Genomic DNA, 55,456 nt, shown 5'->3' with positions numbered 1-55,456 from the left:
GTCCGTGCGCTCGGCGATCACGACCGCGTAGCGGCCGACCGCATCGGCAATGCGTTGCGCGAGCTCGGGATCACGCACCGCGCGCGCAAGCGTGACGCCGCCTGACAGCAGCGCGAGGAACGCGATTGCCCGATCGTCATCGGGTGGGCTGTCCATTCCGGCGGACACTTCGTCGACGATCTGCCGCAGTGCCTGCTCGTACGCGTCGCGCGTCTCGTCATCGGCACGCATTACTTCCGGGGACAAGCTCGGCAGCGCACAGCTTTCGCCGAGTTCGCAGGTGCGCCGCGGCCCCAGGTAGAACGAGACGAACGGGCGGCGCCAGCGCGCGCCATGCTCGGCCTTGAACGTCGCGACGCCTTGCCGGAGCTGGGCGAGGCCATCGAGGACGACCTGCCGGAACGCTTCACCCTTCGTTTTGAAATGGCCGTAGAACGCGCCGTTGGTGACGCCCGCCGCCTTCGTCAGCGGACCGATGCCGGAGCCGCCATACCCCTCCTCGCGGAACAGCCGGCTCGCGGCTTCGAGGATGCGCGTACGGGTTTCGTGCTTGTGCTCGACGGAATAACGCATGACAGGCTCGCTTCAGAGCGATCACTCTTTATCTTGCATAGAGAGCGATCAGTGTCTAATGTATAGAGAGTGACTGGTATTTATATCACGTCACCTGACCGATGACCTGACCTGGAGAAAGTGCGATGCCGATTACGCTGACAGTATCCGAAGGGGTTTTCACGCCGGACGACGAGGGGGCGGTGTTTGCCGAGTTGACCGATGCGCTGCTGGACGTTGAGGGACTGACCGGGAATGCGTTCCTGGCGCCGAACGTGGTGGGCACGCTCAACGTGCTGCCGCGACACCGGACCTTCGTGCATGGGCGCGCGGAGCCTGCCGCGTTCGTCGAGCTGAAGTTGCCCGCCGTGGCGCTCGCGGCGCCCGAGCGGCAGCGGAAATTCGTCGAACGGGCGACCGAGATCGTGCTGCGCTGGGCAGGTGGGCGGCTGACGGCCGCGCAGGTGTGGGTGAATGTGGTTCATGCGGTCGACGGTGGATGGGGCATTGCCGGACGACGCTACGACAACGCGTCGCTCGTCGATTCGATCCAGAGTGCGGCGGCGGCAGCGCACTGATCGCAACTAACGGTCAATCCGTCCGGCGTTGACCGACGGCGTGGCGACGCTCGCCGCCACGCCGGTCATTTTTCGTCGCCCGCCACCCGCAGCGCGCGAACCAGTTCGCTCGCCGCCTTGCCGAGCCCCGTATGCTTCGGTCGGCGCAGGTACACCGGTAGCGGCAGCCCGTTGCGGATGTTCGCGAACACGAGCGGCGCGAGTTCGCCGTCGGCGACGTATCGGCCGATCATGGATTCGGGCAAATTCGCCCAGCCATGCCCGGCCTTCACGAGCGCGATCGCGGTGGCCATGTCGGTCACCTTCCACGTGCGGTTGCCGATCACCGGCCGCACGTCGGTGAGCGGCCGCTCGGGATCGGCGATCACGATCTGCCTGAAGCCCGACAACCGCTCGATCGCTTCGGGTTGCGCGCATTCGGCGATCGCCGGATGGCTCGGCGCGGCGACCGCGACGAGCGTCTCGGTCCACAGCGCGTGGATCTGCTCCTGCGGATGCAGGTCGAGCCCGCCATACGCGACACAGAGATCGACGGCGCCGCGATGCAGCGCATCGATGATCACGTCCTGCGGCGCCGTGACGATGCTGATCGCGAGCGCCGGGTATTTCGCGGCGACGGCCGTCAGCGCGCGGGCGACGGGCGCGCCGTCGAGTTCGGCGGCGAGGCCGAGCCGCAACGTATCCTCGACGCCTTCCGACAGGTGCTGCGCATGCGCGCGCAGCGCGTGCAGCCGCTCGGCGATCGAGCGCGCGTCGGGCAGCAGCGCCGCCATCGCGGCGGTCGGCGTCGGTTCGCGCGTGCCGCGGTCGAACAGCACGAGGTCGAGTTCGGCCTCGAGGTTCGCGATCGCCATGCTGATCGCGGACGGCGTGCGGCCGAGCGCCCGCGCGGCGGCCGAGAACGAGCCTTTGTCGATGACGGTCAGCAGCATGTCGATGTGGTCGCTGGTCAGCATGCGCGCCTCCTGTCAGAAAAATTGAAAGGACCTGACTTTGGCGGACGAAGTGCCCGCTGTAGTCTCGCCACCTGGTTCGAAACGAAGGGGGCGGTGATGCAAGGATGGAAGAGACGCATAGTCTACGTCGTGATGTTCGAGGTGCTCGGCATCCTGATCGCATCGTCGGTGCTCGGCATGCTGAGCGGCGCGAGCGCGGCGACGAGCGGCTTGCTCGGCGTGATGATCTCGACGACGGGCGTCGTCGTCAATTTTCTGTACAACCTCGGGTTCGAGGCGTGGGAGCGGCGGCGTGCGGAAACCACGCGCACGGTCGGGCGGCGCGTCGTGCACGCGATCGGATTCCAGGTTGCACTCGTGACGTTCCTGATCCCGCTGATCGCGTGGTGGCTCGACGTGTCGTTGCTGCAGGCGTTCCTGTACGACGCGGTGCTGATCGTGTTCTTCCCGATCTTCACGTTCACGTACAACTGGGCGTTCGACAGCGTATTCGGGCTGCCCGATGCGGTCACGCGCAAGGCGGAGCCGGAGCCGGCCGTGTGGTAAGCCCTGCTGAAGGAATTGCGCGGGCAGATTGACGGGACGGACGCGCCGGCGACGCACGGCGGTTGAGGAAGCGGCGATGCGGCGTGTATCCGCATCGTCGTTGAACAGCGAGGAGAACGGGCGACGCGGAAACCGCCCGGGCGCCCTTACGCGGCGACGAAGTCGTGCACGTAACGGTTGAACACGGCGGGGCTTGCCGCATTCATCCCGTGCGATGCGCCGGCAACCGTCTGCCGTTGCGCATGCCCGATCCACTGCGACAGCGTGTCGACGTTGTTGCGGAACATCTTCGGGCTGCGCTGGCCGTCGATCAGCAGTGTGCGGCATGCGATGTCGCCGGCCGTGTGCTGCGAATAGGCGGGCAGCGGGTCGCGCAGTTGCTTGGGCAGCGTGCTTGCGTTGTCGATCGCCATCGTGCGAAAGCGCGACGTGCTCTTCTTCCACGCGCCGGGCAGGCTCACGGAATCGACGAACATCTCGAGGCCGGCTTCCACTTCTCCTTGCCCGATCAGGTTCACGGCCTGCGTGCGCAGCGCGATCGCGGCGGCCGGCAGCGCGGCTTCACGCACGCCCGGCTGTTGCAGCGGGCCGCCCGGATCGGCGAGGGTCAGCGAGTCGACGAGATGCGGATGCTGGCGCGCGACGTTGAACGCGACGCTGCCGCCGCGCGAATGGCCGACCAGGTGCACGGGGCCGAGATCGAGCGCGTCGATGAATTCGGCGAGCTCGTCGACGTGGTTCTGCCAGCTGAACTCGTCCTGGATGCCCGCTTCGACCGCCGGCCAGTAATGGCTGAGGCTCGGCGCGATGCAGCGGTAGTGGGCCGACAGCGACGCGAGCTGCGGATCCCAGTAGCGGTAGTCGCACAGCGAGCCGTGCACGAACACCATCGGCGCACCGCTGCCCCGCTCGACATACGGCAGGCTGATGCCTGACGAAAGCGTCGCAAATTGCAGGTCGGGGTTCGCGAGCACGGACGGCTCGATTCGCATGTTCATGACTGAAAGACTCAAAGGTGCGTCAACACGACGCAACTATGCATCACGGCGACCTGCAAGGAAAACGCATAATTTTCATCGTGACGATCAATTTTATTGATGGCTCGGCCGGAAACCCTTGTCGGAAGGGGATGGGTGTCGATGCTTTCAATCGTCTGACGATGGGTCGTTAAGCCGGCATGGACGGAAAAGGGCATGCGGCGGCCTGCGCAACCACGCAACGAAACCATGGAAAAAGGGAGGCCGCGAGCCGCCGCGACAGCGGCCCGCGCGTCACCGCACCGTCAACGCGGGCGCGGTCTGAAGCACGACGGGGAGGTCGTTGTCGGTCGCGAACTGCATCGCGAAATCGAATGCGTCCGCACACACGGTGCGCAATTCGTCCGACACGAACAGGCATTTGACGTTGCCGTCGACGACGGGCATCGCGAGCCGCGACAGCGCGCACGGATAGCCGGGCCGCCGTTCGCCGACGAACAGCGTAATGACGCCCGCGAGGCGCTCGGGCCAGTCGCTCGGGCGGAAGGTTTTCTGCGCGTGCGTGATGCCGCGGATCAGGTGGCCGGTGACGCGGCCGTGTTCGGTGATGTCGATGCGATTCATGCTGGAGTGCGTGTCCTCGTTCGCGTCATTCGCCGCCATCGGCCGCCGCGTCGCCGCGCGCGGGAATCCGCAGGTTGCGCAGCTTGTGATAGAGCGTTTTCTTCGGCATCCCGAGCGCTTCGCTTGCCTCCGCGACGTTGCCGTTGTGACGCTGCAGCATGTCCTCGATCAGCATCCGCTCGAAATACGCGAGCTGCTCCGCGAGCGTGCCGCCCGCGGCCGGCGTGCCGCCGGACGACAGCAGGCTGTCGCCGGTCAGCCCGAGCACGAAGCGGTCGGCCACGTTCTGCAGCTCGCGCACGTTGCCCGGCCACGCATGCGTCATCAGTTCGGATACCTGCGCAGCCGTGACGACCGGCGCCGGCTGCCCGAAGCGCCGCGCGGCCGCGAGCACGAAATGCTCGAACAGCAGCGGGACGTCCTCGCGCCGCTCGCGCAGCGGCGGCAGTTCGATCTGCGCGACGTTGAGGCGATACAGCAAGTCCGCGCGAAAGCGGCCGTCGGCCGCGAGCTCGGCAAGATCGGCCTTCGACGCGGCGACCACGCGGCAGTCGACCGGAATCAGCTCGTTCGCGCCGAGCCGCTCGACCACGCGCTCCTGCAGCACGCGCAGCATCTTGACCTGCAGCGGAATCGGCATCGTCTCGATCTCGTCGAGGAACAGCGTGCCGCCGTCCGCCCATTCGATCTTGCCGATGCGTTTCTTGATCGCGCCGGTGAATGCGCCGGCTTCGTGGCCGAACAGTTCGCTCTCGAACACCTGTTCCGGCAGGCCGCCGCAGTTCAGCGCGACGAAATGCGCGTCGCGCCGGCCGCCGAAATCGTGCAGGCTGCGCGCGATCAGTTCCTTGCCGGTGCCGGTTTCGCCGGTGATCAGCACCGACACCGACGTATCGGCGAGGCGCAGGATCTTCTTGCGCACGTCGGCCATCGCGGGCGACTTGCCGAGCACGAACGCCTCGATGCCCTGCCAGTTGTTCAGCGCCGCGCGCAGCCCCTGTACCTCGAGCGTCAGGCGGCGCTTCTCGACCGCGCGCGCGACGCGCCCCGCGATCACGTCCGACGAAAACGGCTTCTCGATGAAGTCGTACGCGCCGACCTGCATCGCGCCGACGGCCGTCGAGATGTCGGCATGGCCGCTGATCAGCACGACCGGGATCTGCGCGTCGATGGCCATCACGCGATCGAGCAGCTGCAGCCCGTCGATGCCCGGCATCCTCACGTCGGACACGATCACGACCGGCGCGCCGGGCGCGACGTGATGCAGCGCGTCGGCGGCCGACGCGAATGCGTCCACTGCGAAGCCGGCAAGCGCCACCGCCTGCTCGACGCCGATCCGGACGTTTTCATCGTCCTCGACGACCAGCACCCGAATCTCATCTTCCATGCTCTGTCCTTTGCAGCGTGGCCGCCGCGAATTCGATACTGAACTGCGCGCCGCCGTCGTCGCGGTTCGTCGCGGCGATCCTCGCGCCGAACGCCTCGACGATGCGCGACGTGATTGCGAGGCCGAGCCCGAGGCCCTGGCCGCGCGGCTTGGTCGTGACGAACGGCTCGAACAGGTGCGGCAGCACCTCGGGCGCGATGCCCGCGCCGCTGTCGGCGACGGTGAAGCGCACGCGGCCGGCTTCGTCCGGCCCGGCGGCCTCGATGACGATGCGGCGCACGGGCGCGTCGTGCACCGCGTCGAGCGCGTTGCCGAGCAGGTTCACGATCACCTGCTGCAACTGGCTCGATTCGGCCGATACGGCGGTGCCCGGCGCGATGTGCACGTCGAGCTGCACGCCTTCGTCGCGAATGCGCGCGTCGTAGATCAGCCGCGCATGCGCGACGGCCTCGTTCAGCGACACCGCGACGCGCTCGACGTCGGGCTTGCGCGCGAAGGTCTTCAGCTCGCCGGTGAGCACCGCCATGCTGTCGACGAGCTTGCCGATCCGCTCGAGATTGGCGAGCGCCGGCGCGGGCTGGCCGCGCTCGAAGAACGTGCGCGCGTTGTCGCACAGCGTGCGGATCGCGACGAGCGGCTGGTTCAGCTCATGCGTGAGGCCGGCGGCCATCTGCCCGAGCACCGCGAGCTTGCCCGCATGCACGACTTCCTGCTGCGATGCGCGCAGCCGCTGCTCGGTGCGCTCGCGCTCGACGATCTCGCGCTGCATCCGTTCGTTCGCGGCCGTCAGCGCGGCCGTGCGCTGCGCGACGGTCAGCTCGAGCTGGTCGTTCGCGCGCCGCAGCGCGTCCTGCGCGTTCAGCCGCGCGACGATGGCCCGACGGCGCTGGATCGCATAGCCGGCGAGCAGCGCGGCGATCAGGAACGCACCGGTGACGAACACGAAGGCCGTCTGCTGCTGGCGCCGCGCGCCCGCGATGTCGAGCAGCACCATCAGCGAATCGCCGGCCTGCGGCGCGGGGCGCGACATCACGAGATAGCGCGTGGTGCGGCCGCTGTGGCGCGTATCGGGGAAGGTCCCGAACCACGCGGCCGCGCTGCGGTCGCCGATATGGCGGTACGGCAGCGCATCGACCGTGCGGCCCGCGTATTGCCGCGACGCCTGGATGTCGTGCTGCTGCTGCGCGGTGATCGGGCGCAGTGCAGTGAATTTCCACGCGGGTTCGGTCGAGATCACGACCACGCCGTTGCGGTCGACGACCATCGCGGCGACGCCCGGCGCGCGCCACGCCGATTCGAGCGGATCGACGCTGATCTTCACGGCGGCCACGCCGATCGGCACGCCGTCGTCGCGCACCGCACTGGCGAAGTAGACGCCCGGCACGCCGGTGTTGGTGCCGATGCCGAAGAAGCGGCCGCTGCCGCGCGCGAGCGCGTCCTTGAAATACGGCCGGTACGACACGTTGGTGCCGACGAAGCTGAGCGTCTCGTTCCAGTTGCTGGCGGCGATCACGTCGCCCTGCAGGTCGATCACGTCGACTGCGCCGCTGCCCGCGTCGCGGTTCACCGCTTCGAGGTAGGTGTTGACCGTGTGTACGAGTTCGGGAGCCTCATGCGGCGCGGCTTTCAGCATCGTGCGCACGCCGTCCTGCCGCGCGACCAGGCCGGGCAGGATCTCGAAGCGGCCCAGCTCGCTTTTCAGGCTCGACGCATACAGGTCGAGCCGGTGCGCACCGGTTTCCTCGAGCGCGTCGATCGCGCGTTCCCACGCGAAATCGACGGCCGCGGCCGCGACGCACACATACAGCACACCGGCCGATGCCCAGCCCCACCACGGGATTCCCTTGAAGCTCTTCTGCACGTTCGCCCTCATCGAAGCCCGCAACCGCCCGCCCGGCGTGACGCCCGAATTGACGCCCTGAACGACGCGCGCCGCGCGCCGGCTGGGCCGGCGGCGGCGCGTGCAAAGCGGCCTGCGCGACGGTGCGCGCGGCGGCGCGTCATCCGAAGTGGGCGACCAGGATCAGCGTGACCGTGACGACGATCGCGCCGCCGATCCGCGTCGCGATCTGCGCGAACGGCATCAGCTGCATCCGGTTCGCGGCGGTCAGGATCGCGACGTCGCCGGTGCCGCCTTGCCCGCTGTGGCAGGCGTTCACGATTGCGGTGTCGATAGGGTACATCTTCATCAGGCGGCCGACCACGAAACCGGTGCCCATCAGCGTCGCGACGGTCGACACGATCGTGACGACGTTGACGATCGTGAACGCGGCGGTCAGCTTGTCCCACGGCGTCATCGCGACGCCGATCGCGAACAGCAGCGGGTACGTGACGGCGGTCGAGAAGAACTTGTAGACGACGAACGCGCCTTCCTGCAGCGGCGGCGACACCGCACGCGCGAGCTTCACGAGCACCGCGAGGAACAGCATCGCGACCGGCGCGGGCAGGCCGAACAGCTTGTGCGCCATCAGGCCCACCAGGTACAGCGTGATGGCCGTGATGCCGGCGCCCGCGATGTGCGAGACGTCGACGTGGCCGCGGATTTCCTCGTTCTCGGGCGTCATGTCGCCCGATTCGCCGACCTGCAGGCGGCCGTTGCCGGTCAGGTGCGGGAAGCGCTTGCCGAGCATGTCGAGCGCGCCGGACAGGATGATCGCGGTCAGGCTGCCGAGCATCACGGGCGGCAGCACCATCGCGAACATCTCGCCTTGCGGCAGGTGCATCAGTTCCGAATAGCCGATCGACAGCGGAATTGCACCTTCGCCGACGCCGCCCGCCATGATCGGCACGACGATGTACAGCAGCGTGTGGCGCGCGCCGAGGCCGAGCGCGGTGCCGACCGCCGTGCCGACGATCGCGGCCGCGACCGAGCCGGCCGCGAGCGGGATGAAGATCTTCACGAAGCCCTGGATCAGCACGCGGCGATCCATGCTCAGGATGCTGCCGACGATGATCGACGCGATGAACAGGTACAGGAAGTTGGTCGACTTCGTGAATTCGACGGTGAGGTTCAGCACCGGCTTCGGCAGCACGTGGTAGTACGTGAGCGCCGACGGCACGAAGGTCGCGAAGATCGCGGCCGCGCCGATGTTGCGCAAGAGCGGCAGGCGCTTGCCCAGTTCCGCGCAGGTGAAGCCGAAGAACGCGAGCACCGCGATCGCCATCGAGATCTCGCCGGGCACCTTGCCGGTCACCGAGAAGCCGACGATCAGCGCGAGCAGGATGAAGTAGACGGGCAGCGGAATGATGCCGATGCGGATTTCCATCAGTTTCCACCAGCCTTCCGGCCAGAAGCGCGCGCGCGGGGTGGCGACGGCGTCGGAAACCGGCTCCGGATGGGACGGGGTATGGATAGAGGTCTGCAAGACGTGTCTCCTGATGTTGGTATGCCTGCATGGCTTCGCGGCATCGTGTGCCGTCTATTACGCAACCCCCGTGCCAGGAATCCCGCTCGCCGGAATATTTTTAATGCCTTGATTTATAAGGGGTTTGTTTCGTCTGCGGAAAGGGGGCCCCGACCGGCTGGCCGAGATTTCGGAATTCGCCCGGCGCCCAGGCCGAGATTTCGGCCTGGCGGCCGGCCGGGCGCCCGGTCAGGCCCCCGATCCCGCATGGCCGCCCGCCATATCGCCGCGCGCGATTTTCTTCGCACAATCGCTTCGTAGACCGCCCCCGCGCCGCTCTCTATCATCGGCTGATCTTTTCCGATGCGTTTGACCTCTGTCCGGAGAACGCCCGTGCGTTCGCCGCGGCGTCGCTCATCCATCGATACCGTCTTTGGACAGGAGAGTGGTTTCATGCTGCATGCCGTTTTTTCCGCCCGCTTTTCCGCCGGCCGCGTCGCGCGCCTGCTGGCTGCCGCCCTGTTTGGCGTCGCGCTGCTCAATGGCGCGCACGCCGACACCGCACCACTGAAGGTCGGCATCTCGACCAGCCCGCAGATCGAAGCGCTGAAAGTTGCCGCGAAGGAAGCGAAGGCGCAGGGGCTCGACGTGAAGATCGTCGAATTCACCGACTGGAATACGCCGAACGCGGCGCTCGCGAACAAGGACATCGAGGTCAACTACTTCCAGCACATCCCGTTCCTCGAGAACGCGAACAAGCAGGGCGGCTACAACTTCGTGTCGATCGCGCCCGGCACGATCATGAAGATCGGCCTCTATTCGAAGAAGGTGAAAAGCTTCAGCGAGCTGAAGGACGGCGCGAAGGTCGCGATCGCGAACGATCCGGTGAATGGCGGGCGCGGGCTGTTGCTGCTGCAGCGCGCGGGGCTCATCACGCTGAAGCCGGGCGCGGACTACCGCGCGACGACGCATGACATCGTCGCGAACCCGAAGCACCTGAAGATCATCCCGCTCGAAGCGTCGCAGCTCGCGCGCTCCCTCGACGACGTCGATCTCGCGCAGGGCTACCCGAGCTTCATCAAGCTCGCCGGCACGACCGACCCGAACAGCGCGCTGCTGTTCGACGGCACCGAGAACAAGATCTTCGCGATCCAGTGGGTCGTGCGGCCGGACAGCGTGAACGATCCGCGCATCCGCAAGTTCATCTCGATCTACCAGCACTCGCCGGCGGTGCGCAAGGCGCTCGACAACGCGTTCGGCTCGCTGTACGCGATCGCGTGGTGACGGAGGCGGCATGACGACGGCGAACCGCAAGAAAATCCTGCTCAACGCGTTCAACATGAACTGCGTCGGACACATCAACCACGGGCTGTGGACGCATCCGCGCGACCGCTCCGCGCACTACATCGATCTCGACTACTGGGCCGACCTCGCGAAGACGCTCGAACGCGGCAAGTTCGACGGGATCTTCCTCGCGGACATCGTCGGCGTGTACGACGTGTTCGGCGGCGGCCCCGACGCCGCGCTGCGCGAATCGGTGCAGGTGCCCGTCAACGATCCGCTGCTGCTGGTGCCCGCGATGGCGCAGGTCACGCGGCACCTCGGCTTCGGCGTGACCGCGAACCTCACCTACGAGCCGCCGTACCTGTTCGCGCGCCGCATGTCGACGCTCGATCACCTGACGAAAGGGCGCGTGGGCTGGAACATCGTCACCGGCTATCTCGACAGCGCCGCGCGCGGCATGGGCCTCGCGCAGCAGATCGGCCACGACGACCGCTACGAGCGCGCGGACGACTACATGGACGTCGTCTACAAGCTGTGGGAACAGAGCTGGGACGACGACGCGGTGATCCGCGACGCGCAGGCGCGCGTGTTCGCGCAGCCGGGCAAGGTGCGGCGCGTGAAGCACGACGGGCCGTTCTATTCGATCGACGCGATTCATCTGAGCGAGCCGTCGCTGCAGCGCACGCCGGTGCTGTACCAGGCCGGTTCGTCCGCACGCGGTGTCGAGTTCGCCGGCCGTCACGCGGAATGCGTGTTCGTGAACGGGCAGAGCAAGGCCGCCGCGCGCGCGGCGACACTCGACATTCGCGCGGCCGCTGCACGGCAGGGCCGCGACCCGGCGTCGATCAAGATCTTTGCCGGCGTGAGCGTCGTGACGGCGGAAACCGAACTTCTGGCACGCGAGAAATTCGACGAATACCGCCGCTACGCGAGCGCCGAAGCCGGCCTCGCGCATTTCGCGAGCTCGACCGGCATCGACTTCGCGAAGTACGGCCTCGACGAACCGATCTCGTATGTGAAAACCGATTCGATCCAGTCGGCCGTCGACGCGATCTCGCGCAAGAGCACGACCGGCACGTGGACCGTGCGCCGCATGCTCGAACAGATGTCGCTCGGCGGCCGCTATGCGCCGATCGTCGGCTCGCCGTCGCAGGTCGCGGACGAACTGCAGTCGTGGATCGACGAGACCGGCATCGACGGCTTCAACCTGACGCGCACCGTGATGCCCGAGTCGTTCGAGGATTTCGTCGACTGGGTCGTGCCCGAGCTGCAGAACCGCGGCGTCTACAAGGAAGACTACGATCCCGCGCCGACGCTGCGCGCGAAGCTGTTCGGCGCGGGCCCGCGCCTGCCCGCATGGCATACCGGCGCGCAGCACCGGCCGGGCGCCGCCGTGCACGCCGAATCCGCGCATCCCGCGCATGTCTGAACGTGACGGAGCGAAGCGATGACGCAATTGTTCGATACGCTGGGTTTCATCGACAACACGTCGGCCGCGCGCACCGGCGCCGCTGCCACGACGCATGACGAAGCGGCCGCGTCGGCCGAACCGGCCGGCGCCGGCGGCGCCGCCGTATCGCTGGAGCAGGTCGGCAAGGTATTCGCGACGCCGCGCGGCCAGGCCGCCGCGCTGCGCGACGTGACGCTCGACGTGCGGCGCGGCGAGGTCTTCGGGATCATCGGCCGCAGCGGCGCCGGCAAGTCGACGCTGCTGCGGCTCGTGAACGGCCTCGAACGGCCGAGCTCGGGCCGCGTGCGCGTGCAGGGCGTCGACGTCGGCGCGCTCGACGAGGATGGACTCGTCGCGCTGCGGCGCCGCACCGGCATGGTGTTCCAGCATTTCAACCTGCTGTCCGCGAAGACGGTGTTCGAGAACGTCGCGCTGCCGCTGAAGATCGCCGGCGTGCCGAAGGCCGAGCGTGTGCGCAAGGTCGAGGCGCTGCTCGAACTCGTCGGGCTCGCCGCGAAGCGCGACGCGTATCCGGCCAGCCTGTCGGGCGGGCAGAAGCAGCGCGTCGGCATTGCCCGCGCGCTCGTGCACGATCCGGAGGTGCTGCTGTGCGACGAGGCGACGTCGGCGCTCGATCCCGAAACGACGCAGTCGATCCTCGCGCTGCTCGCCGACATCAACCACCGCCTCGGGCTGACGATCGTGCTGATCACGCACGAGATGGAAGTGATCCGCGCGGTGTGCGACAGGGTCGCGGTGATCGAACAGGGCGAAGTCGTCGAAACGGGCCCCGTGTGGCGCGTGTTCGGCGATCCGCGCCACGGCGCGACGCGCGCGCTGCTCAGCACGCTCGTGCACGACCTGCCGGCCGAACTGGCCGCGCGCGTGCAGCCGTTGCCGGAACAAGCCGCGTTGCCTGAAGGCGCGCAGGTGGTGCTCGACGTCCGCTATACGGGCGAGAGCGGCGGCGAGCCGGATGTCGGCGCGCTTGCAGTGGCGCTCGGCGGCTCGGTGCGGTTCCTGCACGGCGGGATCGAGCGCATCCAGGGGCACGCCCAGGGGCGGCTCGTGATCGCGGCAGCCCTGCGCGCGGAAGATGCCGGCCAGCCGCCGGCCCGCGGCGGCGCGGTGGCGGCGCTGCTCGAACGCGCGCGTCGCCACGCGAATCACGCGGAGGTGCTCGGCTATGTTTGACCTCTGGTGGCCCGAACTGCTCGACGCGATCCGCGACACGCTGTCGATGGTCGCCGCGTCGGCCGTGATTGCCGCGCTGATCGGCATCCCGCTCGCGGTGATCCTCGTGACGACCGCGCCCGGCGGCATCTACGAGCGGCGCGGCGTGAACGCGGTGCTCGGCGCGCTCGTCAACGTGTTCCGCTCGACGCCGTTCATCATCCTGCTCGTCGCGCTGCTGCCGTTCACGCGCGTGCTGATCGGCACGACGATCGGCGTCTGGGCGGCCGTCGTGCCGCTGTCGATCGCCGCGATCCCGTTCTTCGCGCGGATCGCCGAGGTGAGCCTGCGCGAAGTCGACCGAGGGCTGATCGAGGCCGCGCTCGCGATGGGCGCGAAGCGCCGCCACATCGTCTGGCACGTGCTGCTGCCCGAAGCGCTGCCCGGCATGCTCGGCGGCTTCACCATTACCGTCGTCGCGCTGATCGGCTCGACGGCGATGGCGGGCGCCGTCGGCGCGGGCGGCCTCGGCGATCTCGCGATCCGCTATGGCTACCAGCGTTTCGACACCACCGTCATGGCGACCGTGATCGTGATCCTGATCGCGCTCGTCTCGGCCGTGCAAATCACGGGCGACCGCCTGGTCCGACGTGTGACCCGGCGTACCTGAGCGACGCCACAAGCGTCCGCTCGCTTCATTCATGATCCTGAGAGAAAGAACCTATGACCTTGCCCATCGGCGCGCCGCGCGAATGGAACGGACAATTCGAGGAAGCGCTGTTTCTCGACGTGGCGCGACGCCATCGTCCTGACTTCCCGGCGAAGCTCGCCACGCCGCCGCGCGAGCCGCGCAACGACGACGAACTGGCCGCCGTCGCCGACTACTACACGAAGATGGCGTCGCACGACCTGTTCATCGTGCAGGTCGTCGCGAAGGCGATCGACACGCTGTTCCGCGACGATCCGCATTTCCAGCTGATCCTGTCGCGCCAGCTCGGCGACGACGGCGCGCACGCGGTGATCGGCCGCGAGCGCGTGACCGAACTGACGGGGCGCGATCCGCTGCCGGAAGTCGACCGGCTCGTCGCCGCGCACTGGGCGCGCATCGGCGACATCGCGGTGCGCGACATCGCCGGCTTTCTCGCGTTCGAATGGCATTACGAGCTGCACATCCTCGCGAAGCTGTGGATCCAGCGCAAGACCGGCCGCATCGGCGATTCCGCGATGCGCGAACACGGCGAGAACCGGATCCGGCCGGACGAGGAATGGCATCGCGTGCAGATCGTCCAGTGGTGGTTCGACACATTGAAGGCGCTGCCGGCGGTGGAACGCGACGCGCTGATCGATCGCGTGATCGCGGCCGACGAGGAAACGCAGGCGCGGCTCGACGGTTACCTGCACGACGAGTACGCGCATACCGCGCACGTGTTCGGCGCGGATATCGCCGAATACCGCGCGATCTACGACGACTGGCGGCGCGAGATCCTGTCGCGGCTGACCGGCCGCACGCTCGATGCGCTGGTGCCGCTGTCGGGCGAAGCGGTTGCGCAGGAAGCCGTCGCATGAACGATCCGCGTGGCCCGGCGACCTTCGCGCCCGATACCGATACGCCTGCTTTCGACCCCGTCGCGCTGGCGCGCGCGATCGACGCGTTGCGCACCACGGCCGCCGCGCGCGACCGCGCGGGCGGTCATGCGGCGCAGGAGAAGCAGTGGCTCGCCGATGCGGGCCTGCTGACGCTCGCGGTGCCGCGTGCGTTCGGCGGGCAGGAAACCGCATGGCCCGAGATCTACGATGCGATCCGGCAGATCGCGCGCGTCGACAGCGCGCTCGCGCATCTCGTCGGGTTCCAGTGCCTGCAGGTGGTGAGCGTCGACGTGTGGGGCAACGCCGCGCAGCGCGAACGCTACCTGCGCGGCACGGTCGAGCAGCAATGGTGGTGGGGCAACGCGGTCAATCCGCTCGACACGCGGCTCGTGGCCACGGCCACGCGTGACGGCGGCTACCGGCTCGAGGGCGTGAAGGGCTTCTGTTCGGGCACGCGCGGCTCGCAGCGGATGACGGTGTCCGCGCACGATCCGGACACCGGCCGCACCGTGTTCGGCGTGGTGCCGACCGATCGCGCGGGGATCACGGTCAACGAAGACTGGGATCCGATCGGCCAGCGCCAGACCGACAGCGGCAGCGTGCGCTTCGACGGCGTGACGCTCGCGGCGGACGAGGTACTGCACCGCTCCGAGGCGCCGCCGACCCCGCGCGCGACGCTGCGCACGCTCGTGTCCCAGCTCGTGCTGACCAACCTGTTCGTCGGGCTCGCGGAAGGCGCGCTGGCGGAAGCGCGCGACTACGTGCTGAAGCATGGCCGCCCGTGGATCCAGTCGGAGGTCGCGCAGGCGAGCGACGATCCGTACACGCTGCAGCGCTTCGGCGACATGCGCGTGCGGGCGATCGCCGCGGCGGCGCTGGCCGATCGCGCGGCCGCCGCGTTGCAGGACGCGTGGGCGCGGCAGGATGCGCTGACGGCGGACGAGCGCGCCGAGGTGGCGCTCGCGGTATCGGAGGCGAAGATCGTCGCGCAGCGCGCGGCGCTCGAGAACGGCGAGGCGCTGTTCGACGCCTGCGGCGCACGCGCGACGGCCGCGTCGCTCGGCCTCGACCGCTTCTGGCGGAACGCGCGCACGCATACGCTGCACGATCCGCTCGACTACCGGCTGCGGGATGTGGGCCGGTTCGCGTTGACGGGCGAGTTGCCGCAGGCGTCGCTCTATACATGACGAATTGACACCGGAGCGGGCATGACCCGCTCTGGACAAAACTCGACGGGCCTGCTGGACGTCCGGAATGATATGTTATATCGTTGCGATACAATATATCATTCTCTCCTCAACGTCCTCGACCGGAATCGCCCGATGAGTGCTGCACTCCAACCGTCCACGCGGCTTCCCGTGACCGTCCTGTCCGGCTTCCTCGGCGCCGGCAAGACGACGCTGCTCAACCACATCCTCAACAATCGCGAGGGCCGGCGCGTCGCGGTCATCGTCAACGACATGTCCGAGGTCAACATCGACGCCGCGCTCGTGCGCGACGGCGGCGCGGGGCTGTCGCGCACCGACGAGAAGCTGGTCGAGATGAGCAACGGCTGCATCTGCTGCACGCTGCGCGAGGATCTGCTGATCGAGGTCGACCGGCTCGCGCGCGAAGGGCGGTTCGACCAGCTCGTGATCGAATCGACCGGCATCTCGGAGCCGCTGCCGGTGGCCGAGACGTTCACGTTCGAAGGCGAGGACGGCCGCAGCCTCGGCGAAGTCGCCCGGCTCGACACGATGGTGACGGTGGTCGACGCGTTCAATTTCCTGCGCGACTACGCATCACGCGACAGCCTGCAGTCGCGCGGCGAATCGATGGGCGACGAAGATGCGCGCACGGTGGTCGATCTGCTGATCGACCAGATCGAGTTCTGCGACGTGATCGTGATCAACAAGATCGACCTGATCGACGCAAGCGCGCGCGAGCGGCTGGTCGCGCTGCTGCGCGGGTTGAACCCGCGCGCACGGATCGAGATCGCCGAATTCGGCAAGGTGCCGCTCGAGCGCGTGCTCGACACCGGCCTGTTCGACTTCGAAGCCGCATCGCGCGCACCGGGCTGGCTGCAGGAGATGCGCGGCACGCACACGCCCGAGACCGACGAGTACGGCATTCGCAGCTTCGTCTATCGCGCGCGCCGGCCGTTCCATCCGCGGCGCTTCTTCGATCTCGTCGAAAGCGAATGGCCGGGCGTCGTGCGTTCGAAGGGGTTCTTCTGGCTCGCCACCCATCCGACCATCGCCGGCTCGTGGTCGCAGGCCGGTACGGTCGCGCGGCACGGGCCGGCCGGCTACTGGTGGGCGGCCATGCCGCCCGAGCGCTGGCCGCAGGACCCGGAAGCCGTCGCGCAGATCCGCGCGCGCTGGGACGAGCACGTCGGCGATGCGCGGCAGGAGCTCGTGCTGATCGGCATGGACATGGACGAGCCCGTGCTGCGCGCGCGCTTCGACGCGTGTTTGCTGACCGACGCGGAGATGGCCACCGGCCCCGAACACTGGACCACGTGGGACAACCCGTTTCGCGACTGGCCCTGACCTGACCGCGCTGCCTGCATCGATCCGGATGGAGAAGGCGCTCCACCGGATCCCGAGCATGAACGCACCCCTTCCCGATATTTCCCTGACCGATGCCGCGCACGGCGGCCGCCCGCTCGAATGGGTCGGCATGCAGGGCATCGACCTGCCCGTTGCGGTGGCCGAGCCCGGCTGCCGGCGCGACGTGCATGCGCGCGCCGACGTGCAGGTCGATCTTCCCGCGCCGCACGTGAAGGGCATCCACATGTCGCGGCTGTATCGGCTGCTCGACGGGCTCGACGATGGCGCGGCGCTGTCGCCGGCCGGCGTTCAGCGCGTGCTGCATGCGATGGTCGACAGCCATCGCGACTGCGACACGCGCAGCGCGCGGCTGCGGTTGCGCTTCGACCTGCTGGCACGCCGCGCCGCGCTGGTGACGGACGGGCTGGCCGGATGGAAAGCCTATCCGGTTCGGATCGACGCGACGCTGACCGGCTCCCGGTTCGCGCTGCGCGCACAGGTGACGGTCGTCTATTCGTCGACGTGCCCGTGCTCCGCCGCGCTGTCGCGGCACTGGGTCGAGCAGGCGTTCCTGGCGGCATTCGGCCGCGACGATCGCGTGGAGCCGACGGCGGTCGCCGCATGGCTGAAACGGCACGCGACGGCGGCCACGCCGCACAGCCAGCGCAGCGAAGCCGTCGTCACCGTGGCGCTGCCCGCCGATGGCGCGACGCTGGGGCTGATCGACCTGATCGATCGCATCGAGCACGCGCTCGGCACGCCGGTGCAGACGGCCGTCAAGCGCGCGGACGAGCAGGCCTTCGCGGTGCTCAACGGCGGCAACCTGATGTTCGTCGAGGATGCCGCGCGCCGGGTCCAGGCCGCGCTGGACGGCCACCATGCAACCCCGCGCGTGCACGTGCGCCATCTGGAAAGCCTGCATCCGCACGATGCGGTGGCCTGGGCCGCGCCGCTTCGCGAAGGCGCCGACGCATGCTGATCCGCAAGCTGTTCCGCTTCGAGAACGCGCACGTCGTGCGCGGCTGCAGCACGCGGCGCTGCTCGCATTCGATCCACGGCCATTCGTACCGCGTCGAGCTGCTGCTGGAAGCGCACGCGCTGGATCACGGGCAGATGATCTATGACTTCGGGCTGCTCAAGGGCGACGTGCGCGACCTGATCGACGCGTTCGATCACGCCGTGACGCTGTGGTCGGATGACGACCCGTGCTATGTCGAGAGCATGCGCCGGCATTCCGAGCGCTGGGTGCTGCTGCCCGTCTCGCCGAGCGCCGAGCAGTTCTCGCGCGTGCTCTTTCGCCTCGTCGATGCGGCGCTGTCCAGCACCCGCATGACGAACGGCGAAGCCGACGTGCGGCTGCATTCGATCATCGTTCACGAGACCGAGACCGGTTACGCGCAGTGCTTTCGCGACGATGCGTTCAACCCGCGCATGGGCCGCATCGACCTGGACGACATCGTGTTCGCGCCGGCCATCGCCGGACAGTGGCGCGATCCGGGCCTGTTCGAGCGGATCAAGCGCGGCCGTCCCCTTTCAACACAGGAATCCTGATGATCAGAAAGAACCCGCGCGGCGACCTGCCGCAGATTCACCCGAGTGCCTTCGTCGATCCGACCGCCATTCTGTGCGGGTTCGTGATCGTCGAGGAGAACGTGTTCATCGGCCCGTACGCGGTGATCCGCGCCGACGAAACCGATGCCGGCGGCCGGATCGCGCCGATCGTGATCGGTGCGCATTCGAACATCCAGGACGGCGTGGTGATCCATTCGAAGTCGGGCGCGAGCGTCACCATCGGCCAGCACACGTCGATCGCGCACCGCGCGATCGTCCACGGGCCGTGCAAGGTCGGCAACGGCGTGTTCGTCGGCTTCAACAGCGTGCTGTTCAACTGCACGATCGACGACGGCTGCGTGGTGCGCTACAACGCGGTCGTCGACGGCTGCCACCTGCCGCCGGGTTTCTACGTGCGTTCGACCGAGCGCATCGGGCCGGAAACCGATCTCGCCGCGTTGCCGCAGGTGACGGCCGACGCGAGCGATTTCTCCGAGGACGTCGCACGCACGAACAATGCGCTGGTGCTGGGCTACAAGCACATCCAGAACGAGTTCTGAGTCATGGACGAGACCATCCGACGGGAAGCGGGCGTGAGCGACGCGCTGCAGCGACGCCACGCCGACCTGCTCGTGCACGGCGGCACGGCGATCACGCCCAACGGGGCCGAGCGGATCGACATCGCGTGCGTGGACGGCCGTGTCGTGGCGCTGGGTGCGTTGCACGGCACGTGGAGCGCCGACGTCCTGCTGGATGCCGGCAGGCTGCACGTGTTGCCGGGCGTCGTCGACAGCCAGGTGCATTTCCGCGAACCGGGCCTCACGCACAAGGAGACCCTCGAGGCCGGCACGCGCGGCGCGGTGCTCGGCGGCGTCACGACGATCTTCGAGATGCCCAACACGCATCCGCTGACGCTGACCGCGCAGGATCTGCAGGCCAAGCTGGATCTGGCGCGTGGCCGTGCCTGGTGCGACTACGCGTTCTACATCGGCGGCTCGGCCGCGAATGCCGAACGGCTGCCGGTGCTTGAAAACCTGCCGGGCTGCGCGGGCGTGAAGGTCTTCATGGGCAGTTCGTTCGGCGATCTGCTGGCCGACGACGAAGCCGTGTTGCGCCGGATCGTGCGTAACGGGCGGCGGCGCATGGCCGTGCATGCGGAGGACGAGGCGCGGCTGCGCGAACGCCGGGCGCTGGTGGAAGCGAGCGGCGACGTGCGTGATCATCCTCGCTGGCGCGACGAGGAAAGCGCGCTGGCGGCGACGCGGCGCATCGTCGGGCTGGCGGCCGAAGCGGGCCGGCGGCTGCATGTGCTGCACGTGTCCACTGCCGGGGAAATGGCGTTCCTCGCGCGGCACCGGCAGCGCGTGACCGTCGAGGTCACGCCGCATCATCTGAGCCTGCACGCGCCCGATTGCTACGAGCGGCTCGGCACGTTCGCGCAGATGAATCCGCCGGTGCGCGAACGGCATCATCAGGATGCGCTGTGGCAGGCCGTTCGCGATGGCGTGGTCGACGTGATCGGTAGCGATCACGCGCCGCATACGCGCGACGAAAAACGCCGGCCCTATCCGCAGTCGCCGAGCGGGATGACCGGCGTGCAGACGCTGCTGCCGCTGATGCTCGATCACGTGCAGGCGGGGCGCCTGAGCCTCGCGCGGCTGGTCGACCTGACGAGCGCCGGGCCGGCGCGTATCTTCGGCATCGCGGGGAAAGGGCGGATCGCGGCCGGCTACGACGCCGATTTCAGCATCGTCGACTTGCAGGCGCGTCGCATCATCCGCGACGAATGGATCGCCAGCGTGAGCGGCTGGACGCCGTACGACGGGTGCGCGGTCACAGGCTGGCCCGTGCATACGGTCGTGCGCGGGCACGTCGTGGTGCGTGAGGGTGCGCTGAACGGAAAGCCCGAGGGGCAGGCCGTGACGTTTCTGGACGCCTAGATCGGCAGGCGAACCGTCTGCTTGATGCGCTTCAGCGGAATCTCGGTTTCGACGTTGCGGACCCCTTCGATCTGCGTGAGCGTCTCCATCTGAAAGCGCTGGTAGTCGTCGAGATCGCGGGCGATCACGCGCAGCAGATAGTCGTAGCTGCCGGCCATCAGGTGGCATTCGAGTACTTCGGGCGCTTGCTCCATCTCGCGTGCGAAGTGTTCGACCGTCTTCTTGTCCTGGCGCTCCAGCGTGACGCGCACGAACGCGGTGAATCGCAGGTCGACGGCAGCCGGGTTCAGGAGCGCGACATAAGCGTCGATCACGCCTTGTTCCTCGAGCAGATGAACGCGGCGCAGGCATGGCGTGGCCGACAGCCCGGCCTGTTGCGCGAGTTCGGCATTCGTCTGGTTCGAATTCCGTTGCAATGCACGCAGAATGCGCCGGTCGATCGCGTCCAGTTTGATTGGCATTTTTGACTACCAGAGGCGTGAAAACTAGAGATTAGCTCCAAATCACCGTTTTCAAGTAGCCAAATACGCATCCAATCTCCACGGAAGGGCGCCGATAATCTGACGACCGGTCGGGCGATTCGCGTCCGTCGACCATCCCTTCAGGAGCGCTCCCATGTCACATCTATCCTGGCTGCCATTCATCGCAACGTCGCTTCTGATCATCGTCACGCCGGGCCAGGACATGGTGCTCGTGATGTCGCGCACGCTGTCCGGCGGCGCGCGCGCGGGCCTCGTGACGGCCGCGGGCGTCAGCGTCGGACTGCTCGTTCATACGATGCTCGCGACGCTCGGTCTGGGCGCGCTTCTTCAGGCATCCGAATGGCTGTTCACGGCGCTGAAGGTAATCGGTGCGCTGTATCTGCTGTACCTCGGCATCACGTTGCTGCGATCGTCGGGCGAATTGACGCTCGCGAGCGGCCACGACGGCGCGCAGGCATCGCGGCTGCGCACGTTCGCGCAAGGCGCGCTGTCCAACGTGTCGAACCCCAAGGTCGCGCTTTTCTATCTGGCGTTCCTGCCGCAATTCGTGCCGGCGGGCACCGCGCATCCGATGCTGTCGCTGTTCGTGCTGGGCGCGACGTTTGCCGGCCTGACGTTTCTCGTCAAGGGGCCGGTCGCGTTGTTCGCGGGCCTGCTGTCAGCATCGATCCGCCGCAATCCGCGCATCCTGACGCGCATGCATCGCGTCAGCGGCGTGGTGCTGCTGGGGCTCGGCGTGAAGCTGGCGCTCGAGCGTCGTTGATCGCGGTCACCTCGTACGCGTGCCGTCGGCGCGATCGCGCCGACGGCACGCTTCCCGGCGTCGAGACAAAGCCGCTCGACGCTTCACGGCCCACGTCGATTACCAGCGATAGCCGACGCCCGCACCCGCGCCGAACGAGCCATGGCCCGACACGGCGGTCGTCACCGAGCCCTTGACCAGCCATTTCGTCGTCGCGAAGGAAAGACCGACCGCCATCGCGCTTTGACCGCCGTACGTGCCGCCGCCGAGCGCGACGACCTTCTCGCCGGGCAGCACGGCTTGCGGCATGTTGGCCATCGCGATCGCGCTCGCGGTGCCCGCATCCGCGTCCTTGCGGTACTTCGACATTTCCTCGCGGACCGAGTTGATCGCGCCGTTCAGCTGGCGCACGTTCACGCCGTCCGTCGGTGCCGTGCCGTCGGCCACGTTGGTCAACTGACGCTCGGCGCCCGGTGCACCGATCGACACCGTGTTGTCGCGCGACGCGACCGAATTCGCACCCAACGCGACTGCATTGTTTGCCGGTGCCTGACTGTTCGCGCCGATCGCCGTCGAATTGTTGCCGGAGACATTCGAGCCGGATCCGATCGCGGTGCCGTTCGTCCCCGTGACTTTCGAGTTCGTGCCGGTTGCCGTACCGTTCGTCGCGGTGACGGTCGCGTTCGTGCCGGTTGCCGTGCCGTTCGCTGCGGTGACGGTCGCGTTCACGCCGATCCCCGTGCCGTTGTCGCCCGACACATTGGCGCCGTTGCCGAGCGCCGTGCCGTTTGTCGCACTGACCGACGTGTTCTTGCCGATCGCGGTGCCCGTGCTGTCCGTCACCGTGCCGCTCGGGACGCTCGAAGAAATCTTGCCGACGGTGTTCGTCAGCGTGGCCAGATTATTCGTCAGCGTGGACACCTGGCTGGCGATCGAGAAGAGCTGCGAGCCGTTGACCGCGTCCGTGCTGGTCGAGCTGATGGCGCCGGCCGCGACGTTGACGATCTGGCGCTCGGCGCCCGCGCTGCCCACGCTGACCACGCCGACCGGCGTACCCGCGAAACCGCTGTAGCCGACGCCGTTCAGCGTCACGCTGCTGACGGTGGTCGCCGCACGCGTGGCCGAGTTCGCACCCAGCGCCACGGAATTCGCGTTGGCCGCGTTCGCCCCTTCGCCGATCGCGACGGCATTCACCGCGGATGCCGTTGCACGGGCGATCGCGACGCTGCCGGTCGCGGATGCCGAGCTGTCGACGCCGAGCGCGACCGCATCGGCTGCGCCGGCGTTGGCCTGGAAGCCGAGCGCCGTGCCGCCGGCCGCGCTGCTGCCTTTGCCGATCGCCGTCGAAAAGGTCGTGCTGGCGCTGGCGCCCTGGCCGACCGCCGTCGACTGATCCACGGCGAACGCGCCCTGACCGAATGCGGATGCCGTGGCGCCGTTCGCGACGGCGCCGTTACCGACTGCCGTCGCCTGGGTACCGACCGCGCTCGCGACTGCCCCCATCGCCGTCGCCTGGTCGCCGGTTGCGACAGCATTGCCGCCGACAGCCGTTGCGAGCGTGCCGGTCGCGGCCGCCATGCGGCCGATCGCGACGGTTTCGCTGTAGGCGCCGGTCGACGAGCCCGAATTCGCGGCGGCCGCCGTACCGATCGCCACGTTGTCGCAGCCCGTTGCCGTGGCCGGATAAGTGCTGCTTCCAGAGATGGCGATGTTGCCGACACAGCCGCCCGACGATTCGGTCGACGTCCCGTTCTGCACGTAGTCGGCCCGCGCCGGCGCGGAAGCCGCGAAGGCGACGACCGCTGCACTGACGGCGATGGCCAGCGCCGCTTTCGACTTTGCCGGCGCGCGCTGCGCCGGGTTCCCCAACCCTCGATGTTGCTTGTTCATGTTCTTCCTAGGCTCGATATGGAAATTGTGTTGCGGCTGGCGTGTCCCTCTCACGATTTCCCGATCGCATTGCATGGATGCTTTCTTGACCGAAGCCGTTGTTCGAGTACGATCCAATTGAAAAGATGTACTAAACAAATTTGACATTCGATGAAATGAATCCGAGGGGAAACGGCGCAGGTGCGGCTGCCTGGCTTGACGTGTTCCGGCACGCTCGCGCGTTCCGGATCGGCAACCTGAGATGCGACGACGCATTCTGATCGGCCGCGCCGGCGCCCAGGTTTGCCGTAGCGGTCGATCTCTATGTTTCGGGGGAAATTCGTCTGGGGAAATGCGCCGGCTACCGGTTGGCAGCGGCCGGCGGTGCGAAAGCCGGCGTTCGAGCGCCGGCTTCCGTCACGTGTCGTTGCGCACGCGCTATTCCCCCGGCAACGCGTCCGCCAGCGCCCGCATCGCCTCCACCGTCTCCGGGTTGGCCGGGAAGAACGCCTCGATCGCGAGTTCAGACAGCGTCACGTCGACCGGCGTGCCGAACACCGTCGTCGTGCTGAAGAACGTCAGTTCGCCGGCTGCCGTGCGCAGCCGCAGCGGCACGGCGATCTCCGCGAAGTCGGTGCGCGCATGCGTGTCGTCGGGCTGGCCGGCCGGCGCCGGATACGCGGCGAGTTCGTCGCGCAGCGTGTGCAGCGTGCGGTCGCCGCTCGCATCGATCTGCCGCTGCAACCGATGCAGGATGTGCGCGCGCCATTCGTGCCAGTTGACGATCTGCGACGCGAGCCCGTCCGGATGCAGGCTCAGCCGCAGCACGTTGACGGGCGGCTGCAGCAGCGCCGGGTCGGCCTGCGCGACCAGCGCGCCGAGCATCCGGTTCGCGGCGAGCAGCGTCCAGTGGCGATCGACGGCGACCGCCGGATAAGGCTCGTGGCCGCGCAACACGGCTTCGACCGCATGGCGCGCGGCATCCAGTTGCGGATCCGAAAACGGCCGTTCGCGGAACAGCGGCGCGAAGCCGGCCGCGACGAGCAGCGCATTGCGGTCGCGCAGCGGCACGTCGAGACGCTCGGCGAGATGCAGCACCATCTCGCGGCTCGGCTGCGCGCGGCCAGATTCGACGAAGCTCAGGTGGCGCGCGGAGACTTCCGCGTCGAGCGCGAGCGCCATCTGGCTCAGGCGCCGGCGTTGCCGCCACGTGCGCAGCAGCGGGCCGATGCCGGGCGCGCGGCCGGCGGACGGGGAGGGCGAATGGAGGGCGGCGGTCGGGTTCATGTGGCAGATGATAGGCAATCCCGCGCAGCTTGGGCATTACCTCGGACGTAAGCATCGCGCCGTTCACCGGGCGTGTCGTTGCGCTGCGTTACCATAGCTCCCGTGCCAACTGAGAGACGACGCCGGACCCGCGATTGAAAACGCCTGGGCCGGTGCCGTGCATATTTGCGACAAGGCATTCCAGGGGAATCCAACAATGAAAAAACTTGCCGTCCGGCTCGCCTGCGTGGCGACGCTCGCATTCGCCGCGACCACCGGCCACGCGCAGACCGAAGCTGCGCAGGTGGAAATGAGGGCCGCCGCCGCGGCCGCCAACGACGCGGTCGTGAAGGGCCCGACCGACATCGACGTGAAACACGAAGCCGTGCTGAAGCTGAAAGCCGGCGAATCGTTCGTGCCGGCCGCCGAAGCCGGCCGCTACCTGCGCTCGATGGGCAACTCGATCGACGAATCCAAGCTGGTCGGCCTCGTGCTGCCCGACGATCCCGATGCCGACTGGATTTCGGTCGTGTCGTTCGAGCCGAGCGGCTATATCCGCGACGACGACGCGAAGGACTGGAAGCCCGACGAGCTGTTGAAGAGCCTGCAATCCGGCACCGAGGAAGACAACCCGGGGCGCAAGGAACGCGGCCTGCCGGAGACCGAGGTGGTCGGCTGGGCGAAGGCGCCCGCGTACGACGCAGCCACGCACCGGCTCGTGTGGTCCGCGATCATCCGCGACAAGGGCGCGGCCCCGAACGCCGAGAACGACGGCGTGAACTACCGGACGCTCGTGCTCGGCCGTGACGGCTACCTGTCGCTGACGATGGCGTCGACGCTTGCCGACCTGCCGAAATACAAGGCGTCGGCCGACGAGCTGCTGTCGAACATCCGCTTCAACGACGGCAAGCGCTATGCCGATTTCAACAAATCGACCGACCACGTCGCCGAATACGGCCTCGCGGCGTTGATCGTCGGTGTCGGCGCGAAGAAACTCGGCCTGCTCGCGCTGATCGGCGCGTTCGCGGTGAAGTTCTTCAAGATCGGCGCGGTCGCGCTGCTGGCCGGTGGTGCGGCATTGAAGCGCTTCTTCGGGCGCAAGCCGAAGGCGGCCGCGGTGCCGGCCGTCGCCGAGGCATCCAGCGTGTCTGACGTGTCCGGCACGGAGCGCAAGGAATGACGAAGCTGTTGCTGCTGATCTTCGGCGGCCTCAAGCTCGGCAAGGTGCTCGTTTCGGCGGGCACCATGCTGGCGTCGATTGCGGTCTACGCGTTGTTCTACGGCTGGCGGTTCGCCGCCGGTTTCGTGGCGCTGCTGCTGGTGCACGAGGCCGGCCACTACATCGCCGCGCAGCGGCGCGGGCTCGACGTCGGGCTGCCGACCTTCATCCCGTTCGTCGGTGCATGGATCCAGCTGAAGGAGATGCCGCACGACGCGGAAACCGAGGCGTACGTCGGGCTTGCCGGGCCGTTCGTCGGCACGCTCGGCGCGCTGGCCTGCTACGCGGCCGCGCGCCACACCGACAGCAACCTGCTGCTCGCGCTGTCGTACACGGGCTTCTTCCTGAACCTGTTCAACATGATTCCGCTGTCGCCGTTCGACGGCGGGCGGATCACCGCGGTGCTGTCGCCGCGCATCTGGTTCGCGGGCGTGCCGGTGCTGATCGCGCTGTTCGTGTACCGCCCGAGCCCGCTGCTGATCGTGATGGCGATCCTCGCGCTGCCGCAGCTGAAGCGCGCGTGGCGCTACGATCCCGACGCGCCGGAGAACCGCATGTACTACGCGACGTCGATCGAGACGAAGACGACGTACGCGCTCTGCTACGTGGGCCTGCTCGCGTTCCTCGCGCTGATGACGTCCGGCGTGCACGACATGCTGCGCGTCGCGCATTCGTCGATCTGACGGCCGGTACCTGAGGTCGAATGCAACAACGGCGGCCGTTTTCATGCGGCCGCCGTTGTCTTGTCTTGAAGCCGAACGTCAGGTGTCGCGATGACGCAGTTCGACGCGTTTGATGTCCTTCACGATCACGAGATAGCTGAACACCGTGACGAGCGCGTTCAGCCCGACGAACACGAGCGCACCGTTGAACGAGCCGCTCGCGCCGACGAGGTAGCCGATCGCGATCGGCGCGACGATGCCGGCCGTGTTGCCGAACATGTTGAACAGGCTGCCCGACAGGCCGATCGCTTCCTTCGGCGCGGTATCCGCGACCACGGCCCAGCCGAGCGAGCCGATCCCCTTGCCGAAGAACGACACGGCCATCAGCACGATCACCAGGACTTCGCTGTCGACGTAGTTGCAGCCGATGATGACCATCGACAGCGCCATCCCGCCGACGATCGGAATCTTGCGCGCGAGCGTGAGCGACACGCCGCGGCGGATCAGCCCGTCCGACAGCATCCCGCCGAGCACGCCGCCGAGGAACCCGCAGATCGCGGGCAGCGACGTCATGAAGCCGGCCTTCAGCAGCGACATGCCGCGCGCCTGCACGAGATAGATCGGGAACCACGTGAGGAAGAAGTAGGTGAGCACATTCACGCAGTACTGGCCAAGGTACACGCCGATCAGCATCCGGTTCGACAGCAGCTGGCGCACGTAGTACCAGCCGGCCACGCGGCTGCTTTCCGAGCGCGCGCCGTTGCCGCTGCGTGCGGCGGCGCGCACGAGGCCGCCGCCTTGCTCGATGTGCTCGAGTTCCGCGCGGTTCACGGCCGGATGGTCGGCCGGATCTTTCATGACCCGCAGCCACAGGAACGCGAGCGCGATGCCGGCGAGGCCGAGCCACAGGTACACCTGGTGCCAGCCGTACGCATGCGTGAGCCACGCCATCAGCGGCGAGAACACCACGGCCGCGAAGTACTGCGCGGCGTTGAAGATCGCCGACGCGGTGCCGCGTTCGGCGGTCGGGAACCAGCTCGCGACCACTTTCGCGTTCGCCGGAAAGGCGGGGGCTTCGGCGATGCCGACCGCGAAGCGCATCGCGAACAGCGCGGCGACCGCGAACGCGGCGCTGCCGCCGAGGCCGATCGTGCTCTGCAGCAGCGTGAACGCCGACCACAGGAAGATGCTGGCCGCATACACGCGCCGCGCGCCGAAGCGGTCGAGCAGCCAGCCGCTCGGCAGTTGCGCGAGCACGTACGCCCAGCTGAACGCCGAGAAGATGTAGCCCATCGTCACCGGATCGATGCCGAACGCCTTGCGGATCGGCGTGCCGGTGATCGACAGCGTCGCGCGGTCCGCATAGTTGAGCGTCGTGACGACGAACAGCATCGCCAGGATCCAGTAGCGCACGGCGGTCCGGCGCGCGGTGCGCGCGAGGTCGAGCGGAAGCTCGCGAGAAGGGGTTTGATTTGGCATTTTAATGTATGTCGTCGTATGACTTGGCGACAGTTTATGGGCAATAATCAGACGCAGAAACCTCGGGTTTTCCCTCTGGATGGTGACGTGAAGGCGTAAAAATCCCAGATATTGGCGCGTGAAATAAGGGTTTCGTGCGTTTCGGAGCCGGCCCGGCACCTGACGTGAATATTGATGTTCGGTGGGCGGACATCATATCTGTTGAGCTACAATGAACGACCTATTCCCGAACCACGGAGCACACCCCATGCAACTGACTGGAGAGATGCTGATCGGCGCCGAAGCGGTCGCCGGCTCGGCAGGTACCTTGCGCGCGTTCGACCCGTCGAAGGGCGCGCCGATCGACGCGCCGGCATTCGGCGTTGCGGCGCAGGCCGACGTCGAGCGCGCATGCGAACTCGCACGCGATGCGTTCGACGCGTACCGCGCGCAGCCGCTCGCGGCCCGTGCGGCGTTTCTCGACGCGATCGCGGATGAAATCGTCGCGCTCGGCGACGTGCTGATCGAGCGCGCGCACGCGGAAACGGGCCTGCCCATCGCGCGGCTGCAGGGCGAGCGCGGCCGCACCGTCGGCCAGCTCCGGCTGTTCGCGCGCGTCGTGCGCGACGGGCGCTTCCTCGCCGCGTCGATCGATCCCGCACAGCCGGCGCGCACGCCGCTGCCGCGTTCGGACCTGCGGCTGCAGAAGGTCGGGCTCGGGCCCGTCGTCGTGTTCGGTGCAAGCAATTTCCCGCTCGCATTCTCGGTGGCCGGCGGCGATACGGCATCGGCGCTCGCGGCCGGCTGCCCGGTGATCGTGAAGGCGCACGAGGCGCACCTCGGCACGTCCGAGCTGGTGGGCCGCGCGATCCGCGCCGCCGTCGCGAAAACCGGCATGCCGGCGGGCGTGTTCTCGCTGCTGGTCGGCCCCGGCCGCGTGATCGGCGCGGCGCTCGTCGGCCATCCGGCGGTTCAGGCGGTCGGCTTCACGGGGTCGCGGCAGGGCGGGATGGCACTCGTGCAACTCGCGAACGCCCGCCCGCAGCCGATTCCCGTCTACGCGGAAATGAGCAGCATCAACCCCGTCGTGCTGTTTCCGGCGGCGCTCGCTGCGCGCGGCGACGCGATCGCGACGGGCTTCGTCGATTCGCTGACGCTGGGCGTCGGCCAGTTCTGTACCAACCCGGGCCTCGTGCTCGCGATCGACGGCCCCGATCTCGACCGCTTCGAAACCGTCGCCGCGCAGGCGCTCGCGAAGAAGCCGGCCGGCGTGATGCTCACGCGCGGCATCGCCGATGCGTATCGCAACGGCCGCGGCAAGCTGGCCGAACTGCCGGGCGTGCGCGAGATCGGCGCGGGCGAGGCGCCGCAGACCGACTGCCAGGCTGGCGGCGCGCTGTACGAAGTCGGTGCGCAGGCGTTCCTCGCCGAGCCGGCGTTCAGCCACGAGGTGTTCGGGCCGGCGTCGCTGATCGTGCGTTGCCGCGATCTCGACGAAGTCGCGCGCGTGCTCGAAGCGCTCGAAGGCCAGCTGACGGCCACGCTGCAGATGGATGCCGACGACAAGCCGCTCGCGCGCCGGTTGCTGCCGGTCCTCGAACGCAAGGCGGGCCGCTTGCTGGTCAACGGCTACCCGACCGGCGTCGAGGTGTGCGACGCGATGGTGCACGGCGGGCCGTTTCCGGCCACGTCGAATCCGGCCGTCACGTCGGTCGGCGCAACGGCGATCGAGCGTTTCCTGCGGCCCGTGTGCTACCAGGATTTCCCGGACGATCTGCTGCCGGAAGGGTTGCAGGAAAGCAATCCGCTCGCGATTCCGCGGCTGCGGGACGGGAAGGCGGAGTGATGACGCACCTCGATTGACGGAGCGTTCGATTGCGACCGGTGAGCCTGGGTGCTTGCGGGTTGCAACAAACGAAAAGGCGGAAGTGGCCGGTGAGCCGCTTCCGCCTTTTTTGCATGGCAGGTTGGGGTGGTGCCGATCTCGCCGCGTCAGTGGGCGGGATGCGCAGCGAGCCCCAGGCGGTCTGCTGCGCTCAGCAGGCGCCGGTCGCGTGTCCACAGCTTGCTGCCATCGGTCAGTCGGACCGAGGCGAGCAGGTGCGCATCGACGTAGCCGATGCCGAGCCCGTGAAGCGGCACGACATCGACCAGGCGCTGAACTTCATCGTCAGTTGCCGAGGTGGCGACGGGCAGATCGCGCAGCGCATCCAGTACGGTCTGGCGATCTCGCAGGCTGCCGAGCGCGAGTTCGCCGATCACGAAAGGATGGATCAGTACCCGGTCGGTTTCCAGTAGCGCTGTGAGCGTGACGTCACCGGCGCGAAGATGGTCGATCCAGACGGAGGTGTCGACAAGAATCATGCTGGGTCCGACGGGCGGCGCGGGATGGATTCGAGATCAGGCTCGGTGCCGCCGAGTCGGGCGAGCCGACGGGCGCTTTCGCGGGCGATCAACGCGCGCAGCGCCTCTTTCACCAAGGCTGATTTTTCGGTCACGCCGGTCAATTGCTGCGCTTTGGCAAGCAGGGCGTCGTCAAGGGACAAGGTCGTGCGCATGGTGCGCCTCCGGAAAGGATCGAGGCATCAATTATCGCATCAACTGATGCTGATGGTGATGCATGTGCCAGAGGGTGTAATGAATCTGGATCGTGCCGAGGGGACATGGAGGGGGCCGCTGGCCGGGGCGAGCGCCGGCGCCGTCGTGTGGGCAAAAACGGTCGTTGATCTTGCCGGCTTTCCCGTCGCCCGCTTTTCTCCTACAGTACCGAAGCCCCGGGTCGACCGACCCGCACGGCGAAACCTGAGAGATCCAGAAAAAGACCAAGAGGGAACGGCATCATGAACATCAGCAAACGTGGCGACCACCTGTTCGCGGCCGGGTTGTGGAAAGCGGTCGGCGACGTCGCGAAATCGGTGCGCACGCAGGTCGGGGACTATAGCGAAGGCCGCGTGCTGGCCAATGCGCTGTTCGAACTGCAGCGCGACCTGGGCGGCAGCGAATTCGACGTGACGATCAACCAGGGGCGGCCCGTGACGGATTCCGATCCGCATTCGCTCCGCTTCGGTCGGGCCGTGAGGCGGTTCAGGCTGGACATGGAGGCGCTGGTGTTCGCGCTGAAGCACCGCCGCAGTATCGATGAGCGCGATCCGGGCCTGCGCACCGACGCGCTGACGCAGGCCAACAGCCAGCTGGCGACCGCGAAGCAGTACGCGATGCTCACGGTCGGTCGGTTCTTCGACGCAGTCGTCGATCCCGACGTGCTCGACCAGATGCTCGCCGGCGATCCGAACACGCGTGCGCGGCGCTCGGCCACCGGCGCGGAGATCGCCGCGACCCGGCTCAGGCTGGGCAGCCTGCGCTACCGGATCGTCGGCACCATTTCGCAGATGTGACGAAAACGGCCGGCCCGCGAAGCGCGGGCCGGCCGTCGAAAAGAGCAAGCGGGGCCGAACGCGCGGCGCCGCGCCGGCACGCGCCGAAGCGTGTGCCGGTTGACTGCCGGCCGCTTATTGCGGCCCCATCTTCTTGATCAGCACGTCGAGCTCCGCCGCTTCTTCATCGGTGAGATCGACGAGCGGCGCACGTACCGGGCCTGCGTCATGGCCGACGAGCTTCGCGCCCGCCTTCACGATGCTGACCGCATAGCCCGCGCGGCGATTGCGGATCTTCAGGTACGGCAGGAAGAATTCGTCGATCAGGCGGCCGACCGTGGCGTGGTCGTCCTTCGCGATCGCTTCGTAGAATGCCATCGCCGTCTTCGGGATGAAGTTGAACACGGCCGACGAATACACCGGCACGCCGAGCGCCTTGTACGCGGCCGCATAGACTTCGGCCGTCGGCAGGCCGCCGAGGTACGCGAACCGGTCGCCGAGGCGGCGGCGGATCGTCACCATGCTTTCGATTTCGCCGACTCCGTCCTTGAAGCCGATCAGGTTCGGGCAACGATCGGCGAGGCGCTCGAGCATGTCGGCGTTCAGCTTCGAATTCGCGCGGTTGTACACCACGACACCGATCTTCAGCGCACGGCACACCTGCTCGACGTGGTCGGCGATCCCTTCCTGGCTGGCTTCGGTCAGGTAATGCGGCATCAGCAGCACGCCGCTCGCGCCGAGGCGCTCGGCCTCCTGCGCATATTCGATCGCGACGCGCGTCGCGCCGCCCGCGCCGGCGAGGATCGGCACCTTGCCCTTGCAGGTTTCCGTCGCGACACGGATCACGTCCGAGTACTCGCGCTGCGTGAGCGAGAAGAATTCACCGGTGCCGCCGGCCGCGAACAGCGCGCTCGCACCGTACGGCGCGAGCCATTCCAGGCGCTCGGCATAGGTGGACGGGCGGAAGCTGCCGTCGGCGTCGAAATCCGTCAGCGGAAACGACAGCAGGCCGTGGGAAATGATCTGTTTGAGTTCTTGCGGTGAGGTCATGGTTGGGTCGTCCGTCTAGCGCGAGTGCTGGGTTCGTCGGGAACGGCATACGAGCCACATTGGCGATGTCGTTGTATGTCATCGTACAACGATGGGGAGGGGGGCGCAAGCGATTTGCGGGGCGGTAAATAGTAGGGTCTTTCCGGATAAGGGTTTACGCAGCATCGCCGATCTTGGTTGAATGTCGTATGATGACTAACGATATGGCCGATAGCCTCCAGGAATTCCGATGACTGCTTCCCCGCTCTATATCCGTGTGCATCCGGACGACAACGTCGCGATCGTCGTCAACGACGGCGGCTTGCCCGAGGGCGCGACGTTCGCCGATGGGCTGACGTTGCGCGAAGGCGTGCCGCAGGGGCACAAGGTCGCGCTGGTCGACCTCGCGGCCGGCGACCCGATCGTCCGCTACAACGTGGTGATTGGCTATGCGCTGGTCGAGCTGCGCCGCGGCAGCTGGGTCAACGAGCGCACGATGCGCATGCCCGAGCCGCCGGGGCTCGACGACCTGCCGCTCGCAACGCGCGCCGCGCCGCCGCTGCCGCCGCTCGAAGGCTATACGTTCGAGGGCTTCCGCAATGCCGACGGCTCGGTCGGCACCCGCAACATCCTCGCGATCACGACGACGGTGCAGTGCGTGTCGGGTGTCGTCGAGCACGCGGTGAAGCGGATCAAGGCCGAGCTGCTGCCGCGCTACCCGAACGTCGACGACGTGGTCGGGCTCGAGCACACGTACGGCTGCGGCGTGGCGATCGACGCGCCCGACGCCGACATCCCGATCCGCACGCTGCGCAACATCAGCCTGAATCCGAACTTCGGCGGCGAGGTGATGACCGTGAGCCTCGGCTGCGAGAAGCTCCAGCCCGAGCGCCTGCTGCCGCCCGGCACGATTCCGGTCGCGGCCGACGGTGCGACCGACAACGGCGGCGTGGTGTGCCTGCAGGACGCCGCGCACGTCGGCTTCAACTCGATGATCGACTCGATCATGAAGATGGCCGAATCGCATCTCGAGCGGCTCAATCGCCGCCGCCGCGAGACGTGCCCGGCATCGGATCTCGTCGTTGGCGTGCAGTGCGGCGGCAGCGATGCGTTCTCGGGGCTCACCGCGAACCCGGCCGTCGGCTTCGCGGCCGACCTGCTGGTGCGCGCGGGCGCGACGATCATGTTCTCCGAGGTGACGGAAGTGCGCGATGGGGTCGCGCAGCTCACGTCGCGCGCGGCGAACGAGGACGTGGCGCGCGAGATCATCCGCGAGATGGACTGGTACGACCGTTACCTGCAGCGCGGCCGCGTCGACCGCAGCGCGAACACGACGCCCGGCAACAAGAAGGGTGGCCTGTCGAACATCGTCGAGAAGGCGATGGGCTCGATCGTGAAGTCGGGCAGCGCGCCGATCGCCGGCGTCGTGCGTCCCGGCGATCGCGCGAAGCAGAAGGGGCTGCTGTACGCGGCGACGCCCGCGAGCGATTTCATCTGCGGCACGCTGCAGCTCGCGGCCGGGATGAACCTGCATATTTTCACGACCGGCCGCGGCACGCCATACGGTCTCGCGCAGGTGCCGGTGATCAAGGTCGCGACGCGCAGCGACCTCGCGCGCCGCTGGCACGACCTGATGGATCTCGACGCGGGGCAGATCGCGACCGGCGCGGCCACGATCGAGGACACCGGCTGGGCACTGTTCCGGCTGATGCTCGACGTCGCGAGCGGCAAGCGCCGCACGTGGGCCGAGCAATGGAAGCTCGCGAATGCGCTGACGCTGTTCAATCCGGCGCCGGTGACCTGACGCGCGCGGCCGTTGCCGCCGGACGAAGCGGGCGCCCGTTTCCATTTCGGTGGAGCACGTGTCGGCTGGATGTCCATGATGAGGAGAGCTGATGCATGGCGGGCCGCGTCCGGCGTGCGGAGCAGCCATCGATTCGAAGCGACCGGTGCGATTTCCTTACCTCGTACGTAATCGACCGCCCGCGCGCGGCCGGCGACGATGTCTGCACGCGAACACGCAACACGCCACGTTCGCGACATCGTCGTCTCATCGACCCAAGGAGCCTCGCCATGAGCACCGCCCAATCCGCCTCGTCCGCGTTGTCCGTTCACGCCGACCTGATCGACCGCTACATCGACGCCTGGAACGAACCCGACGTCGCGCGCCGCCGTGCGCTGATCGATGCGACCTACGCGAGCGACGCGGCCTATCGCGATCCGCTGATGACCGGCGACGGCCACGCGGGCATCGACGCGATGATCGCGGCCGTGCAGGCGCGCTTCCCTGCGTTCCGCTTCCGCCGCACGACCGACGTCGACGGGTTCGGCCAGCACCTGCGGTTCTCGTGGGCGCTCGTATCGCCCGACGGCGCCGCGATCGTGAAGGGCTCGGACTTCGGCACCGTCGACGCATCGGGCCGCCTCGCGTCGGTCACGGGTTTCATCGACGAAATGCCGGCCGCGGCGTCGTGACCCGAGCGACGCATGCGCAGTGTCCACCGGGATCGGGTAACGTTATGCGTTCGTTCCTGATCCCGGAGACTAGCCGACATGCTGAAGAATCTCGACCCGCTGCTGCACGCCGACATCCTGCACACGCTGCGCGCGATGGGCCACGGTGATGAAATCGCGATCTGCGACGCAAACTTCCCGGCGGAATCCGTCGCGGAGCACACGGTGGTCGGCCGCGCGTTGCGGATCGACGGTGCCGATTCGGCACGCGTCGTGCGCGCGGTGCTGTCCGTGCTGCCGCTCGACACGTACGTCGACACCCCCGCGTGGCGGATGGAAGTCGTCGGTGACGCGGCCGCGGTGCCGCCCGTACAGCGCGAAGTGCAGGCCGAGATCGATCGCGCCGAAGGGCGCTCGGTGCCGCTCACGGGCATCGAGCGGTTCGCGTTCTACGAGCGCGCGCAGCAGACGTACGCGGTGATCGTCACCGGCGAGCTGCGCGGCTACGGCTGCTTCATCTTCAAGAAGGGCGTGTTGTTGAGCGACGCGGGCTAAACGCCTTTTCATCCCGCCGCCATCGGGCCGCGCGGCGGCCGCCGTGTAAAGATTTGCTACAACCTTTTTCTTGGACACGGCCGAAACTCTGTCTATGCTGGCCCATTTGCCGCGGGCCCCGCAGGGTCGCGCGGCGCCGAGTTGTCCGGGTGTGCTCCGGGCGGCCGGCCGAATTGCATACGAGGAGAGAGGCATGACGCGTTCCGTCGATTCCGGCGTCATTTTTTTCGCGCGCCTGGCGCTGGCGGCGTTGTTCCTGTGGGGCGGCGTGATGAAGCTGCTCGGCTACGGCGATTTCATCGGCTACCTGCATGGTCTGAACGTGCCGTATCCGCAGGTGATCGGGCCGATCGTCGTCGCGATCGAGGGGCTTGGCGGGCTGCTGCTGATCGTCGGCTACAAGGTGAAACCGCTCGCCCTGCTGATGGCGTTCTACACGGTCGCGACCGCGATGGTCGGGCACAATTTCTGGGACGCGACGGACGCCGCGGTCCAGCATGACATGGTGATCCATTTCTGGAAGAACATCGCGATCGCCGGCGGTTTCCTGCTGCTGTACGTCACCGGCGCCGGCGGCGCGAGCATCGACGGCCTGCGTCGGCCGAGCACGACGTACGGCAGCCTGCGCTGATCGCACATCCTCGCGCCGTTGCCGTTGCGCTGAAGCAAAACAAAAGGGCCGAATCCCGCGGGATTCGGCCCTTTGTTCATGGAGCGCGTGCGTTCGGTCATTCGATGCGGCGCTGGACGCCACCGCACGCGCCCCGTCGCCGCTCAGTGCGGCGAATCCTCCTTCGCATCCTTCGAGAACTGCACGGCGATCGCGCCGAGCACGCAGATCGCCGCGACGTACACCACCGGTGCAAGCGGATTCGACTTCATCATCAGCGACACGATCACCGGCGTGAGGCCGCCGAAGATCGCATACGCGACGTTGTACGAGAACGAGATGCCCGAGAAGCGCACGACGGCCGGGAAGCTCTTGACCATCACGAACGGCACCGCGCCGATCGTGCCGACCATGAAGCCCGCGATCCCGTAGTAGAGCGGCAGCGTCGACGCGTCGGCCGCGACCTGCACGAACAGCAGGTAGTAGCACGCGGCCAGCCCGATGCCGCCGATGCCGAGCACGCGCTTCGCACCGATCCAGCCCGCGAGCGAGCCCGCGGTGATGCAGCCGGCCGTCAGGCACAGCGTCGCGACGCTGTTCGCGAACAGCGTCGTCGCGGGTGTCAGGTGAAACTGCTTCTGCAGCAGCGCGGGCGTCATCAGGATCACGACGACGATCGCGGCCGACAGCATCCACGTGAGCAGCATCGACACGATCACCGCGCGGCCGTGGTCGCGCAGCACGGCCTTCAGCGGAATCTCGGCCGCGAGCGCCTTCTTCGCCTTCATCTCGGCGAACACCGGCGTCTCGTGCAGCCAGCGGCGCAGGTACACCGAGAACAGGCCGAACACGCCGCCGAGCAGGAACGGGATGCGCCACGCGAACGCGCCGACTTCGGCGCTCGAGTAACGGCTGTTGATGCCGGCGGCGACCAGCGAGCCGAGCAGGATGCCGGCCGTCAGGCCCGCGGTCAGCGTGCCGCACGCATAGCCGATGTGACGCGACGGCACGTGCTCGGACACGAACACCCACGCGCCCGGCACTTCACCGCCGACGGCCGCGCCCTGCAGCACGCGGAACAGCAGCAGCAACACCGGCGCGAGGATGCCGATCGAGTCGTAGGTCGGCAGCAGGCCCATCAGCAGCGTCGGCACGGACATCATCAGCACGCTCAGCGTGAACATCCGCTTGCGGCCGAACAGGTCGCCGAAGTGCGCCATGATCACGCCGCCGAGCGGGCGCGCGAGGTAGCCGGCCGCGAAGATGCCGAACGTCTGCAACTGGCGCAGCCAGTCGGGAATGTCGTGCGGGAAGAACAGTTGCCCAATCGCCGGCGCGAAGAACACGAAGATGATGAAGTCGTAGAACTCGAGGGCGCCGCCGAGTGCGGCAAGGCCAAGGGTCTTGTAGTCGCTGCGCGTGAGCGCGCGTTCGGCGGCGCGAGGCACGCCGCTCAATTCGGAAGCTTGCATGGTCAGGACGATCGGTTTTCGAATGTTGTTGTCGGTGCTGCGTCTCCAGGGCCCGCTTTTCGGCATGGACTGACAAGGCGCGGCTTGCATCGTCGAAGCGTGCCGCGTGCCGGGTGAGGCACGAAACACGCGCCGCCGCACCGGGATGGGGCGCGGCGGAGACGAAGCGTCAAAGCGGGTGGGGGGATTCTACAGGAGCGCGAAATGCACGCGTGTGTGGGCGCGCCGAGGAACGGTTCGGATCGCGAAACCGAAGCAGGCGCAGGCGCAGACGCAGACGCAGACGCAAAAGCGCGCGCGGCGCGGGCGGCCGGTGAGCCGCTGACGCGCCGCGCGGGGCCGGGTCAGGCGGATCAGTTGCCGGCGATCGTATCGACCGGCTTGAACGCGCCGTGCTCGACCTTGTAGATCGTCACCGGTGCATCCTTCAGGTCGCCCTTCGTGTCGTACGCGATGCTGGGGGCCGATACGCCCTTGACCGACACCTTGCCGAGATACGGCGTGTACACCTTCGGGTCGGTCGAGTTCGCGTCCTTCATCGCGGTGAGCAGCGCGATCGTGCCGTCATACGCGTACGGCGAGTAGGTGATCACGTCTTCGTTGAAGCGCGCCTTGTAGCGTGACGCGTAGCCGGCGAAGCCCGGCATCTTTTCCTTCGGCAGCCCGCCCATGTAGACGATCGCGCCTTCGGCCGCGTCGCCGCCGACCTTCAGGAACGTCGGCGAGCGCGACATCTCGCCCGTCACGAACGCCGACTTCATCCCGAGCTGACGCATCTTGCGGATCATCGGCGACGACTGCGCATCGCCGCCGCCGTAGAAGATCGCGTCCGGGTTCATCCCCTTGAGGTTGGTCAGGATCGCGGAGAAATCGAGTGCCTTGTCGTTCGTGAAGTCGCGCTTGATGATGGTGCCGCCCGCCGCTTCGACGGCCTTCGCGAATTCGTCGGCGATGCCCTGGCCGTAGGCCGTGCGGTCGTCGATGATCGCGATGCGCTTGTAGCGCAGCGTCTTCACCGCGTACGTGCCGACGATGCGGCCCGCCTGCGCGTCGCTCGTCAGCAGCCGGTAGGTCGTCTTGTAACCGCGCGCCGTGTATTGCGGCGACGTGGCCATCGAGATCTGCGGCAGCCCCGCGCGATCGTACAGGTCGGACGCGGGAATGCTCGTGCCCGAGTTGAAGTGCCCGATGATCCCCCGGACGTTGTCGTCGATCAGCCGCTGCGCGACGGTCGTGCCGGTGCGCGGGTCGGCCTGGTCGTCCTGCGAGTCGAGCTGGAACGTGACGGGCTTGCCGCCGATCGTCGGACGCGTCGCGTTGAAATCGGCGATCGCGAGTTGCACGCCCTTCTGCATGTCCGTGCCGTAATTCGACTGCGGGCCGGTCAGCGGTGCGGCGAAACCGATCTTGACGACGTCGGCGGCGATGGCGTGCGTGCCCGACAGTGCGCAGGCAGCGGCCAGCGCGACGTGCGATACCTTCAGCTTCACTTTCACTTCCCCTTGATGGCGTGGTTGGGCCGCCGCCGGCTGGCGGGCCGGCGCCGGTAAACCGGGCGAGACGGTTCGGTCGGCAGGCCGATGCGAGGGCCCTGCGTGCGTGCCGCGTGCTGCCCGGGCTATGCCGGAATCGGCGCAGCTGATGGCCGATGCCGCAGGCCATGCATGCCGATTGCTGCCGCGGCGTGAGGTCGTCTCGTGACCGTGAAGCGAAGTCTAGATAGCGAAAATGCGTGCGTCTTGCGCGTTCAGTGCGCGGCCAGCGACGATATCGGCATATCGTCGATAACCCTGATATATGCCGAAATCGTCACGTCGAATGCGCAAACGCGCCAAGACGCTGCACGTTCGCATTTTTATGCTGGCGAGTTCGGGCGTACGGTGCCGGTGTGCGAGTGCGCCAGTCCGCGCACGGCGTGCCGGCACCGGCGCACGCGTGGTGGCTGCGTCGACACAAGCGGATTCGCGGCCGGCCCCCGCACGCTCGACGCAGTGGTTGCGCACGCAACGTATGTCGCGTGACGATGCCGGCCGATCGGCGGCGCGCTGCGACGGCCGCCGCCAACTTGCCCGCCTTTGCGATCGGCGCGACGCGATCGAACGGGCGCTTCTATAATCGACGCCATCTGCCACTCGCATTGCGGTTGCCGGGATGACGCCCTTGCTTGCCGTACCGCCCATGAGCCTGTCCGAACCGTTGCGCTACCAGCCCGACAACGCCGATTTCGGCGCGATGCTTGCGCACTTCCGCCTGCTCGAACCGGTGTTCGATGCACTGCCGGACGTCGCGTTCTTCGTGAAGGATGCGAGCGGCCGCTACGCGATCGTCAATCGCACGCTGGCGATGCGCTGCGGCTACAAGGACAAGCGCGACCTGCTCGGCAAGACGGCAGACGAAGTGTTTCCGCGCCGCTTCGGCCGCAGCTATTTCGAGCAGGACATGGCGACGATCAACGCCGGCCAGCAACTGATGGACCAGCTGGAACTGCACCTGTATCCGGGCCGTCAGCCGGGCTGGTGCCTGACCTGCAAGGAGCCGCTGCGCGACGCCGCGGGCAGGGTGGTCGGCCTCGCGGGCATCTCGCGCGACCTGAAGGCGCACGAGGGATCGCACCCGGCGTACAGCCGGCTCGCCGACGTCGTCCAGCACATCCAGGATCACTACGTGCAGCCGCTGAACCTGAAGCATCTCGCGCAGATGGCGGGGATGTCGGTCGCGCAGCTCGAGCGCTACTTCCACAAGGTGTTCCACCTGACGCCGCGCCAGGTGCTGCTGAAGACGCGGCTCGATGCGGCCACCGCGCTACTCGTCACGCACGACAAGGTGACCGACGTCGCGGCGCTATGCGGCTATACGGATCACAGCGCGTTCACGCGCCAGTTCAAGGCGACGGTCGGCGTCACGCCGACGGAATACCGGTTGATGCTGCAGGAGCGGGCAGGGTGACGCGACATGCCGGCAGGGCCGGCGAGTCGCTGGGAATCGGGGTGATGCGGGAAAGCGGGAAAGCGATGAAAACGGCGGCTCAGCGGTAGCCGAGCCCTTTCAGGACGGCGGTACCGTCTTCGGTCAGCCGGAAACTGGGTGCCGTTTCGGTGTCGAGCTTGACCATCTCGACGAGACCGGCTTCCTGCAGCGCAGGCAGTTCGGGTTTGGCGTTGGCGCCGATCGGTGCGTGCAGCAGCACGAGCAGCGTCGCGATTTCATGATGACTGAGCAGGCGGCGCAGCATCGTCTTCTTTGCAGGGGGCGCGGCCGGGCGGCCCGCGGGTGCTTCTACGGCGCTCATCGCTTTCCTCCTTTTCGAGATAACCATCGGGGTACTGGTTGCGGATGGTGCCGTCGAAGACTTAAGCGATTCTTAAAACGGCACGGGGCGACGGGATGCTGCACTGCGGTACGGGTTACCGTATGTAACGCCCGATGGAATGCGGTTTCCGGCCCGCTCGCGGCGAGCCGCGCGGGCGGGGGTGCGGCCAAGCGATTCCCCACGATGGTGCGCGCAAGATGTGGCCCTTTGAGGCGGCCGCGGGCGCGAATGTGATGCGCCCCTTGAATCCCTGTCGGCTTCCTTCCCTTATTTCCTGCGCTGCGCCTGTGCGGCGAGCCGCACGGCCGCATTCGTCGCGCCGTAGCCGTCGTATCCGCCGCGCCGCTCGACGATCTCGAGCGAGAAGCGGTTGTCGACCAGTTCTGTATACGCATGCAGGAATTCGCCGCCGTGTTCGTCACGGTCGTACAGCAGGTGATGCGTGCTCAGCGTGTCGATCAGGTCGTCCGGCAGCGCGTAGCGTGCGGCGAGATCGTCGTAGTAGTTCGGCGGAATGCGCAGGAACGGAATGCCGTCGGCCGCGAACGCGGCGATCGTCTTCACGATGTCGTCGGTGCGGAACGCGACGTGGTTCAGCCCCGTGCCGTGATAGCGGTCGAGCGATTCGGCGACCGCCGTGTGCCGGTCGACCGACGCGTTCAGCGCGATCCGCACCGAGCCGTCGGCGCTGCGCACCGCGCGGCTGCGCATCAGCCCGTACGGGTCGGGCACGAGCCAGCTGCGTTCCGCCTCGAAGCCGAATGCCGTCTTGAAGAACAGGATCCACGTATCGAGCGCGTCGGCCGGCAGTGCGAGGCACACGTGGTCGATACCCGTGAGCGGGCCGACTTCGCTCGGGCCGTCGATGTCGGTCAGCACGAAATCCGATTCGTACAGCGTCGGCGCGTTCGGCGCTTCGTCGACGAAGTATTCGAGGCTGCCGTCCGGCGCCTGCACGCTCGGCAGCACGCGCTCGTTCGGGCCGACGCGGCCGGAGAACGGCGCATAGCCGAAGCCGGCCGCGCGTTCGAACGCCACTTTCGCGTCGTCGACACGGAATGCCGATGCGCACAGCGACAGCCCGTGCTGCTGGAAGAACGCATCGGCGAACGAGTCGCGCTCGGCGTTCAGCACGATCGACGCGGCGCCGTGCTGGAACAGCGTCACGTCCTTCGAGCGATGGCGGCCCGCGAGCCGGAAGCGCATCCGGCCGAGCCATTCGCCGACGGTCGCCGCCGCCTGCGCGTCGACCGCGAATTCGATGAACTGGAACCCGACGTGCGCGGGCGGCGCCGGCGGCGCGAACAGCGGCTGGTCGGCGGCCGGCGCGCGGCCGTCCTGCGCGAGCCGTTCGCGCGTCAGTTCTTCCAGATACAGCAGCGAGCGATGGCCGTCGGCGGCCGTGATTGCGGTCGGCGCGGCGCGGAAGCCGTCGTTGAAGATCTCGAGCGACAGCGGCCCCGTATAGCCCGACTCGATCACGCGCGCGGTGAAGCGTGCGAGGTCGAAGTCGCCCTGGCCCGGGAACGAGCGGAAATGGCGGCTCCATTCGAGCACGTCCATCGCGAGCTTCGGCGCATCGGCGATCTGCACGAACGCGATCCGGTCGCCGGGGATGTCGGCGATCGCGTCCGGCGAATCGTCGAGCGACAGCGTATGGAAACTGTCGAGCGCCAGGCCGAGGTGCGGGCTGTTCACGGCATTCACGAGTTTCCACGCATGGCCGTAGCGCTTCACGATGCGGCCCCACGCGAGCGCTTCGTACGCGGCGACCACGCCGGCCTGCCGCGCGGCTTCGGCAAGCGCGCCGAGCTGGTCGACGAGCAGCCCGTCGTCCGCGATCGTGTCGGCCGATACGTTGCTGCACACCAGGATGCGGTCGGTGCCGAGCGCATGCATCACGTCGAATTTGCGCTTGATCCGGTCGAGGTTGCGGGCGAGCTGGGCCGCGCTCACCCCCTCGAAGTCGCGAAACGGCTGGAACAGCACGATGTCGAGGCCGAGATCGGCGGCCATGCGCCGGACGTCGGCCGGCGATCCATCGAAGTAGACGAGGTCGTTTTCGAAGATTTCGACGCCGTCGAAGCCTGCGGCCTGGATGGCGGCGAGTTTCTCGGCGAGCGTGCCGGACAGTGACACGGTGGCGATCGAGCGCTGCATGGGCGATTCCTGAGGATGAGCGGGCATGGCGTCGGTCGAACCGACCCTGAATGAACCAGTCGTTGAGTTCATGACGGGCGCCATATCCCGAATTTACTAGGCTGGTGATTCATATTGTACAAACTAACTAGGTGGTACAAATTAGCGAAAACCCGAAAAGACAGCCCGCTTGCACGGGCGCACACTAGCGCCACATTCCGATGTCTTCGGGGCGGCGCCGATCGTGGTCTGCCCCTGTTTCAGGAGCAGAAACACGATGAGCAAGCACAAGGTGCTCGTGCTGAACGGCCCGAACCTGAATTTGTTGGGCACACGCGAGCCCCATATCTACGGCGCCGAAACGCTCGCCGATGTCGAGCAGCGCTGCCGTACGGCGGGCGAGGCGCTCGGGCTGGAGATCGACTTCCGCCAGTCGAACGCCGAGCACCAGCTGATCGACTGGCTGCATGCCGCGCGTCACGACACGCACGGCATCGTGATCAACCCGGCCGCCTATACGCATACGTCGGTGGCGCTGGCCGATGCACTTTCCGCGATCGCGAAGCCGGTGATCGAAGTGCATATCTCGAACGTGCATCGCCGCGAGGCGTTCCGTCACCATTCCTATGTGTCGGCGCTCGCCGAAGCCGTGATCTGCGGCTGCGGCACCGAGGGCTACGTGTTCGCGCTGCAGCGTCTGGCGACGCTGTTCGCGCAGGGAGCCGCGCGATGAGCCGCCCGTCGTTTCTGATCGGCCTGATCGGCCAGGGCATCGGCGGCTCGCTGTCGCCCGCGATGCACGAGGAAGAAGGGTTCCGCCAGGGGTTCGGCTATGTCTACCGGCGCATCGATCTCGATGTGCTGGGCGTGACCGTCGACGCGCTGCCGCAACTGCTCGACGCCGCGCAGCGGATGGGCTACAACGGCCTGAACATCACGCATCCGTGCAAGCAGCGCGTGATCGAGCACCTCGATGAACTGTCGGACGATGCGCGCGCGCTCGGCGCGGTGAACACCGTGCTGTTCAAGGACGGCAAGCGGATCGGCCACAACACCGACTGGTCGGGTTTCGCGAAATCGTTCCGCCGCGGGTTGCCCGGCGCGTCGCTCGAACGCGTCGTCCAGCTCGGCGCGGGCGGCGCGGGCGCGGCCGTGGCGCATGCGGCGCTGCAGATGGGCGCGGCCGAACTGACGATTTTCGATGTCGACGGCACGCGCGCCGCCGCGCTCGCAGCCGAACTGCAGCAGCGCTTCCCGGCGGCACGCGTCGTGCAGGGCGACGATCTCGCGGCCTCGATGCGCGCCGCGACGGGCCTGATCCACTGCACGCCGACCGGCATGGCCAAGCATCCGGGCCTGCCGCTGCCTGCCGAACTGCTCCACGCGGGCATGTGGGTCGCCGACATCGTGTACTTCCCGCTCGAAACCGAACTGATCCACGCGGCGCGCGCGGCCGGTTGCGCCACGCTGCCGGGCGGCGGGATGGCCGTCTACCAGGCGGTCGACGCGTTCGAGATCTTCACCGGACGCACGCCCGACGCCGAGCGGATGTTCGAACACTTTCAGTCGCTCGTCGCGCGCTGACCCCTTCCATAAAGAGAGACCAGGAGACGACCATGCAGCACACCACCCACACGAGCGCCGCGCCGGCGCAGGCGTCCGGCACCGTCCGGCGCACTTCGGCGCGCTACAAGATTCTCGCGCTGCTCGCGATCGGCACGATGATCAACTATCTCGACCGCACCGTGCTGGGGGTGGCTGCGCCTCAGCTCACCAAGGAGCTCGGCATCAACGCGGCCGTGATGGGCATCATGTTTTCCGCGTTTTCGTGGACGTATGTCGCGATGCAGGTTCCCGGCGGCCTGTTCCTCGATCGTTTCGGCAGCAAGATCACCTATTACTGGTCGATGACGTTGTGGTCGCTGTGCACGTTCCTGCAAGGCTTCGTGCCGGGCGTCGCGACGCTGCTCGCTTGCCGGCTCGGCCTGGGTGTGACGGAAGCGCCGTGCTTCCCGACCAACAGCCGCGTCGTCGCGACGTGGTTCCCGCAGAACGAGCGTGCGATGGCGACGGGGACCTACACCGTCGGCGAGTACATCGGCCTCGCGTTCTTCAGCCCGGTTTTGTTCGCGCTGATGGGGGCGTTCGGCTGGCGCTCGCTGTTCTGGGTCGTCGGCGCGGTGGGTATCGTGTTCGGCCTGGTCTGGTGGAAGTTCTATCACGAGCCGCGCAACCATCCGGGTGCGAATTCGGAGGAGCTGGCCTATATCGAGGCGGGCGGCGGTCTCGTGCACGGTGTGCGCAAGAGCGGCGACAAGGGCGACAAGCCGGCGCAGGCCAAGTTCAGCTGGGCGATGGTCGGCCAACTGGTGAAGAAGCGCCAGCTCGCGGGCATCTGCCTCGGCCAGTTCGCCGGCAACTCGACGCTCGTGTTCTTCCTGACCTGGTTCCCGACCTACCTCGCCACCGAGCGCCACATGGGCTGGCTGAAGATCGGTTTCTTCGCGGTGATGCCGTTCATCGCCGCGTCGGTCGGCGTGATGTTCGGCGGAATCTTCTCCGACTGGCTGCTGCGTCGCGGCAAGTCCGCGAACCTCGCGCGCAAGCTGCCGATCATCGCGGGCCTGCTGCTCGCATCGACGATCATTCTCGCGAACTACGTGCAGAGCAACGAGGCCGTGATCGCGATCATGTCGGTCGCGTTCTTCGCGCAGGGGATGGCCGCCCTCGGCTGGACGCTCGTATCGGACATCGCGCCGGACGGCCTGCTCGGCGTCACGGGCGGCATCTTCAACTTCGCGGCGAACCTGGCGGGCATCGTCACGCCGCTCGTGGTCGGCTTCATCGTCGCGTCGACCGGGTCGTTCGTCGGCGCGCTCGTGTTCATCGGCGTGATCGCGCTGGTCGGTGCGGCGTCGTACATCTTCGTGGTCGGCGACATCAAGCGGATCGAACTGTAAGCACCGGCTCCACGCAGATCCGGTGCGTTAGCCCGGCAGCCGCAAGGCCGCCGGGCTTTTTTGCGTGCGGGCGCCGGCGGATCTGCCGGCTGGCGTGGTACGGCGCTTACGCGCGCTGCACTGCGATGCCGAGCGATTCGACCGCCTGCGCAATGGCCGCGACCGCGCGGCGGATATCGTTCGAGTCGATCGCGCCGATGCAGCCGACACGGAACGTCTCGAGCTGCGTGAGCTTGCCCGGATACAGGATGAAGCCCGCGTCGCGCACCGCGTCGTAGAAGCGGCGGAAATCGTAGGCCGGGTGGTCGGGCGCGTGGAACGTGACGATCACCGGCGCCTGCACGCTCGCATCGAGGAACGGCGTGAAGCCGAGCGCGTGCATCGATTCGATCAGCGTCCGGCAGTTGTCCACATAGCGCGCGCCGCGCGCCGGCTGGCCGCCTTCGGCGAGGTACTGATCGAGCGCGGCGCGCAGCGCGGCGATCACGTGCGTCGGCGGCGTGAAGCGCCACTGGCCCGTCTTGCGCAGGTACGCGTATTGATCGTGGAGATCGAGCGCGAGCGACGGCGAGTTGCCTTCGCTCGCGTCGAGCGCGTCGCGCCGCACGATCGCGAACCCCATCCCCGGCACGCCTTCCAGGCATTTGCCGCTCGCCGAGATCAGCGCATCGATGCCGCTGCCGGCCAGCGTGATCGGCAGCGCGCCGAACGAGCTCATCGCGTCGACGATCAGCCGCTTGCCGTGGCGCCGGCACACGGCAGCGATGTCGTCGAGCGGGTTCAGGATGCCGGCGCTCGTCTCCAGATGCACCTGCGCGACGTGCGTGATGCGCGGCTCGCGCAGGAACGCGGCTTCGATCGCGGCCGGATCGACGGCCGCGTCCTCGCCGAACGGCAACGCGATGGCTTCGATACCCAGCCGGCCCAGGATCTTCAGGATGCGCGCGCAGTACGCGCCGTTGTCGGGCACCAGCACGACGCCGTCACGCGGCACCAGCGTGCCGAGCGCGGCTTCGACGGAGAACGTGCCGCTGCCCTGCATCGGCACGCACACGTATTCATCGCCGCCGTGCGCGATCGCGACGAGATCGGCGCAGACGCTGGCCGTCAATTGATTGAAAGCGGCATCCCACGAGCCCCAGTCGTGTTGCATTGCGTGGCGGGTTGTGGCGGACGTGGTGAGCGGGCCAGGCGTAAGGAGAATCGGATCGGACATGGTTTTCCTCTGCAAAGGTCGGAAGAAACGCCGAGCAGCATTTCTGAATGACTTGCATGATATTGGCAAAATGTGTCATTTTTTGGAAATTGCCGCATTCGTCACGGGTTTGTCATCGAACGCTGTGATCCTTCGCTTGCCGCGCGAAACCTCACCTCGGCGCGGTAGCAAGGCGGGCCGTCGATCGGCCTTGCCCGGAGATAACAGGAGAGCCGGATCGTGCCCCGGCCATTTGGTGTTCCGCCTACGGAGAAGTCAGATGACACTGCAGAAACCCTCGCGCGCCGCTGCCGGCGCGTTCCGCAAGCTTGCGCTGGCCGCCAGCGTCGCCAGCCTGATGGGCGCCGCGCTGCCCGCCCATGCGGCGAGCGCGGTCGTGCTGTATACGGCGGACGGTCTCGAGAACCTCTATCGCGATGTGTTGCCGGCTTTCGAGAAGAAGGAAGGCGTCAAGGTCAACATCGTGACGGCGGGCAGCGGTGAAGTCGTCAACCGCGCGAACATCGAGAAGAACTCGCCGAAGGCCGACGTGATCGTCACGCTGCCGCCGTTCATTCAGCAAGCTGGCCAGATGGGCCTGCTGCAGGCGTACCAGAGCGTGAACTACAAGAACGTGCCGGCCATCGCGAAGGCTGAAGACGGCACGTGGGCGACGTTCGTGAACAACTACTTCTCGTTCGCGATCAACCCGGACGTCGTGAAGAACCAGCCGAAGACGTTCGCCGACCTGCTCGCGCCGGCCTACGCCGGCAAGGTCGCGTACTCGAACCCGGCCACCGCCGGCGACGGGATGGCCGTGCTGATCCTGACGACGTCGCTGATGGGCGAGGACAAGGCGTTCGACTACCTCGCGAAGCTGTCGCAGAGCGTGAAGTTCCATACGAAGGGCACGGGTTACCTGAACGTGCTGCTGTCGCGTAACGAAATCAGCGTCGCGAACGGCGACCTGCAAATGGACCTCGACGACGCCGGACACGGCGCGCTGTCCGTCAAGCCGATCTTCCTGGCCGCGAAGGAAGGCGACCAGCCGACCACGTTCCAGCTCCCGTACGGCATCGGCCTGATCAAGAGCGGCCCGAACCAGGACGCCGGCAAGAAGCTGATCGACTACCTGATGTCGACGGAAGTGCAGTCGAAGGTACCGGACATGTACGGCATCCCGGGCCGCACGGACGTGCCGCTGGCCGGCAAGAACGGCGAAGCGGTCAAGAAGGCGATCGCGGGCGTGAAGCTGATCCCGGTCGACTGGACCCAGGTGATGGCGAAGAAGCCGGTGTGGATCGAGCGCTGGAAGAAGGACGTGATCGGCAGCTCGGGTAAGCAGCTCGACGTCGTCAAGCCGAAGTGATCGGCGCACGCCGCCTGTATTTGTGAGCAAGAGGATGAACCCGGTGGAAACCACCCTGACCCATCCCGGCGCATTCGGTGCCGCCGAACCGCAGGCAACCCTGCGGTCCGGCGCGCCGGGCGGCGTGCAGATCGAACACCTGAGCGTGCGCTACGGCGCACGCACGGTGCTGGAAGATCTGTCGCTGTCGATCGGTGCCGGTGAATTTCTGACCGTGCTCGGCAAGAGCGGCTGCGGCAAGACCACGCTGCTGCGCTTCATCGCCGGGTTCGTGAAGGCCGACGGCCTGACCGGCACGCTGACCGTGGCCGGACGCGACCTGACCTATGCGCCGCCGCACAAGCGCAATCTCGGTCTGCTGTTCCAGAATTACGCGCTGTTCCCGCACCTGACGGTGTTCGAGAACGTCGCATTCGGGCTGCGCGCACGCGGCATGGCGTCGTCGGAAGTGACGCGCCGCGTCGCCGATGCGCTGAAGCTGGTGCAGCTCGGCGATGCGGGCCATCACCTGCCCGCGCAACTTTCGGGCGGGATGCAGCAGCGCGTCGCGCTGGCGCGTGCGCTCGTGATCGAGCCGGACGTGCTGCTGCTCGACGAGCCGCTGTCGGCGCTCGACGCCAACCTGCGCGCCTCGGTGCGCAGCGAACTGAAGGCGCTGCACGAGCGCCTGCCGAACCTGACCGTCGTCTGCGTGACGCACGACCGCGACGACGCACTCGTGCTGTCCGATCGCGCGCTGCTGATGCGCGACGGCCACATCGCGCAGCTCGGTACGCCGCAGCAGCTGTACGACGCGCCGCAGGACGGCTACGTCGCACGCTATCTCGGCCCGGCGAACCTGCTGCCGCCCCACGTGATCTTCCCGCTCGGCGATCCGCGCCACGAAGTGCGCGGCAAGGTCGCCTGCGTGCGCCCCGAGCGCCTGACCTTGATGCCGCCCGCCGCGGGCGGGCTGCACGGCACGGTGTCGTCCGTCGAATGGCAGGGCGCGGACCTGTCGATCGCGGTCACGATCGATGCGGCCCCCGACGAGCCGGTGCGCGTCACGATGCAACGCGGCCGCGGTGCGGCTCCCGAGCGCGGTGCGCGCGTTTCCCTGCATTGCGAGGCAGACGATGTCGTCCTTATCGAGCCCTGAAGCCGGCCTGCCGCCGCACGTGCTCGCGCCGGCCGCCGCGCACGCCGCCGCCGCGCGGCGCCGCAAGCGCATGGGCGACCTGCACCTGGCCGCGCTCGCGATCGTCCTGCTGGGCCCGCTCGTCGTCTATCCGCTGGTGCGGCTCGTGCTGCTGAGCGTGTCGGGCGACCACGGGCTGAGTTTCGCCGCGTACCGCACGTTCTTCGGCAACCCCGACACGCGCAGCGTGCTGCTGACCACGCTCGGCGTGCTGTTCGCGAGTGCCGGCACCGCGTCGGTGCTCGGCGTCTTGCTGGCTGCACTGCTGTTCTTCAAGCCGTTTCCGGGTGCGTCGCTCGTCACGCGCTTCCTGGAGCTGTACGTCGCGTTCCCGTCGTTCCTCGTCGCGTTCACGCTGATCTTCCTGTACGGCTCGCAAGGCTCGATCAGCATCGCGCTGCAGCACCTGCTCCATCTCGAGAATCCGCCGCTCGATTTCCTGTTCGGCATCGGCGGCGTGATTCTTGCGCAGACCGTGTTCTATACGCCGTTCGTCGTGCGGCCGACGCTCGCGTCGTTCGCGACGCTCGACCTGCGGCTGATCGAAGCCGCGCGCAGCCTCGGCGCGTCCGGCTGGATGCTGGCACGCCGCGTCGTGCTGCCGATCGCGTGGCCGGGCATCGCCGCCGGCACCGTGCTGTGTTTCCTGCTGACGCTGAACGAATTCGGGATTCTGCTCGTGCTCGGCAGCGCGCGGCTCGTGACGCTGCCGGTTGCGATCTACAGCAGCGCGACCGTCGACCTCGACCTGCCGACCGCGTCGGCCGGCGCGGTCGTGATGCTCGCGCTGTCGCTGGCGCTGTATGCGGTTTATCGCCGGGTGAACCGGCGCGCGACGGGAGGGAACGATGTCCGCTGAATTTCGTATCGGGCAAGCGGTGCCGCGCCACCAGATCGGCTGGGGCGACACGGTGCTCAAGCATGCGTCGCGCGCCGCGCTCGCGCTGGCCGCGTTCGCGTGCTTCTGGCTGTTCGTGTTGCCGGTCATCGTCGTCGCGCTGTCGAGCGTGTCGACGCAGTGGTCGGGCACGATCCTGCCGGCCGGCTACAGCCTGCGCTGGTTCGAGCGGCTCGGGTCGCCGGAATACGATGCGCTGCTGACGAGCCTGGAAATCGGCTTCGGCGTGTCGGCGGTCGGCACGATCCTGGGGCTATGGCTCGCACTGGCGCTCGAAGGGCGGGACCGGCGCGGCCTCGGTGCAGTGGTCGACGCGCTCGTGATGGTGCCGAACGGCGTGCCGAGCGTCGTACTGGGGCTTGCGGTGCTGATCGCGTATCACCAGAAGCCGGTCGACCTGTCGAGTTCGGCGGCGATCGTCGTGCTCGTGCAGCTCGCGCTGATTTTGCCGTTCTGCTATCGCTGCGCGGCCGCCGCGCTGCGTCCGGAACTGACCGTGCTGCGCGAAGCGGCGGCAAGCCTCGGTGCGCCGCCCGCGATGGTGCTGCGCCGCGTGCTGCTGCCGCAGCTCGTGCCGGCGCTGCGCGCGAGCCTCGCGCTCGGGTTCGCGCTGTCGCTCGGCGAGCTCGGCGCGACGCTCACGGTTTATCCGCCCGGCTTCGCCACCGTGCCGATCGTCGTGATCGGCCAGGTGGAGCGCGGGTATTACCTTCCGGCATCGGCACTGTCGCTGCTGATGCTCGGCGCGTCGCTCGCGGCGCTGCTGCTGATCGCGGCGCGCGTGCCGCGCGGCAAGCGGGTGGCATCATGAACGCCGCGTTCGCACTGCGCCAGCCCGGTGACGCGTTGGCAGCCCGCGCATCGACGGGGCTCGCGGGACGTTCCGTCGACGTCAACGGCCGGCACTACCGGCTGCCGGTCGAACCGACCGTCGTCGTCTGCGTCGACGGCTGCGAGTACGACTATCTCGAACGGGCGGTGGCAGCGGGCGTCGCGCCGTTCATCGGCCGGATGATCGAGGAAGGCACGGCGTGGCGCGCCGATTGCGTCGTGCCGACCTTCACCAACCCGAACAACCTGTCGATCGTCTGCGGCGTGCCGCCGTCGGTTCACGGGATCTGCGGCAACTATTTCTGGGATCCGGCCGCCGACGGCGGGCGTGGCGCCGAAGTCATGATGAACGACCCGGCCTACCTGCGGGCCGGCACGCTGCTCGCGGCGGCGTCCGACGCCGGTGCGCGGGTCGCTGTCGTGACGGCAAAGGACAAGCTGCGCCGGCTGCTCGGCTGGCAACTGAACGGCATCTGCTTTTCGGCCGAGAAGGCTGCGCAGGCGAATCTCGCCGAAAACGGGATCGTCGACGTGCTCGACTGGGTCGGCCTGCCGTCGCCGGACGTCTACAGCGCGGCGTTGTCCGAATTCGTGTTCGCGGCCGGCGTGCGGCTTGCGCAGACGCGCCAGGTCGACCTGATGTACCTGTCGACCACCGATTACGTGCAGCACAAGTGCGAGCCGGGCAGTGTCGGCGCGAACGCGTTCTACGCGATGATGGACGGCTACCTTGCGCAGCTCGACGCGCTCGGCTGGGCGATCGGCCTCACGGCCGATCACGGGATGAACGCGAAGCACGATCCCGCGACGGGGCGGCCGAACGTCATCTATCTGCAGGACGCATTCGACGGCTGGTACGGCGCTCAGGCCGCGCGCGTGATCCTGCCGATCACGGATCCGTACGTCGTGCACCACGGCGCGCTCGGCTCGTTTGCGACCGTCTATCTGGCGCCGGGCGTCGACCGGGCCGAGGCGATGTGGCGCGTCGGCGGCCTCGACGGCGTCGAACTCGTGCTGGACAACGCGGAAGCCGCCGCCCGTTTCGAATTGCCGGCCGACCGGATCGGCGATCTCGTCGTGATCGGCCGCCGCGACATGACGCTCGGCACGCGCGAGCGCGAACACGATCTGTCGGGCCTCACGGTGCCGCTGCGTTCGCATGGCGGCGTGTCGGAGCAGGAAGTACCGCTGCTGTTCAATCGCCGTATCGAGCCGATCGATCCTGCGCGTCGCTTGCGCAACTTCGACGTGTTCGATTTCGTGCTGAACCGGGTCGCGACATGATGGCTCATCCCCGACACGATCATCCGGCGTTTCGTGCAGAGGCGCTGCGCTGGTGCGGCACCCGCGCGACGCGGGAACGCACGCTCGGTGTCATGGACCCTTACACCGGCACCCGCGTCGGGACGGTGCCGCTGGCGAGCGTCGACGATGTGCGTGCGGCATTCGACTATGCGATGGCGTACCGGCCGACGCTCACGCGGTACGAGCGTTCGCAGATCCTCGAGCGTGCGGCCGCGCTGTTGCGCGAGCGCACCGAGGAAGCATCCGACCTGATCACGCTCGAATCGGGATTGTCGAAACAGGACTCCCGCTACGAGATCGGCCGCGCGGCCGACGTGTTGAAGTTTGCGGCGGTCGAGGCGTTGCGCGACGACGCGCAGAGTTTCTCGTGCGACCTGACGCCCCACGGCAAGGCGCGCCGCGTGTTCTCGCAGCGCCAGCCGCTCGACGGCGTGATCGTCGCGATCACGCCGTTCAATCATCCGATGAACCAGGTGGCGCACAAGATCGCGCCGGCGATCGCGACCAACAACCGTGTGATCGTGAAGCCGTCGGAGAAGGTGCCGCTGTCGGCGTTCTACCTGGCCGACCTGCTGTATGAAGCCGGTTTGCCGGAGCCGATGCTGCAGGTGCTGACCGGCGATCCGCGCGAGATCGCGGACGAACTCGTCACGCACCCGCACGCGTCGCTGATTACCTTCACGGGCGGCGTGGCGATCGGCAAGGCGATTGCTGCGCGTGCCGGCTACCGCCGCATCGTGCTGGAACTGGGCGGCAACGATCCGCTGATCGTGCTCGACGATGCCGATCTCGACCGCGCGACGTCGCTGGCTGTGCTCGGCTCGTACCGGAATTCGGGCCAACGCTGCACGGCCGTCAAGCGGATGCTGGTGCAGCGCTCGATCGCGCCCGCGTTCACCGAATTGCTCGTCGAGAAGACGCGCGCATGGAAGTACGGTGATCCGTCCGATCCCGCGAACGAGATGGGCACGGTGATCGACGAGGAAGCGGCGCGGCTGTTCGAGGCGCGAGTGGAAGAGGCGGTCGTGCAGGGGGCGCGCCTGCTGACCGGCAACGTGCGGCGCGGCGCGCTGTATGCGCCGACGGTGCTCGACAACGTCGATCCGTCGATGACGATCGTGCGCGAGGAGACCTTCGGCCCGGTATCGCCGGTGATCACGTTCGACACGATCGACGACGCGATCCGGATCAGCAACGGGACGGCGTTCGGGCTGTCGTCCGGCGTCTGTACCGACAGCACGGCGGCGGTCGTGCGGTTCGTGAACGAGCTGAACGTCGGCACGGTGAATGTATGGGAAGTGCCCGGATACCGGATCGAGCTGTCGCCGTTCGGCGGGATCAAGGATTCGGGGCTCGGTTACAAGGAAGGCGTTCAGGAGGCGATGAAGAGCTTCACGAACCTGAAGACGTTTTCGCTGCCTTGGGAGTGAATGAATGGCATTGACGGTGGAAGAGATCCACGGGCTGTATCGCGAGCATGGCCATGTGGCCTATAGCGGCGAGCCGGTCACGCAGCTCGAGCACGCATTGCAGAGTGGATTGCTGGCCGAAGAGGCGGGGGCTGACGAAGCGCTGGTCGCGGCCGCGTTCCTGCATGACCTCGGGCATCTGCTGAATCGCCAGGGCGAGACGCCGAGCGCGCGCGGGATCGACGATCTGCATCAGTATTACGTGCTGCCGTTCCTGCGGCCGCTGTTTTCCGACGCTGTGCTGGAGCCGATTCGGCTGCACGTCGACGCGAAGCGCTGCCTGTGCCGCACGGACGCCGGCTATTTCGAGAGCCTGTCGCCGGACTCGGTGCGCAGCCTCGCGCTGCAGGGCGGCATCTACAGTGAAGAGGAGGCGGCGGCGTTCCTGCAGCGCCCGTTCGCGGAGGACGCACTGCGTCTGCGCCGCTGGGACGATACGGCGAAGGAGGAAGGCAAGGTGACGCCGGATCTTGATCACTATATGGAGATCGTCGCGCGCCAGGTGCGCGCGGCGGCCTGACGGTTCGGCTGCTTCCATATGAGGCCCCGCACGCGGCAGCGTGCGGGGCCTCATATTTTTCGAGAAACCCCTTGCGTAGATCGAAGAGGCTGCCTACAATCACGCCTCTTTCGCGCTAACGGAAACGCGGCGCGGGGGAAGGGAAGCAGGGCGGGCGGTGTGCTGGAGTCTGGAGCGCGCCACTGGCCTGGAAGTTGAGCCCCGCAGTCGCAACGATGCAGTGTAAAAAGTTGTTGACGAACTGCGAAACACGGTTCATAATCTCGCTTCTCTGCTGCTGAAAACGCAGCGCTGCTGGGAAACACGAAGTTCCTCGCAGAATGCTCTTTAAAAATTAACAGCCGATAAGTGTGGGCGCTTGATGAAAGCGAGCTGATCCTCGGATCAGATAGCGAAAGTATCAAGAGTCTCACACTAAAGTAAGTCAGGTTTATGAAGTGATTCATATTCCTGTCAGCTTTGAGTGAGCGACCGGTTCTTAACTGAACCGAAAACAGTAACAGGTTTAAACTGAAGAGTTTGATCCTGGCTCAGATTGAACGCTGGCGGCATGCCTTACACATGCAAGTCGAACGGCAGCACGGGTGCTTGCACCTGGTGGCGAGTGGCGA

52 protein-coding genes and 1 rRNA gene (1 of these 53 cut by a window edge) are annotated in these 55,456 nt (G+C 67.4%); 34 read left to right on the top strand and 19 right to left on the bottom strand.

What is annotated here, in order from left to right; genetic code table 11:
* On the bottom strand, nucleotides 1-573 hold the 5' portion of the coding sequence (locus G3N96_RS01640) for a TetR/AcrR family transcriptional regulator (protein ID WP_124584797.1). It extends 24 nt beyond the left edge of the window; only the first 573 of its 597 coding nucleotides appear in the window; it begins with the start codon at nucleotides 571-573; its stop codon lies off the left edge, out of view.
* A gap of 125 nt (nucleotides 574-698) precedes the next feature.
* Here G3N96_RS01640 and G3N96_RS01635 point away from each other — a divergent pair, with 125 nt between their 5' ends.
* A complete protein-coding gene (locus G3N96_RS01635) occupies nucleotides 699-1,130 on the top strand; it encodes a Tautomerase enzyme (RefSeq protein ID WP_206136005.1) in 432 nt (143 codons plus the stop codon).
* Between the two features lie 65 nt (nucleotides 1,131-1,195).
* Here the strand turns inward: G3N96_RS01635 and G3N96_RS01630 are convergent, their stop codons facing one another.
* The gene (locus G3N96_RS01630) at nucleotides 1,196-2,086 is read right to left on the bottom strand and encodes a LysR family transcriptional regulator (RefSeq protein ID WP_089441547.1); all 891 of its coding nucleotides are present in this window, start codon (nucleotides 2,084-2,086) and stop codon (nucleotides 1,196-1,198) included.
* Between the two features lie 96 nt (nucleotides 2,087-2,182).
* Here G3N96_RS01630 and G3N96_RS01625 point away from each other — a divergent pair, with 96 nt between their 5' ends.
* Nucleotides 2,183-2,632 carry a PACE efflux transporter gene (locus G3N96_RS01625; RefSeq protein WP_206136004.1) on the top strand — a complete coding sequence of 150 codons (450 nt, stop codon included), beginning with the start codon at nucleotides 2,183-2,185 and terminating at the stop codon, nucleotides 2,630-2,632.
* A gap of 146 nt (nucleotides 2,633-2,778) precedes the next feature.
* On the opposite strand, the gene G3N96_RS01620 is transcribed toward G3N96_RS01625, so the two are convergent.
* The 5 genes from G3N96_RS01620 to G3N96_RS01600 form a co-directional block, all read right to left on the bottom strand.
* On the bottom strand, nucleotides 2,779-3,630 hold the full coding sequence (locus G3N96_RS01620) for an alpha/beta hydrolase (protein WP_206136003.1): 852 nt from the start codon (nucleotides 3,628-3,630) through the stop codon (nucleotides 2,779-2,781).
* Nucleotides 3,631-3,903: 273 nt separating this feature from the next.
* The gene (locus G3N96_RS01615) at nucleotides 3,904-4,233 is read right to left on the bottom strand and encodes a DUF3579 domain-containing protein (RefSeq protein WP_206136002.1); all 330 of its coding nucleotides are present in this window, start codon (nucleotides 4,231-4,233) and stop codon (nucleotides 3,904-3,906) included.
* 25 nt (nucleotides 4,234-4,258) lie between these two features.
* The gene (locus tag G3N96_RS01610; RefSeq protein WP_089428993.1) at nucleotides 4,259-5,620 is read right to left on the bottom strand and encodes a sigma-54 dependent transcriptional regulator; all 1,362 of its coding nucleotides are present in this window, start codon (nucleotides 5,618-5,620) and stop codon (nucleotides 4,259-4,261) included.
* Nucleotides 5,610-7,493, bottom strand: a complete 1,884-nt coding sequence (locus G3N96_RS01605) for an ATP-binding protein (RefSeq protein WP_124584788.1) — start codon at nucleotides 7,491-7,493, stop codon at nucleotides 5,610-5,612. The genes G3N96_RS01610 and G3N96_RS01605 overlap by 11 nt, the downstream gene beginning before the upstream one ends.
* A 127-nt stretch (nucleotides 7,494-7,620) precedes the next feature.
* Entirely contained in the window at nucleotides 7,621-8,985 is a 1,365-nt protein-coding gene (locus tag G3N96_RS01600; RefSeq protein WP_089428995.1) for a 2-hydroxycarboxylate transporter family protein, read from the bottom strand.
* Nucleotides 8,986-9,417: 432 nt separating this feature from the next.
* Between G3N96_RS01600 and G3N96_RS01595 the strand changes: the two genes are divergently transcribed.
* From G3N96_RS01595 to G3N96_RS01545, 11 genes are all read left to right on the top strand, one after another.
* Nucleotides 9,418-10,248 (top strand): MetQ/NlpA family ABC transporter substrate-binding protein, encoded by an 831-nt coding sequence (locus tag G3N96_RS01595; RefSeq protein ID WP_206136001.1) that lies wholly within the window; start codon nucleotides 9,418-9,420, stop codon nucleotides 10,246-10,248.
* A 10-nt stretch (nucleotides 10,249-10,258) separates the two neighbouring features.
* Nucleotides 10,259-11,677, top strand: a complete 1,419-nt coding sequence (locus G3N96_RS01590) for an LLM class flavin-dependent oxidoreductase (RefSeq protein WP_206136000.1) — start codon at nucleotides 10,259-10,261, stop codon at nucleotides 11,675-11,677.
* 18 nt (nucleotides 11,678-11,695) lie between these two features.
* Nucleotides 11,696-12,892, top strand: a complete 1,197-nt coding sequence (locus G3N96_RS01585; RefSeq protein ID WP_206135999.1) for an ATP-binding cassette domain-containing protein — start codon at nucleotides 11,696-11,698, stop codon at nucleotides 12,890-12,892.
* A complete protein-coding gene (locus tag G3N96_RS01580; RefSeq protein WP_046546161.1) occupies nucleotides 12,885-13,541 on the top strand; it encodes a methionine ABC transporter permease in 657 nt (218 codons plus the stop codon). The genes G3N96_RS01585 and G3N96_RS01580 overlap by 8 nt, the downstream gene beginning before the upstream one ends.
* Before the next feature lie 53 nt (nucleotides 13,542-13,594).
* Nucleotides 13,595-14,437 carry a hypothetical protein gene (locus G3N96_RS01575; RefSeq protein WP_206135998.1) on the top strand — a complete coding sequence of 281 codons (843 nt, stop codon included), beginning with the start codon at nucleotides 13,595-13,597 and terminating at the stop codon, nucleotides 14,435-14,437.
* Nucleotides 14,434-15,645, top strand: a complete 1,212-nt coding sequence (locus tag G3N96_RS01570; RefSeq protein WP_206135997.1) for an acyl-CoA dehydrogenase family protein — start codon at nucleotides 14,434-14,436, stop codon at nucleotides 15,643-15,645. Before G3N96_RS01575 ends, G3N96_RS01570 begins: the two co-directional genes overlap by 4 nt.
* A gap of 135 nt (nucleotides 15,646-15,780) precedes the next feature.
* The gene (gene zigA, locus G3N96_RS01565; protein ID WP_206135996.1) at nucleotides 15,781-16,989 is read left to right on the top strand and encodes a zinc metallochaperone GTPase ZigA; all 1,209 of its coding nucleotides are present in this window, start codon (nucleotides 15,781-15,783) and stop codon (nucleotides 16,987-16,989) included.
* Nucleotides 16,990-17,047: 58 nt separating this feature from the next.
* Nucleotides 17,048-17,968, top strand: a complete 921-nt coding sequence (gene folE2, locus G3N96_RS01560; protein WP_206135995.1) for a GTP cyclohydrolase FolE2 — start codon at nucleotides 17,048-17,050, stop codon at nucleotides 17,966-17,968.
* A complete protein-coding gene (locus G3N96_RS01555; RefSeq protein WP_206135994.1) occupies nucleotides 17,962-18,540 on the top strand; it encodes a 6-carboxytetrahydropterin synthase in 579 nt (192 codons plus the stop codon). The genes folE2 and G3N96_RS01555 overlap by 7 nt, the downstream gene beginning before the upstream one ends.
* A complete protein-coding gene (locus G3N96_RS01550; protein WP_206135993.1) occupies nucleotides 18,540-19,100 on the top strand; it encodes a carbonate dehydratase in 561 nt (186 codons plus the stop codon). Before G3N96_RS01555 ends, G3N96_RS01550 begins: the two co-directional genes overlap by 1 nt.
* A 3-nt stretch (nucleotides 19,101-19,103) precedes the next feature.
* The gene (locus G3N96_RS01545; protein WP_206135992.1) at nucleotides 19,104-20,480 is read left to right on the top strand and encodes a dihydroorotase; all 1,377 of its coding nucleotides are present in this window, start codon (nucleotides 19,104-19,106) and stop codon (nucleotides 20,478-20,480) included.
* Here the strand turns inward: G3N96_RS01545 and G3N96_RS01540 are convergent.
* Nucleotides 20,477-20,941 (bottom strand): Lrp/AsnC family transcriptional regulator, encoded by a 465-nt coding sequence (locus G3N96_RS01540; RefSeq protein ID WP_046546153.1) that lies wholly within the window; start codon nucleotides 20,939-20,941, stop codon nucleotides 20,477-20,479. The two genes, G3N96_RS01545 and G3N96_RS01540, sit on opposite strands and share 4 nt — an antisense overlap.
* Nucleotides 20,942-21,095: 154 nt before the next feature.
* Between G3N96_RS01540 and G3N96_RS01535 the strand changes: the two genes are divergently transcribed.
* Entirely contained in the window at nucleotides 21,096-21,725 is a 630-nt protein-coding gene (locus G3N96_RS01535) for a LysE family translocator (RefSeq protein WP_206135991.1), read from the top strand.
* Between the two features lie 99 nt (nucleotides 21,726-21,824).
* On the opposite strand, the gene G3N96_RS01530 is transcribed toward G3N96_RS01535, so the two are convergent.
* A complete protein-coding gene (locus G3N96_RS01530; protein WP_206135990.1) occupies nucleotides 21,825-23,594 on the bottom strand; it encodes a YadA family autotransporter adhesin in 1,770 nt (589 codons plus the stop codon).
* A gap of 417 nt (nucleotides 23,595-24,011) precedes the next feature.
* Nucleotides 24,012-24,860 (bottom strand): helix-turn-helix transcriptional regulator, encoded by an 849-nt coding sequence (locus G3N96_RS01525; RefSeq protein WP_206135989.1) that lies wholly within the window; start codon nucleotides 24,858-24,860, stop codon nucleotides 24,012-24,014.
* 196 nt (nucleotides 24,861-25,056) lie between these two features.
* On the opposite strand from G3N96_RS01525, the gene G3N96_RS01520 reads away from it, so the two are divergent.
* Nucleotides 25,057-26,019 carry a DUF2167 domain-containing protein gene (locus tag G3N96_RS01520; protein ID WP_089496144.1) on the top strand — a complete coding sequence of 321 codons (963 nt, stop codon included), beginning with the start codon at nucleotides 25,057-25,059 and terminating at the stop codon, nucleotides 26,017-26,019.
* Nucleotides 26,016-26,741 carry a site-2 protease family protein gene (locus tag G3N96_RS01515; protein WP_124584762.1) on the top strand — a complete coding sequence of 242 codons (726 nt, stop codon included), beginning with the start codon at nucleotides 26,016-26,018 and terminating at the stop codon, nucleotides 26,739-26,741. The genes G3N96_RS01520 and G3N96_RS01515 overlap by 4 nt, the downstream gene beginning before the upstream one ends.
* Before the next feature lie 78 nt (nucleotides 26,742-26,819).
* Here the strand turns inward: G3N96_RS01515 and G3N96_RS01510 are convergent, their stop codons facing one another.
* The gene (locus G3N96_RS01510; RefSeq protein WP_175240053.1) at nucleotides 26,820-28,199 is read right to left on the bottom strand and encodes an MFS transporter; all 1,380 of its coding nucleotides are present in this window, start codon (nucleotides 28,197-28,199) and stop codon (nucleotides 26,820-26,822) included.
* Between the two features lie 247 nt (nucleotides 28,200-28,446).
* Here G3N96_RS01510 and G3N96_RS01505 point away from each other — a divergent pair, with 247 nt between their 5' ends.
* Nucleotides 28,447-30,024, top strand: coding sequence for an aldehyde dehydrogenase (NADP(+)) (locus G3N96_RS01505; protein WP_206135988.1), 1,578 nt, complete (start codon nucleotides 28,447-28,449; stop codon nucleotides 30,022-30,024).
* Between the two features lie 146 nt (nucleotides 30,025-30,170).
* On the opposite strand, the gene G3N96_RS01500 is transcribed toward G3N96_RS01505, so the two are convergent.
* Together G3N96_RS01500 and G3N96_RS01495 are read right to left on the bottom strand one after the other, a co-directional pair.
* Nucleotides 30,171-30,542 carry a type II toxin-antitoxin system VapC family toxin gene (locus G3N96_RS01500; RefSeq protein WP_206135987.1) on the bottom strand — a complete coding sequence of 124 codons (372 nt, stop codon included), beginning with the start codon at nucleotides 30,540-30,542 and terminating at the stop codon, nucleotides 30,171-30,173.
* Nucleotides 30,539-30,736, bottom strand: coding sequence for a type II toxin-antitoxin system VapB family antitoxin (locus G3N96_RS01495; protein WP_011353944.1), 198 nt, complete (start codon nucleotides 30,734-30,736; stop codon nucleotides 30,539-30,541). The genes G3N96_RS01500 and G3N96_RS01495 overlap by 4 nt, the downstream gene beginning before the upstream one ends.
* 282 nt (nucleotides 30,737-31,018) lie before the next feature.
* On the opposite strand from G3N96_RS01495, the gene G3N96_RS01490 reads away from it, so the two are divergent.
* Nucleotides 31,019-31,573, top strand: coding sequence for a hypothetical protein (locus tag G3N96_RS01490; RefSeq protein WP_206135986.1), 555 nt, complete (start codon nucleotides 31,019-31,021; stop codon nucleotides 31,571-31,573).
* A 114-nt stretch (nucleotides 31,574-31,687) separates the two neighbouring features.
* Here the strand turns inward: G3N96_RS01490 and kdgD are convergent, their stop codons facing one another.
* Entirely contained in the window at nucleotides 31,688-32,602 is a 915-nt protein-coding gene (gene kdgD, locus G3N96_RS01485) for a 5-dehydro-4-deoxyglucarate dehydratase (protein WP_011546881.1), read from the bottom strand.
* A 229-nt stretch (nucleotides 32,603-32,831) separates the two neighbouring features.
* Between kdgD and garD the strand changes: the two genes are divergently transcribed.
* From garD to G3N96_RS01465, 4 genes are all read left to right on the top strand, one after another.
* Nucleotides 32,832-34,385 carry a galactarate dehydratase gene (gene garD, locus G3N96_RS01480; protein ID WP_046546146.1) on the top strand — a complete coding sequence of 518 codons (1,554 nt, stop codon included), beginning with the start codon at nucleotides 32,832-32,834 and terminating at the stop codon, nucleotides 34,383-34,385.
* 269 nt (nucleotides 34,386-34,654) lie between these two features.
* Nucleotides 34,655-35,056 (top strand): nuclear transport factor 2 family protein, encoded by a 402-nt coding sequence (locus G3N96_RS01475; protein ID WP_206135985.1) that lies wholly within the window; start codon nucleotides 34,655-34,657, stop codon nucleotides 35,054-35,056.
* Between the two features lie 78 nt (nucleotides 35,057-35,134).
* Nucleotides 35,135-35,590 carry an RbsD/FucU family protein gene (locus G3N96_RS01470; RefSeq protein WP_089441574.1) on the top strand — a complete coding sequence of 152 codons (456 nt, stop codon included), beginning with the start codon at nucleotides 35,135-35,137 and terminating at the stop codon, nucleotides 35,588-35,590.
* A 193-nt stretch (nucleotides 35,591-35,783) separates the two neighbouring features.
* Nucleotides 35,784-36,221, top strand: coding sequence for a DoxX family protein (locus G3N96_RS01465; RefSeq protein WP_089496154.1), 438 nt, complete (start codon nucleotides 35,784-35,786; stop codon nucleotides 36,219-36,221).
* A gap of 143 nt (nucleotides 36,222-36,364) precedes the next feature.
* Here G3N96_RS01465 and G3N96_RS01460 read toward each other — a convergent pair whose 3' ends face one another.
* Both G3N96_RS01460 and G3N96_RS01455 read right to left on the bottom strand, forming a co-directional pair.
* Nucleotides 36,365-37,672 (bottom strand): MFS transporter, encoded by a 1,308-nt coding sequence (locus G3N96_RS01460; RefSeq protein ID WP_124584750.1) that lies wholly within the window; start codon nucleotides 37,670-37,672, stop codon nucleotides 36,365-36,367.
* A 353-nt stretch (nucleotides 37,673-38,025) separates the two neighbouring features.
* Nucleotides 38,026-39,162 carry a branched-chain amino acid ABC transporter substrate-binding protein gene (locus G3N96_RS01455; RefSeq protein WP_206135984.1) on the bottom strand — a complete coding sequence of 379 codons (1,137 nt, stop codon included), beginning with the start codon at nucleotides 39,160-39,162 and terminating at the stop codon, nucleotides 38,026-38,028.
* Nucleotides 39,163-39,823: 661 nt separating this feature from the next.
* Between G3N96_RS01455 and G3N96_RS01450 the strand changes: the two genes are divergently transcribed.
* Entirely contained in the window at nucleotides 39,824-40,618 is a 795-nt protein-coding gene (locus G3N96_RS01450) for an AraC family transcriptional regulator (protein ID WP_089459046.1), read from the top strand.
* A 79-nt stretch (nucleotides 40,619-40,697) separates the two neighbouring features.
* Here G3N96_RS01450 and G3N96_RS01445 read toward each other — a convergent pair whose 3' ends face one another.
* Entirely contained in the window at nucleotides 40,698-40,961 is a 264-nt protein-coding gene (locus tag G3N96_RS01445) for a hypothetical protein (RefSeq protein ID WP_039367795.1), read from the bottom strand.
* Nucleotides 40,962-41,249: 288 nt separating this feature from the next.
* Nucleotides 41,250-43,142 carry a sugar phosphate isomerase/epimerase and 4-hydroxyphenylpyruvate domain-containing protein gene (locus tag G3N96_RS01440; RefSeq protein WP_206135983.1) on the bottom strand — a complete coding sequence of 631 codons (1,893 nt, stop codon included), beginning with the start codon at nucleotides 43,140-43,142 and terminating at the stop codon, nucleotides 41,250-41,252.
* Nucleotides 43,143-43,398: 256 nt separating this feature from the next.
* Here G3N96_RS01440 and aroQ point away from each other — a divergent pair, with 256 nt between their 5' ends.
* From aroQ to G3N96_RS01425, 3 genes are read left to right on the top strand one after another with little or no spacing between them, the layout of a single operon-like run.
* Complete coding sequence (gene aroQ, locus G3N96_RS01435; RefSeq protein WP_089429019.1) at nucleotides 43,399-43,854, top strand: type II 3-dehydroquinate dehydratase; 456 nt, start codon at nucleotides 43,399-43,401, stop codon at nucleotides 43,852-43,854.
* Nucleotides 43,851-44,705 (top strand): shikimate dehydrogenase, encoded by an 855-nt coding sequence (locus G3N96_RS01430; RefSeq protein ID WP_089475716.1) that lies wholly within the window; start codon nucleotides 43,851-43,853, stop codon nucleotides 44,703-44,705. Before aroQ ends, G3N96_RS01430 begins: the two co-directional genes overlap by 4 nt.
* Nucleotides 44,706-44,737: 32 nt before the next feature.
* On the top strand, nucleotides 44,738-46,081 hold the full coding sequence (locus tag G3N96_RS01425; RefSeq protein ID WP_124584740.1) for an MFS transporter: 1,344 nt from the start codon (nucleotides 44,738-44,740) through the stop codon (nucleotides 46,079-46,081).
* Nucleotides 46,082-46,187: 106 nt separating this feature from the next.
* On the opposite strand, the gene G3N96_RS01420 is transcribed toward G3N96_RS01425, so the two are convergent.
* The gene (locus G3N96_RS01420; RefSeq protein ID WP_124584738.1) at nucleotides 46,188-47,297 is read right to left on the bottom strand and encodes a 2-aminoethylphosphonate--pyruvate transaminase; all 1,110 of its coding nucleotides are present in this window, start codon (nucleotides 47,295-47,297) and stop codon (nucleotides 46,188-46,190) included.
* Nucleotides 47,298-47,556: 259 nt separating this feature from the next.
* Between G3N96_RS01420 and phnS the strand changes: the two genes are divergently transcribed.
* The 8 genes from phnS to G3N96_RS01380 all read left to right on the top strand — a co-directional run.
* On the top strand, nucleotides 47,557-48,645 hold the full coding sequence (gene phnS, locus G3N96_RS01415) for a 2-aminoethylphosphonate ABC transporter substrate-binding protein (RefSeq protein ID WP_206135982.1): 1,089 nt from the start codon (nucleotides 47,557-47,559) through the stop codon (nucleotides 48,643-48,645).
* A 34-nt stretch (nucleotides 48,646-48,679) separates the two neighbouring features.
* Complete coding sequence (gene phnT / locus G3N96_RS01410) at nucleotides 48,680-49,783, top strand: 2-aminoethylphosphonate ABC transport system ATP-binding subunit PhnT (RefSeq protein ID WP_011353963.1); 1,104 nt, start codon at nucleotides 48,680-48,682, stop codon at nucleotides 49,781-49,783.
* Nucleotides 49,761-50,681, top strand: coding sequence for a 2-aminoethylphosphonate ABC transporter permease subunit (locus tag G3N96_RS01405; protein ID WP_206135981.1), 921 nt, complete (start codon nucleotides 49,761-49,763; stop codon nucleotides 50,679-50,681). The genes phnT and G3N96_RS01405 overlap by 23 nt, the downstream gene beginning before the upstream one ends.
* Nucleotides 50,671-51,531, top strand: a complete 861-nt coding sequence (gene phnV, locus G3N96_RS01400; RefSeq protein ID WP_069252527.1) for a 2-aminoethylphosphonate ABC transport system, membrane component PhnV — start codon at nucleotides 50,671-50,673, stop codon at nucleotides 51,529-51,531. Before G3N96_RS01405 ends, phnV begins: the two co-directional genes overlap by 11 nt.
* Complete coding sequence (gene phnA, locus G3N96_RS01395; RefSeq protein ID WP_206135980.1) at nucleotides 51,528-52,835, top strand: phosphonoacetate hydrolase; 1,308 nt, start codon at nucleotides 51,528-51,530, stop codon at nucleotides 52,833-52,835. Before phnV ends, phnA begins: the two co-directional genes overlap by 4 nt.
* A complete protein-coding gene (gene phnY / locus G3N96_RS01390) occupies nucleotides 52,832-54,286 on the top strand; it encodes a phosphonoacetaldehyde dehydrogenase (protein WP_206135979.1) in 1,455 nt (484 codons plus the stop codon). Before phnA ends, phnY begins: the two co-directional genes overlap by 4 nt.
* A gap of 4 nt (nucleotides 54,287-54,290) precedes the next feature.
* The gene (locus G3N96_RS01385; protein ID WP_206135978.1) at nucleotides 54,291-54,845 is read left to right on the top strand and encodes a phosphonate degradation HD-domain oxygenase; all 555 of its coding nucleotides are present in this window, start codon (nucleotides 54,291-54,293) and stop codon (nucleotides 54,843-54,845) included.
* A gap of 507 nt (nucleotides 54,846-55,352) precedes the next feature.
* A 16S ribosomal RNA gene (locus G3N96_RS01380) occupies nucleotides 55,353-55,456 on the top strand; the annotation flags it as partial.

Source organism: Burkholderia sp. Se-20373 (genome assembly GCF_017104705.1).
Classification (GTDB): Bacteria; Pseudomonadota; Gammaproteobacteria; order Burkholderiales; family Burkholderiaceae; genus Burkholderia.
Note: the sequence above shows the minus strand (reverse complement) of the source record. Positions and strands in the feature narration are given on the sequence as shown.

Excerpts from the sequence above, each read along its gene's own strand:
- G3N96_RS01405 (WP_206135981.1), top strand. The coding sequence starts at position 49,761 with ATGTCGTCCTTATCGAGCCCTGAAGCCGGCCTGCCGCCGCACGTGCTC.
- G3N96_RS01570 (WP_206135997.1), top strand. The coding sequence starts at position 14,434 with ATGAACGATCCGCGTGGCCCGGCGACCTTCGCGCCCGATACCGATACG.
- G3N96_RS01610 (WP_089428993.1), bottom strand. The coding sequence starts at position 5,620 with ATGGAAGATGAGATTCGGGTGCTGGTCGTCGAGGACGATGAAAACGTC.
- G3N96_RS01615 (WP_206136002.1), bottom strand. The coding sequence starts at position 4,233 with ATGAATCGCATCGACATCACCGAACACGGCCGCGTCACCGGCCACCTG.
- G3N96_RS01535 (WP_206135991.1), top strand. The coding sequence starts at position 21,096 with ATGTCACATCTATCCTGGCTGCCATTCATCGCAACGTCGCTTCTGATC.
- G3N96_RS01465 (WP_089496154.1), top strand. The coding sequence starts at position 35,784 with ATGACGCGTTCCGTCGATTCCGGCGTCATTTTTTTCGCGCGCCTGGCG.
- G3N96_RS01590 (WP_206136000.1), top strand. The coding sequence starts at position 10,259 with ATGACGACGGCGAACCGCAAGAAAATCCTGCTCAACGCGTTCAACATG.
- G3N96_RS01545 (WP_206135992.1), top strand. The coding sequence starts at position 19,104 with ATGGACGAGACCATCCGACGGGAAGCGGGCGTGAGCGACGCGCTGCAG.
- G3N96_RS01555 (WP_206135994.1), top strand. The coding sequence starts at position 17,962 with ATGCTGATCCGCAAGCTGTTCCGCTTCGAGAACGCGCACGTCGTGCGC.
- G3N96_RS01495 (WP_011353944.1), bottom strand. The coding sequence starts at position 30,736 with ATGCGCACGACCTTGTCCCTTGACGACGCCCTGCTTGCCAAAGCGCAG.
- phnS (WP_206135982.1), top strand. The coding sequence starts at position 47,557 with ATGACACTGCAGAAACCCTCGCGCGCCGCTGCCGGCGCGTTCCGCAAG.
- G3N96_RS01440 (WP_206135983.1), bottom strand. The coding sequence starts at position 43,142 with ATGCAGCGCTCGATCGCCACCGTGTCACTGTCCGGCACGCTCGCCGAG.
- G3N96_RS01420 (WP_124584738.1), bottom strand. The coding sequence starts at position 47,297 with ATGTCCGATCCGATTCTCCTTACGCCTGGCCCGCTCACCACGTCCGCC.
- G3N96_RS01525 (WP_206135989.1), bottom strand. The coding sequence starts at position 24,860 with ATGAACCCGACCGCCGCCCTCCATTCGCCCTCCCCGTCCGCCGGCCGC.
- G3N96_RS01430 (WP_089475716.1), top strand. The coding sequence starts at position 43,851 with ATGAGCCGCCCGTCGTTTCTGATCGGCCTGATCGGCCAGGGCATCGGC.
- G3N96_RS01475 (WP_206135985.1), top strand. The coding sequence starts at position 34,655 with ATGAGCACCGCCCAATCCGCCTCGTCCGCGTTGTCCGTTCACGCCGAC.
- G3N96_RS01540 (WP_046546153.1), bottom strand. The coding sequence starts at position 20,941 with ATGCCAATCAAACTGGACGCGATCGACCGGCGCATTCTGCGTGCATTG.
- aroQ (WP_089429019.1), top strand. The coding sequence starts at position 43,399 with ATGAGCAAGCACAAGGTGCTCGTGCTGAACGGCCCGAACCTGAATTTG.
- G3N96_RS01470 (WP_089441574.1), top strand. The coding sequence starts at position 35,135 with ATGCTGAAGAATCTCGACCCGCTGCTGCACGCCGACATCCTGCACACG.
- G3N96_RS01585 (WP_206135999.1), top strand. The coding sequence starts at position 11,696 with ATGACGCAATTGTTCGATACGCTGGGTTTCATCGACAACACGTCGGCC.
- G3N96_RS01505 (WP_206135988.1), top strand. The coding sequence starts at position 28,447 with ATGCAACTGACTGGAGAGATGCTGATCGGCGCCGAAGCGGTCGCCGGC.
- G3N96_RS01425 (WP_124584740.1), top strand. The coding sequence starts at position 44,738 with ATGCAGCACACCACCCACACGAGCGCCGCGCCGGCGCAGGCGTCCGGC.
- G3N96_RS01450 (WP_089459046.1), top strand. The coding sequence starts at position 39,824 with ATGACGCCCTTGCTTGCCGTACCGCCCATGAGCCTGTCCGAACCGTTG.
- G3N96_RS01510 (WP_175240053.1), bottom strand. The coding sequence starts at position 28,199 with ATGCCAAATCAAACCCCTTCTCGCGAGCTTCCGCTCGACCTCGCGCGC.
- G3N96_RS01595 (WP_206136001.1), top strand. The coding sequence starts at position 9,418 with ATGCTGCATGCCGTTTTTTCCGCCCGCTTTTCCGCCGGCCGCGTCGCG.
- G3N96_RS01625 (WP_206136004.1), top strand. The coding sequence starts at position 2,183 with ATGCAAGGATGGAAGAGACGCATAGTCTACGTCGTGATGTTCGAGGTG.
- G3N96_RS01630 (WP_089441547.1), bottom strand. The coding sequence starts at position 2,086 with ATGCTGACCAGCGACCACATCGACATGCTGCTGACCGTCATCGACAAA.
- G3N96_RS01520 (WP_089496144.1), top strand. The coding sequence starts at position 25,057 with ATGAAAAAACTTGCCGTCCGGCTCGCCTGCGTGGCGACGCTCGCATTC.
- G3N96_RS01445 (WP_039367795.1), bottom strand. The coding sequence starts at position 40,961 with ATGAGCGCCGTAGAAGCACCCGCGGGCCGCCCGGCCGCGCCCCCTGCA.
- zigA (WP_206135996.1), top strand. The coding sequence starts at position 15,781 with ATGAGTGCTGCACTCCAACCGTCCACGCGGCTTCCCGTGACCGTCCTG.
- G3N96_RS01605 (WP_124584788.1), bottom strand. The coding sequence starts at position 7,493 with ATGAGGGCGAACGTGCAGAAGAGCTTCAAGGGAATCCCGTGGTGGGGC.
- G3N96_RS01530 (WP_206135990.1), bottom strand. The coding sequence starts at position 23,594 with ATGAACAAGCAACATCGAGGGTTGGGGAACCCGGCGCAGCGCGCGCCG.
- G3N96_RS01500 (WP_206135987.1), bottom strand. The coding sequence starts at position 30,542 with ATGATTCTTGTCGACACCTCCGTCTGGATCGACCATCTTCGCGCCGGT.
- G3N96_RS01635 (WP_206136005.1), top strand. The coding sequence starts at position 699 with ATGCCGATTACGCTGACAGTATCCGAAGGGGTTTTCACGCCGGACGAC.
- G3N96_RS01580 (WP_046546161.1), top strand. The coding sequence starts at position 12,885 with ATGTTTGACCTCTGGTGGCCCGAACTGCTCGACGCGATCCGCGACACG.
- phnV (WP_069252527.1), top strand. The coding sequence starts at position 50,671 with ATGTCCGCTGAATTTCGTATCGGGCAAGCGGTGCCGCGCCACCAGATC.
- G3N96_RS01385 (WP_206135978.1), top strand. The coding sequence starts at position 54,291 with ATGGCATTGACGGTGGAAGAGATCCACGGGCTGTATCGCGAGCATGGC.
- phnY (WP_206135979.1), top strand. The coding sequence starts at position 52,832 with ATGATGGCTCATCCCCGACACGATCATCCGGCGTTTCGTGCAGAGGCG.
- G3N96_RS01575 (WP_206135998.1), top strand. The coding sequence starts at position 13,595 with ATGACCTTGCCCATCGGCGCGCCGCGCGAATGGAACGGACAATTCGAG.
- phnT (WP_011353963.1), top strand. The coding sequence starts at position 48,680 with ATGAACCCGGTGGAAACCACCCTGACCCATCCCGGCGCATTCGGTGCC.
- garD (WP_046546146.1), top strand. The coding sequence starts at position 32,832 with ATGACTGCTTCCCCGCTCTATATCCGTGTGCATCCGGACGACAACGTC.
- G3N96_RS01620 (WP_206136003.1), bottom strand. The coding sequence starts at position 3,630 with ATGAACATGCGAATCGAGCCGTCCGTGCTCGCGAACCCCGACCTGCAA.
- kdgD (WP_011546881.1), bottom strand. The coding sequence starts at position 32,602 with ATGACCTCACCGCAAGAACTCAAACAGATCATTTCCCACGGCCTGCTG.
- folE2 (WP_206135995.1), top strand. The coding sequence starts at position 17,048 with ATGAACGCACCCCTTCCCGATATTTCCCTGACCGATGCCGCGCACGGC.
- G3N96_RS01550 (WP_206135993.1), top strand. The coding sequence starts at position 18,540 with ATGATCAGAAAGAACCCGCGCGGCGACCTGCCGCAGATTCACCCGAGT.
- G3N96_RS01460 (WP_124584750.1), bottom strand. The coding sequence starts at position 37,672 with ATGCAAGCTTCCGAATTGAGCGGCGTGCCTCGCGCCGCCGAACGCGCG.
- phnA (WP_206135980.1), top strand. The coding sequence starts at position 51,528 with ATGAACGCCGCGTTCGCACTGCGCCAGCCCGGTGACGCGTTGGCAGCC.
- G3N96_RS01515 (WP_124584762.1), top strand. The coding sequence starts at position 26,016 with ATGACGAAGCTGTTGCTGCTGATCTTCGGCGGCCTCAAGCTCGGCAAG.
- G3N96_RS01490 (WP_206135986.1), top strand. The coding sequence starts at position 31,019 with ATGAACATCAGCAAACGTGGCGACCACCTGTTCGCGGCCGGGTTGTGG.